The 57,671-nt window shown below is 37.6% G+C and carries 47 protein-coding genes, 1 other RNA gene and 1 pseudogene (1 of these 49 running past the window's edge); 32 read left to right on the top strand and 17 right to left on the bottom strand.

The genetic code is table 11. The features are described 5' to 3' along the window. Together pepP and H4J73_RS07640 are read right to left on the bottom strand one after the other, a co-directional pair. Positions 1–587: the 5' portion of a Xaa-Pro aminopeptidase gene (pepP, locus tag H4J73_RS07645; protein WP_182180896.1), read on the bottom strand. Its footprint begins 772 nt before the window's first position; only the first 587 of its 1,359 coding nucleotides appear in the window; the start codon lies at positions 585–587; its stop codon lies off the left edge, out of view. 14 nt (positions 588–601) lie between these two features. Then, positions 602–1,171, bottom strand: a complete 570-nt coding sequence (locus tag H4J73_RS07640) for a UPF0149 family protein (RefSeq protein WP_182180897.1) — start codon at positions 1,169–1,171, stop codon at positions 602–604. A gap of 183 nt (positions 1,172–1,354) precedes the next feature. On the opposite strand from H4J73_RS07640, the gene H4J73_RS07635 reads away from it, so the two are divergent. Then, positions 1,355–1,663 (top strand): cell division protein ZapA, encoded by a 309-nt coding sequence (locus tag H4J73_RS07635; RefSeq protein WP_182180898.1) that lies wholly within the window; start codon positions 1,355–1,357, stop codon positions 1,661–1,663. A gap of 92 nt (positions 1,664–1,755) precedes the next feature. Next, positions 1,756–1,937, top strand: a non-coding RNA gene (gene ssrS / locus H4J73_RS07630) — 6S RNA. Between the two features lie 745 nt (positions 1,938–2,682). On the opposite strand, the gene H4J73_RS07625 is transcribed toward ssrS, so the two are convergent. Continuing rightward, a complete protein-coding gene (locus H4J73_RS07625; RefSeq protein ID WP_182180899.1) occupies positions 2,683–4,668 on the bottom strand; it encodes a TonB-dependent siderophore receptor in 1,986 nt (661 codons plus the stop codon). A 102-nt stretch (positions 4,669–4,770) separates the two neighbouring features. Further along, complete coding sequence (locus tag H4J73_RS07620; RefSeq protein ID WP_182223209.1) at positions 4,771–5,145, bottom strand: hypothetical protein; 375 nt, start codon at positions 5,143–5,145, stop codon at positions 4,771–4,773. Between the two features lie 462 nt (positions 5,146–5,607). Here H4J73_RS07620 and H4J73_RS07615 point away from each other — a divergent pair, with 462 nt between their 5' ends. The 8 genes from H4J73_RS07615 to H4J73_RS07580 all read left to right on the top strand — a co-directional run bounded on the left by H4J73_RS07615 (position 5,608) and on the right by H4J73_RS07580 (position 17,297). Further along, positions 5,608–6,093 carry a VOC family protein gene (locus tag H4J73_RS07615; protein ID WP_182180901.1) on the top strand — a complete coding sequence of 162 codons (486 nt, stop codon included), beginning with the start codon at positions 5,608–5,610 and terminating at the stop codon, positions 6,091–6,093. 693 nt (positions 6,094–6,786) lie between these two features. Continuing rightward, the gene (locus H4J73_RS07610; RefSeq protein WP_182180902.1) at positions 6,787–8,526 is read left to right on the top strand and encodes a cadherin repeat domain-containing protein; all 1,740 of its coding nucleotides are present in this window, start codon (positions 6,787–6,789) and stop codon (positions 8,524–8,526) included. A gap of 161 nt (positions 8,527–8,687) precedes the next feature. After that, positions 8,688–9,962, top strand: a complete 1,275-nt coding sequence (locus tag H4J73_RS07605) for an imelysin family protein (RefSeq protein ID WP_182223208.1) — start codon at positions 8,688–8,690, stop codon at positions 9,960–9,962. Next, entirely contained in the window at positions 9,962–12,175 is a 2,214-nt protein-coding gene (locus H4J73_RS07600; protein ID WP_182180904.1) for a TonB-dependent receptor domain-containing protein, read from the top strand. The genes H4J73_RS07605 and H4J73_RS07600 overlap by 1 nt, the downstream gene beginning before the upstream one ends. Before the next feature lie 94 nt (positions 12,176–12,269). Beyond that, positions 12,270–13,250, top strand: coding sequence for a sterol desaturase family protein (locus tag H4J73_RS07595; RefSeq protein WP_182180905.1), 981 nt, complete (start codon positions 12,270–12,272; stop codon positions 13,248–13,250). A 232-nt stretch (positions 13,251–13,482) separates the two neighbouring features. Then, on the top strand, positions 13,483–14,505 hold the full coding sequence (locus H4J73_RS07590) for an extracellular solute-binding protein (protein ID WP_182180906.1): 1,023 nt from the start codon (positions 13,483–13,485) through the stop codon (positions 14,503–14,505). A gap of 17 nt (positions 14,506–14,522) precedes the next feature. After that, positions 14,523–16,151, top strand: coding sequence for an iron ABC transporter permease (locus H4J73_RS07585; RefSeq protein ID WP_259366560.1), 1,629 nt, complete (start codon positions 14,523–14,525; stop codon positions 16,149–16,151). Further along, a complete protein-coding gene (locus tag H4J73_RS07580; protein WP_182180907.1) occupies positions 16,152–17,297 on the top strand; it encodes an ABC transporter ATP-binding protein in 1,146 nt (381 codons plus the stop codon). It abuts the gene before it with no gap. Between the two features lie 302 nt (positions 17,298–17,599). Here H4J73_RS07580 and H4J73_RS07575 read toward each other — a convergent pair. Next, positions 17,600–18,202: pseudogene (locus H4J73_RS07575) on the bottom strand (MFS transporter); the annotation flags it as partial. 129 nt (positions 18,203–18,331) lie between these two features. Here H4J73_RS07575 and H4J73_RS07570 point away from each other — a divergent pair. The 3 genes from H4J73_RS07570 to metK all read left to right on the top strand — a co-directional run bounded on the left by H4J73_RS07570 (position 18,332) and on the right by metK (position 21,334). After that, a complete protein-coding gene (locus H4J73_RS07570) occupies positions 18,332–19,069 on the top strand; it encodes an ABC transporter substrate-binding protein (protein WP_182180909.1) in 738 nt (245 codons plus the stop codon). Between the two features lie 94 nt (positions 19,070–19,163). Beyond that, positions 19,164–20,015 carry a glutamate racemase gene (gene murI / locus H4J73_RS07565; RefSeq protein ID WP_182180910.1) on the top strand — a complete coding sequence of 284 codons (852 nt, stop codon included), beginning with the start codon at positions 19,164–19,166 and terminating at the stop codon, positions 20,013–20,015. 131 nt (positions 20,016–20,146) lie between these two features. Beyond that, entirely contained in the window at positions 20,147–21,334 is a 1,188-nt protein-coding gene (metK, locus tag H4J73_RS07560; protein ID WP_182180911.1) for a methionine adenosyltransferase, read from the top strand. 264 nt (positions 21,335–21,598) lie between these two features. Here the strand turns inward: metK and H4J73_RS07555 are convergent, their stop codons facing one another. From H4J73_RS07555 to H4J73_RS07545, 3 genes are all read right to left on the bottom strand, one after another. Beyond that, positions 21,599–22,576, bottom strand: a complete 978-nt coding sequence (locus H4J73_RS07555) for a rhodanese-related sulfurtransferase (RefSeq protein WP_182179593.1) — start codon at positions 22,574–22,576, stop codon at positions 21,599–21,601. A gap of 271 nt (positions 22,577–22,847) precedes the next feature. Next, complete coding sequence (locus tag H4J73_RS07550) at positions 22,848–25,955, bottom strand: efflux RND transporter permease subunit (RefSeq protein WP_182179595.1); 3,108 nt, start codon at positions 25,953–25,955, stop codon at positions 22,848–22,850. A 9-nt stretch (positions 25,956–25,964) separates the two neighbouring features. Then, on the bottom strand, positions 25,965–27,143 hold the full coding sequence (locus H4J73_RS07545) for an efflux RND transporter periplasmic adaptor subunit (protein WP_182179596.1): 1,179 nt from the start codon (positions 27,141–27,143) through the stop codon (positions 25,965–25,967). Between the two features lie 240 nt (positions 27,144–27,383). Between H4J73_RS07545 and rsmE the strand changes: the two genes are divergently transcribed. The 4 genes from rsmE (at position 27,384) to ruvX (ending at position 30,326) form a co-directional block, all read left to right on the top strand. Further along, positions 27,384–28,145 (top strand): 16S rRNA (uracil(1498)-N(3))-methyltransferase, encoded by a 762-nt coding sequence (gene rsmE, locus H4J73_RS07540; RefSeq protein WP_182179598.1) that lies wholly within the window; start codon positions 27,384–27,386, stop codon positions 28,143–28,145. A 69-nt stretch (positions 28,146–28,214) separates the two neighbouring features. Continuing rightward, positions 28,215–29,171: a glutathione synthase gene (gshB, locus tag H4J73_RS07535; protein ID WP_182179600.1), complete on the top strand. Its 957-nt coding sequence runs from the start codon at positions 28,215–28,217 to the stop codon at positions 29,169–29,171. Between the two features lie 146 nt (positions 29,172–29,317). After that, entirely contained in the window at positions 29,318–29,872 is a 555-nt protein-coding gene (locus tag H4J73_RS07530) for a YqgE/AlgH family protein (RefSeq protein ID WP_182179602.1), read from the top strand. Between the two features lie 19 nt (positions 29,873–29,891). After that, positions 29,892–30,326, top strand: coding sequence for a Holliday junction resolvase RuvX (gene ruvX / locus H4J73_RS07525; protein WP_182179604.1), 435 nt, complete (start codon positions 29,892–29,894; stop codon positions 30,324–30,326). A 67-nt stretch (positions 30,327–30,393) separates the two neighbouring features. Here ruvX and H4J73_RS07520 read toward each other — a convergent pair whose 3' ends face one another. Both H4J73_RS07520 and H4J73_RS07515 read right to left on the bottom strand, forming a co-directional pair. Beyond that, the gene (locus H4J73_RS07520) at positions 30,394–31,521 is read right to left on the bottom strand and encodes a PilT/PilU family type 4a pilus ATPase (RefSeq protein WP_182179606.1); all 1,128 of its coding nucleotides are present in this window, start codon (positions 31,519–31,521) and stop codon (positions 30,394–30,396) included. Between the two features lie 92 nt (positions 31,522–31,613). Beyond that, on the bottom strand, positions 31,614–32,657 hold the full coding sequence (locus tag H4J73_RS07515) for a type IV pilus twitching motility protein PilT (protein ID WP_182179608.1): 1,044 nt from the start codon (positions 32,655–32,657) through the stop codon (positions 31,614–31,616). 67 nt (positions 32,658–32,724) lie between these two features. On the opposite strand from H4J73_RS07515, the gene H4J73_RS07510 reads away from it, so the two are divergent. The 8 genes from H4J73_RS07510 (at position 32,725) to H4J73_RS07475 (ending at position 38,446) form a co-directional block, all read left to right on the top strand. Continuing rightward, positions 32,725–33,405 (top strand): YggS family pyridoxal phosphate-dependent enzyme, encoded by a 681-nt coding sequence (locus H4J73_RS07510; RefSeq protein WP_182179643.1) that lies wholly within the window; start codon positions 32,725–32,727, stop codon positions 33,403–33,405. Between the two features lie 104 nt (positions 33,406–33,509). Next, positions 33,510–34,325 (top strand): pyrroline-5-carboxylate reductase, encoded by an 816-nt coding sequence (gene proC, locus H4J73_RS07505; RefSeq protein WP_182179610.1) that lies wholly within the window; start codon positions 33,510–33,512, stop codon positions 34,323–34,325. 42 nt (positions 34,326–34,367) lie between these two features. Beyond that, positions 34,368–34,916, top strand: coding sequence for a YggT family protein (locus tag H4J73_RS07500; protein ID WP_182179612.1), 549 nt, complete (start codon positions 34,368–34,370; stop codon positions 34,914–34,916). A gap of 94 nt (positions 34,917–35,010) precedes the next feature. Next, complete coding sequence (locus tag H4J73_RS07495; protein WP_182179614.1) at positions 35,011–35,451, top strand: DUF4426 domain-containing protein; 441 nt, start codon at positions 35,011–35,013, stop codon at positions 35,449–35,451. Between the two features lie 87 nt (positions 35,452–35,538). Then, positions 35,539–36,132 (top strand): XTP/dITP diphosphatase, encoded by a 594-nt coding sequence (locus H4J73_RS07490; protein ID WP_182179616.1) that lies wholly within the window; start codon positions 35,539–35,541, stop codon positions 36,130–36,132. After that, complete coding sequence (gene hemW, locus H4J73_RS07485) at positions 36,132–37,280, top strand: radical SAM family heme chaperone HemW (protein ID WP_182179617.1); 1,149 nt, start codon at positions 36,132–36,134, stop codon at positions 37,278–37,280. Before H4J73_RS07490 ends, hemW begins: the two co-directional genes overlap by 1 nt. Continuing rightward, a complete protein-coding gene (tadA, locus tag H4J73_RS07480; RefSeq protein ID WP_310649614.1) occupies positions 37,280–37,795 on the top strand; it encodes a tRNA adenosine(34) deaminase TadA in 516 nt (171 codons plus the stop codon). Before hemW ends, tadA begins: the two co-directional genes overlap by 1 nt. Positions 37,796–37,837: 42 nt before the next feature. Beyond that, positions 37,838–38,446 carry a lytic transglycosylase domain-containing protein gene (locus H4J73_RS07475; protein ID WP_182179619.1) on the top strand — a complete coding sequence of 203 codons (609 nt, stop codon included), beginning with the start codon at positions 37,838–37,840 and terminating at the stop codon, positions 38,444–38,446. On the opposite strand, the gene H4J73_RS07470 is transcribed toward H4J73_RS07475, so the two are convergent. Then, positions 38,443–38,901 carry a MarR family transcriptional regulator gene (locus tag H4J73_RS07470; RefSeq protein ID WP_339379398.1) on the bottom strand — a complete coding sequence of 153 codons (459 nt, stop codon included), beginning with the start codon at positions 38,899–38,901 and terminating at the stop codon, positions 38,443–38,445. The two genes, H4J73_RS07475 and H4J73_RS07470, sit on opposite strands and share 4 nt — an antisense overlap. A gap of 375 nt (positions 38,902–39,276) precedes the next feature. On the opposite strand from H4J73_RS07470, the gene H4J73_RS07465 reads away from it, so the two are divergent. After that, positions 39,277–40,494, top strand: a complete 1,218-nt coding sequence (locus H4J73_RS07465; RefSeq protein WP_182179621.1) for a PDZ domain-containing protein — start codon at positions 39,277–39,279, stop codon at positions 40,492–40,494. 136 nt (positions 40,495–40,630) lie between these two features. On the opposite strand, the gene H4J73_RS07460 is transcribed toward H4J73_RS07465, so the two are convergent. Further along, positions 40,631–41,305, bottom strand: coding sequence for a nitroreductase family protein (locus tag H4J73_RS07460; protein WP_182179623.1), 675 nt, complete (start codon positions 41,303–41,305; stop codon positions 40,631–40,633). Between the two features lie 193 nt (positions 41,306–41,498). After that, a complete protein-coding gene (gene purL / locus H4J73_RS07455) occupies positions 41,499–45,425 on the bottom strand; it encodes a phosphoribosylformylglycinamidine synthase (RefSeq protein ID WP_182223210.1) in 3,927 nt (1,308 codons plus the stop codon). A gap of 202 nt (positions 45,426–45,627) precedes the next feature. Between purL and mltF the strand changes: the two genes are divergently transcribed. After that, the gene (gene mltF / locus H4J73_RS07450) at positions 45,628–47,058 is read left to right on the top strand and encodes a membrane-bound lytic murein transglycosylase MltF (RefSeq protein ID WP_182179627.1); all 1,431 of its coding nucleotides are present in this window, start codon (positions 45,628–45,630) and stop codon (positions 47,056–47,058) included. Between the two features lie 354 nt (positions 47,059–47,412). On the opposite strand, the gene H4J73_RS07445 is transcribed toward mltF, so the two are convergent. Continuing rightward, positions 47,413–48,003 carry a carboxymuconolactone decarboxylase family protein gene (locus tag H4J73_RS07445; protein ID WP_182179629.1) on the bottom strand — a complete coding sequence of 197 codons (591 nt, stop codon included), beginning with the start codon at positions 48,001–48,003 and terminating at the stop codon, positions 47,413–47,415. 323 nt (positions 48,004–48,326) lie between these two features. On the opposite strand from H4J73_RS07445, the gene H4J73_RS07440 reads away from it, so the two are divergent. After that, positions 48,327–49,097: an ABC transporter substrate-binding protein gene (locus H4J73_RS07440; RefSeq protein WP_182179631.1), complete on the top strand. Its 771-nt coding sequence runs from the start codon at positions 48,327–48,329 to the stop codon at positions 49,095–49,097. Between the two features lie 145 nt (positions 49,098–49,242). Here H4J73_RS07440 and cysS read toward each other — a convergent pair whose 3' ends face one another. Further along, on the bottom strand, positions 49,243–50,628 hold the full coding sequence (gene cysS, locus H4J73_RS07435; protein WP_182179633.1) for a cysteine--tRNA ligase: 1,386 nt from the start codon (positions 50,626–50,628) through the stop codon (positions 49,243–49,245). 190 nt (positions 50,629–50,818) lie between these two features. On the opposite strand from cysS, the gene H4J73_RS07430 reads away from it, so the two are divergent. The 3 genes from H4J73_RS07430 to H4J73_RS07420 all read left to right on the top strand — a co-directional run bounded on the left by H4J73_RS07430 (position 50,819) and on the right by H4J73_RS07420 (position 52,519). Then, positions 50,819–51,310 (top strand): peptidylprolyl isomerase, encoded by a 492-nt coding sequence (locus tag H4J73_RS07430; RefSeq protein ID WP_182179635.1) that lies wholly within the window; start codon positions 50,819–50,821, stop codon positions 51,308–51,310. 9 nt (positions 51,311–51,319) lie between these two features. Continuing rightward, positions 51,320–52,075: a UDP-2,3-diacylglucosamine diphosphatase gene (locus H4J73_RS07425; RefSeq protein WP_182179637.1), complete on the top strand. Its 756-nt coding sequence runs from the start codon at positions 51,320–51,322 to the stop codon at positions 52,073–52,075. A 315-nt stretch (positions 52,076–52,390) separates the two neighbouring features. Continuing rightward, a complete protein-coding gene (locus tag H4J73_RS07420) occupies positions 52,391–52,519 on the top strand; it encodes a diguanylate cyclase domain-containing protein (RefSeq protein ID WP_182179649.1) in 129 nt (42 codons plus the stop codon). A gap of 28 nt (positions 52,520–52,547) precedes the next feature. Here H4J73_RS07420 and H4J73_RS07415 read toward each other — a convergent pair whose 3' ends face one another. Beyond that, positions 52,548–53,321: a tRNA isopentenyl-2-thiomethyl-A-37 hydroxylase MiaE gene (locus H4J73_RS07415; RefSeq protein WP_182179639.1), complete on the bottom strand. Its 774-nt coding sequence runs from the start codon at positions 53,319–53,321 to the stop codon at positions 52,548–52,550. 1,172 nt (positions 53,322–54,493) lie between these two features. Here H4J73_RS07415 and H4J73_RS07410 point away from each other — a divergent pair. Further along, on the top strand, positions 54,494–54,889 hold the full coding sequence (locus H4J73_RS07410) for an OmpA family protein (protein WP_259366561.1): 396 nt from the start codon (positions 54,494–54,496) through the stop codon (positions 54,887–54,889). On the opposite strand, the gene H4J73_RS07405 is transcribed toward H4J73_RS07410, so the two are convergent. After that, on the bottom strand, positions 54,843–57,338 hold the full coding sequence (locus H4J73_RS07405) for a GGDEF and EAL domain-containing protein (protein WP_220460034.1): 2,496 nt from the start codon (positions 57,336–57,338) through the stop codon (positions 54,843–54,845). The genes H4J73_RS07410 and H4J73_RS07405 overlap by 47 nt on opposite strands. Between the last annotated feature and the right edge of the window lie 333 nt (positions 57,339–57,671).

Raw genomic sequence — 57,671 nt, 5'->3', positions numbered from 1 at the left:
ACACGACGCATAATTTCAAGTTCGCCGGCACTTTTGATTAAACGCATTTCTTCTATTGTTGCTCGACAATCAACGAGTTGTGTCGGCGCTTTAACGCCCTGGCGACTTTTCGCTTTAACCGTTGATAACCATGCATAGATTTGCTTATCAAATGCTTCACTTTTTCCTTGGCAAAACAATAAGTGACTTTTATTAGCAATGTAATCAGGAAGGTATTGGTCTACTTCACTTAATGAAAAACAATTATCTACACCATAATGTTCAACCGCTTGTGTTTGCCCTACTCGCCTGCCATGCCATATTTCTTGCAGCGGGTCTTTGTCGCGGTTAAATAAAACACTGTTCATGCCTTCTTTATCCGATTTAGTCAGTACTAAAATGGCATCAGGTTCGTTATAGCCAGTTAGATAATAAAAGTTTTTATCTTGGCAAAAAGCATATTCTGTATCGTTACTACGGGTGACTTCTTGTGCGGCAGAAAATATCGCAATAGAATTCGTTGGCATCGACCTAAAAAACTGATCGCGACGGGCAGTGAACTCTGTCAACGGTAATAAAGTATTTTGAACTAACGTGGATGTTGTCATGGCTAATATTTCTTTTAGTGAACAGTTTCTTCTGTGCTTTTACTTTCTGGCGGTGAGCCTAGCTCAGTAAAACATAATAAGGCAGAAATTCTGACATATTCAGCTATTTCAAAGTAGGCTTGCTCGGTGTCTTCATCTTCTTCCATTTCGTCAGACAAATTAGCAATTTCAGCAAAATCAATCAGTACTTCTTTAACGTCTTCTGATAGTACTGCTTTGTTTTTTTGTTGTAAGCCAAACCCTAAGTTGAAGCCTTGTACCCAAACACTTAACGCATGGCCGCGTTCAACAATACTGTCGTCGTCATCGGGTAACATCAGTTGAAAACTATAAGTGTCATCAATAATGTCACTCCAAACTTGTGCGAACATTGACTTCACCAAAGACTTAACTTCGCGAGGTAAGCCTTCGCCATTGTTAAACAAGTCATTAATCATCACGATATAGTCTTCACTTTCAAAGGTAAAACCCGCGCATACTAAGCCGGTTAATACACCATGTAATTCTGAGCCATGGGCCGTAATGCTTTCGGAGGTAAGAATTGCTTGCACTGAGGCAAAGTCTAAAGAGGTTTCGTTGGACATGTTTTAATCATCAATAAAATGCGTGAGTTAATGCTAGGTATCGTAACATTCACGCTTTTATGATGCTATAGATTAAAGGAGAAAACCCTACAGAACGCTTGCATAGTGAACGGGTCATCGATATAGTGCTGAGATACGCATATATTACTATTAATTAAGACGTTTTTGTGAGAATCACCTGTTATGAGTCAACACTCGGTTACCATTGAAGTTGCAAATAGAAGATTAAAGATTTCATGTCCTGCTGGGCAAGAATCATCTTTACTATTAGCTGCGGAAGAATTAAACCAACGCTTGCTAACAGACAGTAAAGCTTACTCAATAAAAACCCCTGAACAATCACTTGTAATGACAGCACTTAATTTATCGAACGATTTATTAGCCGCTCGTAAAGAACTTATCCAAGAGCGCGCTGCACTGCAAAGCAAAATTGATTTACTACAATCGACCATTAAAGAAGCTGTAACGGCTGAATACCGCAAGAAAGCCTAATTTTTCAGCAACCTCTGCACACTAAAAAAACAAACAAACCAAACTTACAAAAAAACACTTAATTCGCTTTAAAAAATTAGCTATACTAGCTTCGTCTTCTGGGGTGTTTGTATGTTAACTATGTCCCTGAGCCGATAAGTTTTACCTTAGGAAGTTGATTATTAGCTATTGTGCAAGCCCGGCTCGTATCGGGAAGCCTACGGTTGAAATGATACCTCCGCCCTGAACACCCGGTGTTCAGGACTAAAGTCGACTGCGGCACCTTGGAAGCATCTTTTTCTCTACAATAGTTCACGAAATTATTGTTTGGCTTATTCATAAGCTTATTTTTTTAGTCAAAACCGAATACCTCCGCGCAATACTAGAAAACACCCAGTGTTCAGAACTAAAGTCCACTGCGGCACCTTGGAAGCATCATTTTCTTTACAATAATTTATGACATTATTGTTTGGCTTATTCATAAGCTTATTTGTTTAGTCAAAACCGAATACCTCCGCGCAATACTAGAAAACACCCAGTGTTCAGAACTAAAGTCCACTGCGGCACCTTGGAAGCATCTTTTTCTCTACAATAATTTACGACATTATTGTTTGGCTTATCCATAAGCTTATTTGTTTAGTCAAACCGAATACCTCCGCGCAATACTAGAAAACACCCAGTGTTCAGAACTAAAGTCGACTGCGGCACCTTGGAAGCATCCTTTTCTCTACAATAATTCACGAAATTACTATTTGGCTTATCCATAAGCTTTTTACTCGTACCAATATAATCTAATAATTCTATATAATTTTTTTGGGGTTATTTCAAAAAACGTGCTGCTATATTTAGAATATTCGAGCTTTTACTTGTAAAGGTAACACTGATCACTGGGCGGTATTAAACAGCTCAGTGATCATATTCTGCCAGCATAAAGCATTAGTTATTCGAATAGGGTTATAACTAAAAATAACGGTGCTAACCCCAAAGGTTTAATTAAATAACGCTAAATCAATAAATTGTTGTCCTAATATATTGTAGTGTTAACCGCCAAATTTAAAACGTAAACCAGCATTAACGGTAAAACCATCATTTCTTGACCAAATATCTGTTGTCCATCGACCACTAGGTGCTTGTTCAGGCAACACCAAAGAGTCTTCCTTAGTTTGTTGCACGTTTAACAAGTTTTCAGCATTAACAAAGAAACTGACTTGTCCTATGGTAATTTGACCTAACAGTCCTAGATGCCAATAAGGCTGGCTACGATCTCGATACGGGTTGTTCTCAAGCTGCTGTGTACCAGTATAATAAGCTTCAAACCCGAGCAAATGACTTCCGTGCTCTTCCCACATAACAACAAGGCCGGCAGAGTGTTGTGGTGTTAACGCCAAAGCTACTCGGTTAACACTAGAGTCACCTTCTTTAGTGGCGTCTGTGTATAAATAGCTCCCCGTAAATTTAATATCTCGCCAGCGATAACGTAGCAATAATTCAGCACCACTAATTTCAGTTTCGCCAGCAGCATTGACGAGTCGAACTCGTTTATCCGAAACACCATTAATGACGTCTAATTCAGTAACGTTCTCAATATCTGACGCGAATAATGTTAGGCTGGTTTCTACACTGCCCAGCACATAGCTAATATCGATAGAAGCGGTTGATGCACGCTCCTCTTCAAGGTTTTCTAGCGGCGCAAGACGCGATAAACCAGCTTCATCAATGTCTTCAATAAATGGGCTTGGTGCGAAAAACCCTTGTCCGTATGCCCCCCTAATCGTCCAGTTCTGTGGGCTGTATAGCAAGGAAACCCGAGGGCTTACTTGTGTACCATATTCACTATGCCAGTCAGTGCGAGCACTAAGAGACATGGAAATATCATCGCTTGCTTCATAATCAAGTTGCGAAAATAATCCCGGCACTTGATAAGCATAATCAAATTGAGCAAAAGTATCAGATTTGAACTTCTCAGATTGAAGCGCTACCCCAACAAGCCATGCCGTTTTATCAGAATACCCTGATAAGCTCGACTCGATTAACGTACTTTCGTGGCTATCATCCTCTTGAACAGCACCAAATTGATGCTCGTGGTCTTGATTCATTGCTGAACCACGGATATTTAAATTCAACACTTCCCCTAATGGTTGATCATATATAAAACCAACATCTGTTCTACGCGTGTCCTGTGTTTGAGAGAACCCGTTACCATCAGGTACAGTAGACTCACCTAAGGTACCGCCATCCCTTTGCTCTGTCATTGCCCCTAATGTAACGTAAAGGTTGGCACCATTATCGTCTTGCCAATAGAAACGAGGACGAACGCTAGCCCTTTCATAGCCAGCCATATCGATCCAACCATCGTCATCTAAGTCTTGCTTTTCTTGGTGATGAATTCCGGCAGTAACCGATGCGCTTAAGGCGCTAGTTAAAGGTGATGCAAAGTAGGAAGTCATATCTTGACCATTTTTAGAGGTCGCATTGACCAACACTTCGCCTTCATAATTATCAGTGGGAGTGCGTGAAATTAAATTGATCACCCCACCAAGTGCAGAGCCACCATAAAGAGAAGAGGCAGACCCTTTAATTATTTCAACATTTGCAAGGTCTGTAGGAAGAATTTGCATCAAACCTATTGAAGCTGTTTGACCACCATATAAAGGTAAACCATCACTTAACAGTTGCGTATAACGTCCGTACATTCCTTGCAGTCGGATGTTGGAACTCCCTAACGCAGGCGATGTCGTTTGTACTCTAACACCACCTGTTTCAGCCACTAACATAGAGATATTACCCGGACGCATAAGTGCTTTTTCTTGTATTTCTTCGCCATTAATCATTTCGGTTCGTGTTGCCGATTCAATGACAATACGACCTAAACGAGAAGCACTTACTTGAATTTTTTCAATCTTGTTATCAACATGCTCATGATTGTCTTCATGTTCATTTTTATTATTATTATTATTTTCACTCGCGTATGCAAACGCAGGCATTAACAGTATTGCTAGTGTTGTTCTTAATGACTTTTTAAACATTTTTTACCTCAGATATTACTTGGTACTTGCTCTAGCATTAATTAGCACAATAGCGCTGATTAACTTGAAAAGTTGTAGACAATTTTTGGTGTTTTTAAATTTCTATAAGGTAAAAATAGGAGGGCGATAGAGCAAAGTACCGATATATATAGGTTGCTTAGGCTGTGGTATATAAGCAACGTCAGTTAAAGTGGCTGTTTTCGTTGCATCAACGTCAGTATTAAAATAGACAAATGATGAACACGCATTGGCAATGCAAGTACAATCCATATTACAACATTCAATACCACAGCAATCTTCTGAGCTGTTGTTATTAAGTAAGTTCGAATCGTTATAATTTACTGGTTCACTGATGTTGGGGGAAAGAGAGTCTACTAAAGTTTCACAAGGCATAGCAGTATTAAAGGCGACTGCTTGCCCAGTAAAGGCAACAAGCATCAAAGCTATAACTAACACTTTTGAAAAAACTTTATACATATAAACCCCTAAATACAATTTGCGCGGCATTATAAAAGTTTCTTCGTGATATGTGAACCAACATAAATCAGTTTATGTTGGTTGGCTGTTACATGTTGACAATAAGCTTACTAGCCGGCTCTCAATTATTGTGCTTAGTTTGTCAGAGACGTTGCGGTTAAATAATTAACTAAAAAAGATATAGTTGCCCTATAACGGTCTTTACACGTTAGCGCATTAACGTCAATTTAACTGATAAAGTCAGTACAAGTATTGTAGCGCTATGCCCCTTTTTTGCTTTAGAAAGTTACCGAGTAGTTTGACTATTGTTAAGCAGTATTTCACTTCAATAACGCCAAAAAAAATGATAACGAAACGTTATCATTATCATAATTATTGATTGTTTTTAATTATGTGACATTAGGCGTAGTATTACCTCATCGAACGAAGTACGAACTAATCAATATAATTTTGGAGTAAGTTATGAAAATGAATCACGTAGGTCTCATGGTTGGCGATATGGATAAAGCGGTTGAATTTTACACTAAAGCGCTTGGTCTAAAAATTGTAATGAATAACACGAAGGTAAAAGAAGAGCGTGAAACTGCCATAGGAAAAATGTGTGTGGCTGTTTTTGGTGAGGGCTTTAAAGGCTTTAATATTGCACATTTAGTAACAACTGACGGCATTGGTGTTGAAATGTTTGAAATGAAAGAGCGCCAAGAACGTCACGATGTTGATTTCTCACGCCTAGGTATCTTCCATTTCTGTCTTCAAACAGACGACTTCGAAGGTGCTATGGCACGTACTGAACAATATGGCGGCAAAGTGCGTATGGACATCCATCGCTACCACCCAGAAGACGACAGCAAACTAGCCCAAATGGTTTACTTAGAAGACCCTTTTGGTAATTTGTTCGAGCTTTACTCGCACTCTTATGAAGAAACTTACGCTTCTGATTACGAGTAATATATTTAACGTAAAACGCGTTATTTGAAGGCTACCTAAGGGTGGCCTTTTTTGTGCCTGGTTGTCGAAAAATAATATTTTTGTCTTTACTTGTGAAGGTATCTATAAAATATACCAAGTTACTTTGTACCCTTTTAGATAAAGATAAATAACCGACACTATCGATAAAATACGAACGATACGTATAAAATTCGAATATCAATAAAGAGATAATAAGACTAGATTCAAAATAGTATTTTGTATGAACGATTTGATTATCTCTTTAGCATATCATCTATGCGACGACTTATTTAAAGTCTCAACCATAAATAGCTAAATATATACATTAATAAATAGCGACAGTAAACCCTATTCAGATGTTAATACTTAGGCTTAAAAAATACTAAGTTAATATTAAGAGAATTTAAAGAGCTTCAAAACTAGGTGTTGCATCGAGGGTACTTACTTTAATTATTAACGATAACAGGACTTTTCGCTTTCATTAGACAGTTTGTCATTCAAAAAATCAGTTTCCTTAAATTTAACAGGTAAAACGACGCTTTCACGTAAGAGGCGAATTTTCACTGATTTAGAATTTTTAAGAACCAAATGTTACTGATAATGATATTGATTCGCATTAACATTAGTGTTAATGTTACCGCAATAAAAAAAGCATCATATAAATTTATATTATTTATAACTTAAAGGTCTCTCATGAAAACGAACATAAAAGCTCTTGTGCTAACAATAGCAGCATCCTTAACTTTGTCAGCATGTGGTGGTTCAAGCACTAACGAAGCAAGCCCTGAACCTGTTGCGCCAGCTAACACCGCCCCAACAGGTGTTGCAGTTAGCAATATTACTGTAGACGAAAATTCTGCAGGCGCAGTCATTGGAACATTGTCAGCAACTGATGCAAACTCAGGTGATACATTTACCTTCACAACTGATAACGAACTGTTTGCTATTACTGGCGATGAATTAAGTTTAAAAACTGACGCTATGGCTAACTTTGAAAATGCTGAATCTTTGGCTACCAATATCACAGTTACAGATAGTGGAGGCCTTTCATTTTCGAAAGAAGTCACTATTACTGTTAATGACTTATTGGATACTTATAAATTTGAAAGTAAATTAATTACAGATGAATCAAGTGTTGGTTATACGGGGCAAATTGCTCGTCATGCGTTAATTTCTGAATTAACCAGTTATATTGGTGGTGAACTACAAGCCGATATAGACGCAAATGTATTTGCAGATAAAGCAGCGGTACTTGCTAAGTTAAACTCATATTTTCGTACCACGAGTAATCAATATGAAAACAACTTTTCGTTGAACTTCTTGGTTGATACCAAACAACCATTTATTACCAATATCTCTTCAAGTGCTAAAAACTTAGTTGGTAAAATAGCAGGTAATGATGCAAGCCGTATGCGCAAAGACTGGACTGATGGTACTAGTTTTGTTGGCGCGGGCGCTAACATGACGCCAGAAGACTTAGTTGACACTTATTTTGATCAATTGGCTGATAACGCGGTTGATGCTAATATTCGCCTCGATGAAGCAACAAATAGTCCTATCACTAAAGTTTATGTCAATACTGATGGAACTGACTTAAAACAACTCCTTCAAAAATTCTTATTGATGAGCATCACCTACTCTCAAGCTACTGATGATTATTTAGATGAAGGCTTAGCCATAGACAATATTGATCCCCGTGGTACTGGTAAAGCAGATACTGCCCTTGAACATGGTTTTGATGAAGGTTTTGGTTACTTTGGCGCGGCTCGTAATTATTTAGAATATACCGATAAAGAGATTGCTGGGAAAGTTAAGGCTGACGATGCAACCACAGGTCGTATTGATTGGAATGGTAAACATGACACTGACGGTGATGGTCTATTTGATTTAACGTCAGAAGTAAATTTAGGTAGCTCTGCTAATGCAGCTAAACGTGATATTGGCTCTGCAAGTAATACTAATCCAACGAATTTTACTAAAGACGCCATGGAAGCCTTTTTAGCGGCTCGTAAAATCATTAATGATAATGTAGGTTCTGTATTTACAGCTGAGCAAACAACAGCACTTGAAGCACAACGTGATATCGTTGTTAATGCATGGGAAAAAGCCATTGCTGCTACGGTTATTCATTATATTAATGACCTACGTTCAGATTTAGATAAATCTGGCGATGATTATAACTATGAAGACGTAGCTAAGCATTGGTCTGAAATGAAAGGTTTTGCATTAGGCTTACAATTTAATCCTCATTCACCGATCACTGATGCTCAGTTTGCTGAGATTCATGTTCACTTTGGACAAAAACCAGTATTGCTCCCATTTGGCTCTGCTGATAAAACGGCTGTAACGACTTACATTGCTGACTTAGAAAAAGCGCGTGATATATTGCAAGAAGCATTGGCCTTAGATGCTGACAACGTTGCTAATTGGTAGTTAGTCATTAGTAATATTTTAAGTTAAAACCAAACCAAGCCTTAAGTTGTTTCGTATAAAGGCTTGGTTATTATTTATTTGTGAATAATTTGTATAGGCTATTCACAAATAAAGAATTATCAGTATCTATAACATTCATATTTGCATTATAGGGTTAAAAAATGTCAGTTAACATTAGTCACACCGCAATCTCTATAGCCGTCGTTGCGGCTTTATTAGTGAGTGCTTGTGGGGAAAGTACGAGTAGCAGCAGTGGTGAAAACTTTGGTACCACTTCAGTCCCTACGCCAACCCCCTCCCCCCCTACGCCAAATCCCGGCAGTAACTTTACTCAGCAAGCGTTACTTGAAAACATTACTGATAATATAATCACGCCTATTTTTGAACAATTTTCAACAGTATCAGCAGCACAAATTCCAGTGATAGCAGCCTATTGTAAAATGGAAACAGATGCAGCTTTGGGTAATGCAACAACCGTTCAAGTTAACGCTATGCGTGATAATGCAAAGACAGCATGGCGAAACACCATGAATGTATGGCAACAAGCAGAGGTAATGAAAGTTGGTCCTTTGGTTGATAATGAGGGATTATTACGGGATAAAATTTATTCTTGGCCTGTAGTCAATTCATGCTCTGTTGATTTTGAAGTGGTAAATTTTAAAGCTGGAATTGTCAATGGACAGCCATTTAATATTGCTAAACGTACCCCTTCACGACGTGGTTTAGCCGCTATAGAATATTTATTGTTTAACGAACAACTTAATCATAGTTGCACTACGAGTACTCAGCCTGAAAATTGGGACAATCAAACAGATGAATATCGTAAGGTCGCGCGATGTGAATTTGCGGTTGAAGCTGCTCGCGATGTTAATAATAGTGCTAAAGAATTAATAACAGCCTGGTCTGGCGACAATGGTTTTGCAAGTGCACTTAAAGCAGCGGGTAGTATAGGCAGCGAATTTAGCACTGAACTAAAAGCGATTAATCTTATCAGTGATGGTTTATTTTATTTAGAAACATTCACCAAAGATGGCAAGTTAGCCACCCCATTGGGGCTTCAGGCTAATAGCTGTGGATCACAAGCCTGTCCTGACGTTGTAGAATCAGTATATGCACATCACTCTATTACTAATATTGAAAACAACTTATTGGCATTTCAAAAACTTTTAACTGGTAAGACTGGTACTGGTTTTACTCATTATTTGATTGATGTTGGCGATCAAGATACAGCAGATTCAATGTCTACAGACGTTCAACTAGCCATTGATGGTGTGCAAAACTATCAAAATAGTTTGGCTGAAGCTCTTGTTAATAATGAAGCACAAGTAACACAAACGCATGCCAATGTTAAAGAAGTCACTGATAAACTCAAAATAGATTTTATTACCAGTTTATCGCTTGAATTACCCGCGACATCCGCAGGAGATAACGATTAATGAAGATTAACAAGCATAAATATATTGCTGTTGTTTTTGCCTTTGCCTTTCATCCTAATGTTAGTGCTGACGACGGTACTAGCGATACACCTTCTGAATACACTGAACGTGTTCAAATTATTGGTCATAATGATAAATTGCGTACTGAAGCTGGTGCCGCTACGTTAATTGGTGAAGTTGAATTAGAAAAATTTAAGTTTGATGATATTAACCGTGTTTTATATAGCGTACCTGGCGTTAATATTCGTGAAGAAGATGGTTATGGTTTAAGACCTAATATAGGTTTTCGTGGTGCGACACCGGAACGCAGTAAAAAAATCACCATCATGGAAGATGGTGTACTAATCGGTCCTGCCCCCTATTCTGCACCCGCAGCATATTACTTTCCAATGATCAGCAAAATGACTGCCCTAGAAGTATTTAAAGGCCCTTCTGCAATTAAGTATGGACCCAATACTGTAGCGGGTGCATTGAATATGACAACGCGCCAAGTACCTAAGAGCAAAGAAGGTGCTATAGACCTTGCCTTTGGATCTGATGGGTATGCTAAAACGAAAGCTTACTTTGGTACCACTAATGGCAATTTTGGCTATTTAATTGATGCGGTGCATATCGAAGCGGATGGTTTTAAAGCGTTAGACGGTGGTGGTGATACCGGATTTGATAAAAATGATATTATGACTAAATTTCAATATAATTTTTCTAATAGCCAATATAATCAAATTGTTGAAATGAAGCTAGCCCATGCTAATGAAAAATCAAATGAAACCTACTTAGGGTTAACTGACGCTGATTTCAAGCAAAATGCTAATCGACGTTATGTAGCCAGCCAAAAAGATTTAATGGACTGGGAGCATCAACAAGTTCAGTTCACACATTTTATTGGTAATGACAATTTTGATGTGACAACTCGCTTGTACCGTAACGATTTCGAGCGTTCTTGGAATAAAGTTAACGGTTTTAAAGCAGGGGCGGTAGTCACTGATTTACAAGATATTTTAACGAATCCTGAAACAGATGCTAATGCACCTTTTTATCAAGTGTTAACGGGGCAAAGAGACACCGAAAGAGAATATGAAAAGATTATATTAGGTGATAACCAACGAGAATATTATTCGCAAGGTATTCAATCTGAGTTATATGTTTACCATACACTTTTCGATGTAAAACATGTGCTTAATGTTGGCTTTAGGTTCCATCAAGATCAAATCAAGCGACATCACACTACTGATGCGTATACAATGACCTCGGCTGAACTACTGAGTGATGGTAGCGCCACACTTGCTGGAGATACAAATAGAGAAAAAACCGATGCTATTTCTGTTTTTTTCAAAGATACCATGACGTTAGGTGCATTGGATTTAACCTTTGGCCTACGTGGTGAATTTCTTGATGCCAGTTACCAAAATGAAGCACTAGGTAAAGAAGGTGAATGGCAAAAGAAAAGCACTGATATTTGGTTACCAAGTTTAAGTGGGTTTTACACATTGTCTGAACATTCAGGGCTGTTTTTTGGTGTTCATGAAGGTTTTGTGCCGACGAGTCCAAAAGAGCCAACCAGTGTTAAAATTGAAAATAGCATTAATTATGAGTTAGGTGCTCGTTATCATGACGAGAGTAGCCAACTTGAAGCGGTTATATTTTACAATGATATAGAAAATTTAAAAGAAAGCTGCTCTTTTTCAACTGCCTCGCTTTGTCAAGATAATACTGATGGCGAGTTCAACAGTGGTAAAGCAAATGTTATAGGCCTTGAATTAAGTGCAAAACACACCTATGAGCTATCGGCGGACTATGACTTACCTGTATTGTTGAGTTACACCTATACTAAAGGCGAGTTTGATAGTGCATTTAGCTCTGACTTTAGTATGTGGGGAGACGTTAAGGTTGGAGATACTTTACCGTATTTACCTGAAAATCAATTAACACTTGATATTGGTTTAACGGCTAATAATTGGCAAGTTAATTTAATTACCCGCTACATTGGTGAAATGAGAGAAGCATCAGGTGAAAATGTTCTGCTGTCTGGCGTAACAACACAAGCACTAACCATCGTTGATATGGCTGCAAGTTATGAACTAGGAGATATGGGCAGTATCTATCTTAAACTTGATAACTTACTCGATAATCAAGAAATAGTTAGTCGACGCCCTTATGGAGCTCGCCCTAGTAAACCTAGATCTGCTTCTATTGGCTATCAATATAGCTTCTAATTAGCGTTAATCGTGTTTAAATTTAAATAAGAACGTTAAGTGTCATACTTATCGTTTTTATTTCTAACCTTATTACGAAAAGTTATTTATATTTATGGACTTTCTTAGCGCAAACTTTAAAGAATTAGCCCTTTATATCCTAGATCCTAACCAACGCTTATTTTGGGGCTATCTTTTATCGGCACTACTATTTGCCAGTGCAGTGTATTTTATTAACCTAAAAAAGGTAATTAAGTCAGGTCCAACGCAAGAGAAGCAACCAGGGTTCATAGCCTTTTTATTTCCTAGGAAGGTTTTTTTAGCCCGATCAGCTTTAAACGATTATGCCTTGCTTATTGTAAACAAACTTTTTAAGGCCGCATTATTTCCTTTTGTTGTTTTAACTATGGTGCCTATTGCATTAGCTATCTCATCGGCAATAGAATGGGTCTTTGGGCCCATGACACCCCTTACCCTATCATCGGCCAGCATTATGGCTGTTTTTACCCTACTGTTGTTTATTTTTGATGATTTCACTCGTTTCTTATTGCATTACTGTTTACACAAAAGCCATTATCTGTGGGAGTTTCATAAAGTTCATCATTCCGCAACCGTGCTAACACCCTTTACTATCTATCGCTCACACCCTATTGAAAATTATTTCTATGCTTGTCGTATGGCATTAACTCAAGGCTTTGTGGTTGGCTTATGCTATTACTTATTTGGACCCACATTAAAAATGATTGATATAATTGGTGCCAATATTTTTGTTTTTGCGTTTAATATTATGGGCTCGAACCTCCGTCATAGCCATATCAGGATAAGTTGGGGAGATAAAATCGAAGGGTTATTTTTAAGCCCTGCACAGCATCAAATTCACCACAGTGATAACGTTAAGCATTTTGATAAAAACTTTGGTACGGTATTATCCCTTTGGGATCGCTTGTTCAACTGTTTTATGCATGCGTCTGAGGTTGGTTCGTTGTCTTTTGGCATAGGTAAAGAAGGTGAATTACATAGGTCGCTAATGGGTATTTATTTACAACCTTTTATTAACGTATATAGAAAATTACGTTTTCGTTTTCGTTTTTTTTAGTATATTAATGTTATTCAATTCAAATTATTTGCCCTATATTTTTTAGTTATAGTGGTTAGTGGAAATAACATATACCCAGTCTACTGATTTCCTAAGAGAACAAGACTCTTAGAGCAGTAATCTAAACAAGAATTATTCTCAAATAGATTGACAAATTATAATGTTTTCTTTAATCTTGCCAGCCTATAAATACTGTCGACAGAGACTGGCATAACGTTGTCAGGGTAATATAATGCAAAATATAGCGTCCATCCGAAAAAATTTATTCCTAATTTTTACTAGCTTTTTACTTATTTCATCATCTTTACAAGCTAGTGATGAGGTGAATGTGTATTCCTACCGCCAAGAGTTTTTAGTTAAGCCTTTATTTGACATTTTTACAAAAAGAACGGGGATTAAAGTCAATGTTATTTTTGCTAAAAAAGGCATGGCGGAACGTCTCGCCCGAGAAGGTAAATATAGCCCCGCGGATATATTGTTAACGACGGATATTAGTCGGCTCATTGAATTACATGACCGTGATCTACTTCAAGCTTATAGCTCTAAAACGTTACTTGATGTAATTCCTAGTCAATATCGTGCTACAGACAATACGTGGTATGCACTTACAACACGTGTTCGTAATATTTATTCAGCTAAACGTTTGGGTGCTATCAATATCAATTATGAAGATTTAGCTGACACTAAATATAAAGGAAGAATATGCACTCGAAGCGGTAAACATTCATATAATATTGCACTCGTTGCCTCTATGATTGCTGCTCATGGTAAAACAGAGACCCTCACTTGGTTAGAAAAGTTTAAAGTTAACTTGGCCCGCAAACCTCAGGGTAATGACCGTGGTCAAGTACAAGCAATTCATCAAAACTTATGTGATATAGCGTTAGGTAATAGTTACTATTTTGGCAAAATGTTGGTTGATGAAAAGCAGAAGTTATGGGCTGATTCGGTATACATTAATTTCCCCAATCAAAATAACCGGGGTGCTCATGTGAATATATCAGGAATGGGCATGGCAAAATATGCTCCTAATCATGACAATGCTAAAGCTTTAATGGAATTCTTGGTGTCAAAAGAAGCACAGAAGCTTTATGCTGAAACGAATATGGAATATCCAGTGAGAGCTGATGTAATGCCATCTGATTTAGTTGCCTCATGGGGTAAGTTTAAAGCAGATTCATTGTCGTTAGAATCGATCGCAAAGTATAGAAAAGAAGCGCTTAAACTTATAGATAAAGCTAAATTTGATTTATAAAGGATGATGATTATTTCTTGATAGCCCCATTAAAAAATAATATCTGGCGAAGTGCCTGCTGGCTCATAGTATTTTTACTCATAACACCGGTAGTAGTTATGGTATTAGCCAGCTTTAGTTCGTCAAGTGATTTATTTTCTCATCTTTGGCAAACAGTCTTACCTGACTATATTACTAACACACTAGTACTAGGCGTGTTGGTCGTTTTTTTGTCTTTAATTTTTGGTACTTTGAGTGCGGCTTTCATTGTTCATACCAACGTTTTGGGTAAAAATTTTCTGAGATGGTTACTTTTATTGCCCTTAGCAATGCCCGCCTATTTAGTTGCTTATCTTTATACTGATCTGTTTGATTACGCAGGACCCGTTCAGCGCGCGTTACGTAGTTGGTTTAATTGGCAGTCGCCGAGTGATTATTGGTTTTTTGATATACGTACTTTACCTGGAGCTTCCATTGTAATTTCGTTAGTGTTGTTTCCTTATGTTTATATGTTAACGCGTACTGCACTTGAGCAACAAGATCAAAACTTGTTAAGGGCCGGACGTTTATTAGGGTTGTCAGCAAAACAAAGCTTTTTAAAAGTTGCCTTACCGCTGGCACGGCCAGCAATAGCGATATCAGCGAGTTTAGTCCTTATGGAAACCTTAGCTGACTTTGCCACGGTAAATTATTTTGCGGTAAATACACTGACTACAGCTATATATGATACTTGGCTGGGCTATGGTGACTTAGCAACAGCAAATGCTTTAGCCAGTATATTAATGCTGATAATTCTGTTTGTGGTTGTTGGTGAACAACGTGCAAGAGCCGGTCAAAATCATCAATCAAATAGGCCTAATCAGCATATTGAAATTATTACATTATCATTCTTTCAACAACTACTCATTAGCGGTTTTTGTTGGACATTGGTTTTAGCGGGTTTTCTTTTACCTTTCGCTTTGCTTGTTATTATGGCAGTTGAATACAGCAGTATGGCTCAGCTAGCAAATTTAATTTCACCAAGCCTTAACAGTATTGAAGTGTCATTTTATGCCGCAACTATTGCCACTTTATTTGCACTGTTATGTAGTTTATATCGGCGATTAAGCTTTGATAAATGGCGAATACTTCCTTCAAGTTTATCAGGAATAGGTTATGCAGTACCTGGAACAGTTTTAGCAATGGCATTATTGGCTAGTTTTGGACCCCTTGATCATTTTATTAATGATATAGCAAGGTATCTTCAGCTTAAAGAACCCGGTTTAGTCTTGTCTGGCACTATTTTTGCTGTCGTATTTGCCTTTGTGGTTCGTTTTTCAGCGATTGCTAATGGAACAATATCTAGTGGTATCAAACAGATACCTAATTCTATTGATTTTGCTCCTGCAAGTTTGGGGGTAGGCTTAGGTCAAATGTTAAAAAAGGTACACCTGCCAATACTGAGGCCTTCTATTTTTGTAGCATGGTTACTCGTATTTGTTGAATCAATGAAAGAACTATCCGCCGTATTATTACTAAGGCCCTTTAATTTTGATACATTGAGTATACAAATTTATCAATTAATATCAGACGAAATGCTTGAGCAAGGAGCCTTGAGTGCTATTTTAATTGTTTTATTAGGCCTATTACCTATTATTTGGCTCAACAGAAGTAAGGAGTTATCGTAAATGGTCGAAAATGAATTATTAAGCGTTAAGCAACTTTCGGTTAAATTACAGAATAAAGTCATATTGTTAGACACCCACTTAACACTAAACTTTGGTGATATTCTTGGATTAGTAGGACCAAGTGGTTGTGGAAAAACCACATTGCTTAATACTATCGCGGGCTTTAATTCACCCAGTACGGGTGAGTTAAACATAAAGCGTAATAATTCAAGTAGTACTCATTTAATCGTTGAAGAAGATGTTCTCACTATCACGCCATTTAAGCATGTAGTTCCTGAACATCGTAATATCGGTATGATCTTTCAAGATTATGCATTGTTCCCTCATTTATCAGTTGAAAAAAACATCTGCTTTGGAATTAATAAACTGCCAAAAAGTGAACAGAAATTTCGAATGACTGATTTGCTCAACTTACTTAAGTTAACAGGTTTAGAAGCAAGATTTCCACATCAGTTGTCCGGTGGACAACAACAAAGAGTTGCTATTGCTAGAGCATTAGCACCTCAGCCTACCTTATTATTACTTGATGAGCCTTTTTCAAATATTGATGCACGTTTACGCAATGAATTAATGTTAGAAATGCGCCAAATTTTAAAGCAGTTAAAAATGAGTGCTATATTTGTGACTCATAACAAAGACGAAGTCTTTACTTTTGCTGATAAAATTGCAGTAATGCATCAGGGAAGTATCCTTCAAATAGGTAGACCTGCCGATGTTTGTCACTCACCAAACAGCTGGCAAGTTGCTGATTTTTTGCAATTAGGTAGCTGGATACCTGTAAAGGCGATAAATGGCCAATTTCAATCAGCTGTTGGAGAATTACCATCAACTGAAGATCTTTTTTTAAAAGAAAATATGATTACCTACAAAGGGGGTCCTCAAAAACTACAATTGTTATTGAAGTCACAAGCTATTGTGTATTGTGAAGACGGGTTTGAGAAAAATAATGTCAAAGTTGATAATATCTCTATCACTGAACATGGATTTCACTATTTACTGAGTAGTATTGATAAAGACCTATCTTTATCATTTGAACAGTTGAGCTTTTATAGCAATTGTTTATTCGCGTTGGGCCAAAAAATAGCGATAAAAATCAAGAGCCACAACTATCAAGTTTTTAATAGTTATGATGATATTTTAGGGTAACTATAAACGGGATTTCTATCAAAATAACGTTAAATCTTAAGGTTATGTTGCAACCATGAAGTGTAAAAATTCTTTTAACTCACACTTAAGTTTATTTTAAAGCGATGATAAGAAATAGTGGAAATCGTTAGGATCGCTATTTCAATAAAAATCAGAAGTAAAAATCATCTACTTTTGGTGATTATAAGTCATAAGCTAACCGCCAATTTTTCGGTAACTCTCTCGCATGAGCAAAGGTTCACGGTATTTTTTGCTCGCACCAATAGCCTTATATCTGTTAATTTATAAAAAGGTTCTCACATTTATTTTTCTAAGGCTACATCATCAAAATTTGGCCGCTTGAAAGTAGGTAGTATTCGATATAAATATATAACAACAAAACACAGCAGTGATGCGGTCATGAATAACCAAAAGCCTCCAAAATGATCTAATACAAAACCACCTAACAATGGAGCTATAGCGAAGCCTAAAGAATAAAATGATGCTGCACCAAAGTATGCGCCGCGTAAATGTGCTGGAGCTAAACGGTCAATATGAACATTCATGGTAGGGAATAATATCGCTTCGGCTAAACTCATCACTAATACTGCGCCAATCCATCCCCAGGTAAAGTCGAGTGGGTTTACTGCAAACCAAAGTTGCGAAGCGGCAAGTAACAGTAAACCAATTTGAATACGACTTTCTAAGGCCATCGAAGCCATCATTTTCAACAAAAAAAACTCAGAGCAAATAATTAACAGTGAATTGGCAACAATCATCGATGAAATAAGCAAAATAAGATCAGGCACTTCAGCGCGAGTTAAATATTGAATCAACGAAGAGTCCATTTGTGCATTAATAAACATACACAAAATATTAGCCACAATGAGGCATTGTAATAACTTGTCTTGCTCTAAGATGCTAACAGTAGTTTATTGATTACTCTACTGTCATTATTATTTGTTTCTTTGGATTTTTAAAGGCAAAGGAAGAACAAAAACTTAATTTGCTCTATACTTGGCTTATTAACTCTTGTTAAATAAGTTAGATATTTGATGAATGTAAAGTATCTCTGGATCATTATATTTTTGCTCGGTAATACCTCATCAAGTATTGCCGAACAGCTTGTTGTCACCGAAATATTGCCACCTTACCAGTTCTACCAAGAAAGTAGTGTGCTAAGCGGCTTTTCAGTTGAAGTTATGGAAGAAATATTCAAAGTTACCGGTGATAATATTGATTTGCAAATACTGCCTTGGGCACGTGCTTACAGAACAGCCTTAAACCAACCTAATACACTTATTTTTTCACTCTCTCGTACCTTATCTCGGGAAAATTTATTCATTTGGGGTGGGAAATTAACGAAAGAAGATGTTTACGCTTGGGGCTTAAAAGAAAACTTCCAAACATCAATGACTGATATTCAACAACTCAAAAAATACAAAATAGCCGTAGCAAATTCATCAAGTACCGCACAATACTTTCAGCGACATGAATACCCCTATCTTCATGTACTTGGTTCACCAGAGCAAAGCTTACAAATGCTATATCTTAATAGGGTTGACATTATTACGGGTACAAAGAACACCTTAAAAGTACGAGCAAGTAAATTAAATTTAGATATCAGTAACCTAAAAGTAATTATGCCTATATCAGTCATTAATCATGATTTATATTTTGCTTTTAGTCTTAACAGTGATGAAAAAATTGTCAGTAAATATATAGATGCTTATCATCAAATTAAAAGCAGTGGCATTTTAGATAAGCTCAAAAGTAAATGGCATGTGCTTTAAATTCAATAAATAACAATCAGAGCACTTTACTTTCTTGACTAAAATCAATATAACAAATACAAATTTAATCCCTTACTCATTAACGACAGATATAATGACTCAAAATCAGTTAGTCGCCCAAAAAACAGTAGTCCCCTTAAAGTCAGTTCCAGCAAATTCTCAAACGATCGGTGTTTTCGACTCTGGTATTGGTGGTTTGTCGATTGCGAAATGTATTCATCAAAACTTACCACATGAAAATATTATTTATGTTGCGGATAGCCAATTTGCTCCTTATGGTGATAAATCGACAGCAAATATTACTGAACGGGTAAATAAAATTGCAGATTGGTTAATTGACCAGCAAGTAAAAGCAATTGTTGTTGCCTGTAATACTGCAACGGTTAGCGCTATTGATCAGCTACGTTTACGCGTTTCAATTCCAATCATAGGGGTTGAGCCCGCAATTAAACCCGCCGCAATTCACAGTAAAACCAAAAGAATAGCTTTATTAGTAACAGAAGCAACCGCTGTAAATACGCGTTTTTTATCATTAGTAAATAAGCATAAGAATGGCGCTGAAATTTATATCCAACCTTGTGCCGGATTAGTAGAACTTATTGAGCAAGGTCTTTATGAGAGTGAACAGTGCCGTAAAAGACTAAATGCCTTTTTAGGACCACTTCTGCAAAGTAATATAGATACCCTCGTATTAGGATGTACTCATTACCCTTTTGTTCGTCAACTTATACAAGATATTGTCGGTGATAAAATTACCATTATGGAAACTGCTCAACCGGTAACTGAGCAGCTTGCCAGCCAACTTGAAATTAAGGGGTTACTGGCAAGTCATGAACAGATTTCCCAGCAACATTTTTTTAGCTCAAAGATATCACCGGAACAAGCACAGTTAATGTCAGTGCTCTTTGGTAAAAATATCCCGCTACAACAACTCCCTGCTCTTTAAATAAGCAATTTACAGTTATTTTTGGCCGTTTAGCCTTCTAGGCGTAAAATAACTAGAAAATAGTTAATCTTGCAGTTAGAATAACTTTAATAAAAAAATATCTTAAACTATTAAATTTTTCCTGAGGTTTTATGTCTACTCAATTTTTCACTTCTGAATCAGTTTCTGAAGGTCATCCAGATAAAATCGCCGATCAAATTTCTGATGCTGTACTTGATGCAATTATCGCTAAAGATAAAAATGCTCGTGTTGCTTGTGAAACGATGGTGAAAACTGGCGTAGCAATTATCTCAGGTGAAGTATCCACCACCGCATGGGTTGATTTAGAAACGATTACTCGTAATGTTATTAGTAATATTGGTTACACTTCATCTGACGTAGGTTTTGATGGTGAAACCTGTGGCATTATGAATTTAATTGGCCAACAGTCCCCTGAAATTGCACAAGGTGTTGACCGAGTAAAACCAGAAGATCAAGGTGCTGGTGACCAAGGACTGATGTTTGGTTATGCAACCAATGAAACTGAAACATTAATGCCTGCACCTATATTTTATTCTCATCGTTTGGTAGAGCGTCAAGCAGAGGTGCGTAAGTCAGGTGTCTTACCTTGGTTACGTCCTGATGCAAAGTCTCAAGTTACTTTTATTTATGAAGATAATAAACCCGTAGCAATTGACGCTGTTGTTTTATCAACTCAACATAACCCAGAGATTTCTCAAGAAGATTTACACGAAGCTGTGATGGAAAACATTATCAAAGCGGTTTTACCCGCTGAGTTATTAACTAAAGACACTAAATATTTTATTAATCCTACAGGTCGTTTTGTTATTGGTGGCCCCGTTGGTGACTGTGGTTTAACCGGTCGTAAAATTATTGTTGATACCTATGGCGGCATGGCTCGTCATGGTGGTGGTGCCTTCTCAGGTAAAGATCCATCAAAAGTTGACCGCAGTGCCGCTTATGCAGGGCGCTATGTTGCAAAAAACATTGTTGCTGCCGGTTTAGCTGACCGTTGTGAAATTCAAATCTCTTATGCCATTGGTATTGCTGAGCCAACATCTATTTCAATTGAAACCTTTGGTACCGGTAAAGTATCAGAAGCAACGTTGATTGAGTTAGTTAGAGAGCATTTTGATTTACGACCTTACGGCATTACTAAGATGCTTGATTTATTACACCCTATGTACCAAATGACAGCCGCTTACGGACATTTTGGTCGTGAACCTGTTGAAGTAACAGTCGGCAATGATACTTTTACCGCCTTTACTTGGGAAAGAACCGATAAAGCCGACACGCTTCGTAAAGCCGCTGGGTTTTAATTTTTAACGTTTTAACATCACCGTTCCTACTAAACATAAAAAGCGACTCAATAAGTCGCTTTTTTATTGCAATAAAACCATTAACATTGCGAATAATACTCTTTCACCTAGCTGACTTGGGAAAGAACTGATAAAGCCAACACGCTTCGTAAAGCCACAGGGTTTTAATTTTTAACGTTTCAACAACATCGTTCCACCTGAACATAAAAAAAGCGACTCAATAAGTCGCTTTTTTTATTGGAAAAATATGAGGTTAATTTATGACTATTTAGCCGACTGCGCTTTTTTACTGGCTACTTTTTCTTTACGTCGTTGCTCAATAACATCTTGAACATGTCCACCAATGTGTTTTTCACCACGTTGGCTGGCTAAATTAATTTGGCGTTCGCGCTCAGCAAAGCCACTACGTTGTTCGTCAGTATATTTATCATAACAACGATGACAACTGACGCCTTTTACATAATGCTCACTTTGCTTTTCTTGTTCGGTTATCGGGTAACGACAAGCAAAGCATTGATCGTACTGCCCTTGCTCTAAGCCATGCCCTACTGCAACACGGCCATCAAAAACAAAACATTCACCTTGCCACATTGAATTCTCTTGCTCAACTTCCTCTAAATATTTAAGCACGCCACCTTCAAGATGATAAACATCTTCAAAGCCTTGCTCTTTTAAGTAAGCGGTTGATTTTTCGCAGCGAATACCACCAGTACAATACATCGCTACTTTTTTATGTTTGTTCTTGTCTAAGTGCTGTGCAACATATTCTGGAAATTCACGAAAGGTTTCAGTCTTAGGGTTTATTGCGTTCTTGAAGGTGCCTATTTCAATTTCATAATCGTTACGTGTATCAATCAATAAAACTTCAGGATCGGCAATAAGTGCATTCCACTCTTTAGGTTTTACATAAGTACCAACGGTCAGTAATGGGTCAATTCCTTCAACGCCCATAGTCACAATTTCTTTTTTTAATTTTACTTTACTGCGTTGAAAAGGATTCTCGTCAGCGTATGAATATTTATGAGAAAAATTCATTAAACGCTCATCTGTTTCTAAATGCGCTAAGAGCTTATCAATACTGCTTTGTGTACCAGCGACGGTACCGTTAATACCTTCATTAGCAAGCAATAATGTACCTTTAACATCGTTATTTAACATAACAGACAATAATGGTTTTTTAAGTTGTTCAAAGTTTTCTAAGCGTACAAATTTGTAAAGTGCACAGACGGTGATGTTTTGCATAATAATACCCATTGAGCCAGCCAGAACGTAAATCCGGAGCTGTAGATTAATATAAAGCCAACACATCTTAACATCAGTGTAGGCCAAAAGACGCGCATTCTATCAAAAGCCTCAATTTAGATAAAGCCTCTCCTTCAATAGATTAAATGATAGAATCGCTACTTGCACAGCTCTTTAGTAACACAGCGGATAAAAAAATGACTTTTCACGGCAGTAAAAAGTCATTTGAAAATTGAGGTAACCGTTTAACTCATCATAATGGTTATTAAAGTTAACTCGTTGTTCCTTTCAATTCTTCACGCAGTCGTTGAATGACCATATAGAAATATGGCACTAACAACGTACCTAATATAGTGGCCGCTAACATACCTGAAAGTACAGTAACACCAAGGAATATTCGGCTACTGGCTCCTGCACCAGACGACATAACTAAAGGAATAACACCTAAAATAAAAGAGAGTGCAGTCATCAGTACCGCTCTAAATCTTAACTTTGCAGCGTCAAGTGCCGCTTCCATGATCGTCTTTCCTTGGGCTCTTAGCTCCATCGCAAATTCAACAATGAGAATAGCGGTTTTAGTCGATAAGCCAATCAGTAGTATTAACCCTACCTGCGCATAAATATTGTTTTCCATCCCTAAGATATAAAGTGTCAGCATTGAGCCAAATAAAGCTAAAGGCACAGCGGCGATGACAGAAAAGGGGATAGTCCAGCTTTCATATTGAGCGACTAAAAATAAGTAAACAAACAACAACGCTAAGCCAAATAAAACAGGCGCTAAATTACCCGCTTCAATTTCTTGTTTAGACTGCCCTGCCCACTCAAAAATATAGCCTTGGGGTAAGTTTCCTGCTAATTCTTCCATAATCGCTATCGCCTCACCTGATGAATGACCACTCGATGCTTGGCCAGTGATATTTGCGCTACGGTACAAATTAAAGTGTCCGATACTGGTAGGACCTAAAATAGGCTCAAGCTTAGCAAGTGTCGTTAATGGCACCATTTCACCGTCTTGGTTACGCACAAAATAGTAGCGCAAGTCAGAGGGATCTTTACGGAACTCTTTTTCAGCTTGAACGGTTACTCTGTAGGTTCGCCCAAACTGGCTGAAATCGTTAATGTACATTGACCCTAACTGCGCTTGTAACGTTATAAAAATATCCGATAAAGCAACACCTTGAGCTTTTGCTTTATCTCTATCAACCTCTAAAAAGTATTGTGGAACATTTGCGCGGTAAGTACTAAAAACGCGAGTTAATTCAGGTCGTTGATTTGCCTCATAAATAAGACCATTCATCACTTGCGCTAAATCACTAGGGCTTCGACCTTCACTGTCTTGTAGTTTAAATTCAAAACCCGAACTTGTCCCTAAGCCTGGAATAGGCGGAGGATTAAATATCATTATTTGTGCGTCTGGCATTGTCCACAGTTGCCCCATTAAACGCTGGATAACAGCACGCAGTGCTAATGCTGGCTCCGTTCTTTCTTCCCAATCTTTTAGCATGATAATACCTAAACCATTGTTCGAGCCTGCCCCACCTAATAACGAAACACCTGAGACAGTAATAACGTCAGTAACGGCTGGGTCTGCTTTTATCATTGGCGTTATTTTATCAATAAGTGCCTGTGTTCTGTTACTTGAAGCCGCATCAGGTAATTGGATATCGAGAAAAACATAACCTTGGTCTTCGCTTGGAACAAAACCCGTGGGTACCGATGTGGTTAACCACCCTGTAGCTACAAATAAAACACCGACAATAATACCGACGCGAGCAGCACGTTTTAATAAGAAGTTAACGCCTGTGGTATAGCTTCCTGTCATTTTTTCAATACCCCGTTCAAAAGGCATCAGCCACTTGATCGGTTTCATATTCTCTTTACTTAATAAAACAGTACAAAGAGCTGGGCTTAACGTTAAGGCATTAATAGACGAAATGATAACGGCAAATGAGATGGTTACCGAAAATTGTTTGTACAATTCGCCAGTAATACCCGGCATAAAGGCGACAGGAACAAATACCGCTAGCAGTACTAAAGTGGTTGCAATAATTGGCCCTGAAACCTGTTCCATGGCCTTAGTCACCGCTTCTTTTATGTCGAGTTTTTCTTCTTTAAGAATGCGTTCAACGTTTTCAATAACAATAATGGCATCATCGACTACAATCCCTATTGCAAGCACTAAACCAAAGAGTGTAATGGTGTTAATGGAATATCCCATTACTAACATAAAAGCAAAGGTACCAATTAATGAAACCGGTATAGCAATAGTTGGGATCAGTGTCGCTCGCCAGTTTTGCAAAAATAAGAAAACCACGAGAATAACTAAAACTATTGCTTGAAATAAGGTCGTTTTTACTTCATCAATAGAACGTGAAATAAATTCAGTCGTATCGTATGGAATAGCATATTCAAGTCCATCAGGGAAACGTGCTGATAATTTTTCTATCTCTAACTTTACTAACCGAGCGACTTCAGTTGCGTTTGCACCAGGCAATTGATAGATAACTAAAAATGCGGTTTCATTACCATTTAAACGTGCTTGAACACCATAGTTTTGCGAACCAAGTTCTAAACGTGCAATGTCAGATAAACGGACAAAATTACCGTTAGAACGAGCTCTTACGATGGTTTGTCCAAATTCTTCAACCGTTTTTAATCGCCCTTTTGCTTGAATTGAATACTCAAACTGTTGATTTGGCAATGAAGGGCTCGCACCTAACTTCCCTGCCGCTACAATTAAATTTTGCTCTTGAAGTGCTTGTTTTACCTCGGTAACCGTAACCCCTAATGATGCCATACGGTCAGGTCGCAGCCATGCTCGCATGCTGTAAGTCATTTCCCCCATGACACTAGCTTCTGCTACGCCAGGTATACGTCCTAGTGGCTCAGTTAATGAATTGGTCGCATAGTTACTTAAGAAAAGTTGGTCGATACCTGCTTGCTTTGAAAATAAATTAATGGCCATTAACATTGAGCTAGATTTTTTCTTAACCGTTACCCCTTGTCGGGTCACTTCTGATGGCAGTGAGCTTTGGGCTAATGCCACACGATTTTGCACATTAACCTGCGCCATATCGTCATCAATACCCACCTTGAAAAATACAGTAATAGTTGCTGAACCATTATTTGAAGCTGTTGACTCGATATACATCATATCTTCAACACCATTGATTTTTTCTTCAATGGGGCGAATAACTGACTCTTCGACAACCTGAGCGCTAGCACCGGGATAAACTGCTGTTATTTGAACTTGCGGTGGTGTTATTTGTGGGTACATATTAACGGGCAATATCCCCATCGCAATGAGGCCCGCTAAAGTAATAACAATTGAGATAACAAAAGCAAACTTGGGTCGATGAATAAACGTTTTACTGATCATGGGAGTGTCCTACTTAATTAAAAGGTCAGAAATAGTACCGGTAAGCGGGTCAATGCTTTTGATAACTGGCTTGACTTCAACGCCACTTCTTACTTTTTGTAAACCTTCTATGATCACTTGTTCGTTCGCTTTAAGACCTGATTCAACGACCCACATCGCATTCATTCTTCGCCCTAAAGTAACCAAACGTTGCACAACTTTATTATCGTCGCTAACAACAAGGACAAACTTGCCTTGTTGGCTTTCTTGAACGGCAACTTGAGGGACTAGCGCCATTTGCTCTTTTTGCTTGCCTTCGATAATTAAGGTGACAAACAAGCCCGGCACAACAATACCGTCAGGGTTATTAAACTTCGCACGTAATTCAACCGTCCCCATACCCTGGTCTATCTTGGTATCGGCAAAAATAAGCAAACCTTTTTCGCCATAGGTGGTGTTGTTCGGTAAACGTAATGAAATATCAATGGATAAATCTTCAGGCTGATGCGTATTTTTTTGTAAATAAGAAATATAATCGCTTTCTTCTACTTGAAAGCTCACATAAATAGGGTCTGTTGCAGTTAATGTCGCGATGGTATTACTGCTTGGGCTCACAACGGCACCAATACTATAATTAACTTTACCAATACGCCCTGAAAATGGCGCTTTAATCACGGTATAACTTAAACTCAATTGAGCTGTTTCTAGTGTGGACTCAGCCACCTGCACCGCCGCTTTTGCTTGGGAGTTATTAGTGATTAACTTATCAAGATCAGATTGTGAAATATAGCCATCTCCTGCAACTTCACGCCCTCGTTTTAAATCTCGTGCCGCACCTTCTGCACCTGCAACTCTGCTAGCTAAATCTGCTTTTGCAGATTCTAAAGAGGCTTGATAAGCCGCAGGTTCAATATTAAGTAGTACTTGATCTTTTTCAACGATAGAACCTTCATCAAAGTGACGTGCTATTAATTCACCTTCAATGCGAGCACGTAAATCAACTTCTTTTGAGGCAACGGAACGCCCTAAAAATTCACGATAGCTACCAATTTCATTTACTTTAATTTCATAAATAGAAACGGCAGGAGCCGGCGTTTTTTGTTTAACTTGCTCAGCTTGTCCACAACTAACAACAGTCAAAGCAATAACTGACAAAAGACTCACGCGAGATAAAATAGGTTGAAAAGATGGTAGGTGTTTTGTGAACATCTATGTTCTCCGTTTAGGATGTATAAGCAGGAAACGAAAACAGCTAATAAAAATCAAGCTGCTTAAAAAGTTATTATTACATTTGATCATAGTAAATTCAGTCAAAAAAGGTAATCAAAGACTTAAAACAGGCGATGTTTATTTTAAAAAGCCGTTTTTCAGCTATTTTATAAAATGATAATTGAAATAAGTGCAAGTCGCCCTTATATTTCTTGTTAAGATAATAAAAAATAAAATAAAATGAGCAATCCTAGAATTTATCAACAACAATCCTTTTCTATTGGCGACACAGTCACCTTAAGTGAAGATGCCTTTGGCCATACCATAAGAGTTTTACGTTTAAAGAGTGGTGATTCCTTAACCCTTTTCAACGGTGAATTTAATAACGGTTTACTAGGCGATTATCAAGCTGAACTCACTGATGTGAATAAAAAAAATGCACAAGTGGTTATAACGTCGTTCACAGAGAAGCATGTAGAGTCACCGCTAAACATTCATTTAGGCCAAGGTATTTCCCGTGGCGATAGAATGGATTTTACTTTACAAAAATCGGTTGAACTTGGTGTTAATACCATAACCCCACTATTTACTGAACGTTGTGGCGTAAAGCTGACGGGTGAGCGTTTACAGAAAAAAATAGACCAATGGCAAAAAATAGTGATTGGTGCTTGTGAACAAAGTGGTCGTTGTTCGGTCCCTATTGTTATGCCAGCTGTTTATTTAGATGCATGGCTCGCTCAACAAAGTGCGTCATTAAAACTAAACTTACATCCCAAAGCGCAATATTCCATCATGAATTTGCCAGAAAAAAATATAACCGACTCAAAGCAGCGTGTACGGTTACTTATTGGCCCTGAAGGCGGCTTAAGTGATGATGAAATTAAACGCGCTAATGAGGCATCTTTTGTTGATGTTTTATTAGGGCCCAGAATATTAAGAACAGAAACAGCAGCATTAACGGCAATTACCGCATTGCAATGTCGCTTTGGCGATATTAACTAGTAATAATACTTTAATGATTGTGTGCAATTGAAATTAATTTGAGTTGTTTGCAAGATATAGGAAAAATAAATGACAATTAAACTTGGCGTAGTAATGGACCCTATTTCACAGGTCAATGTAAAAAAAGATTCGTCTATGGCGATGATGTTTGAAGCGCAAAAGCGTGGATATGAAATTTATTACATGGAAATGAAAGACTTATACCTTGACCAAGGACAATGCCGTGCGACCGCACAAAAATTGAAAGTTTTTGACGATCCTCAACATTGGTATGAACTCGACGACGTAAACGATATAGCAGTTTCAGAACTTGACGCGGTGCTCATGCGTAAAGATCCTCCTTTTGATACTGAGTTTATCTACGCGACTTATATGCTTGAGCGTGCAGAGGTTGAAGGCACATTAATTGTGAATAAACCTCAAAGCCTTCGTGACTGTAATGAAAAACTTTTTACCGCTTGGTTTGCCGACTTAACACCACGTACCTTAGTGACACGTAATAATGATAAAATTCGTGAATTTCATCAAAAAGAAAAAGACATTATTATCAAACCTCTCGATGGAATGGGTGGCGCCTCAATTTTCCGAATTAAAGAAAATGATGCGAATGTTGGCGTTATTTTAGAAACATTAACCAACCATGGTAATCAATATGCGATGGTGCAAGAGTTCATGCCTGAAATTAAAGATGGCGATAAACGCATCCTTATTGTTAATGGTGAACCTATGCCTTATTGTCTAGCGCGTATCCCTGCACAAGGTGAAACGCGTGGTAACTTAGCTGCCGGTGGTCGTGGTGAAGCAAGACCCCTTAGCGCAACCGATAGGTTAATTGCTGAAACTATTGCCCCTGAATTAAAGAAACGTGGTCTATACTTTGTAGGGTTAGATGTTATTGGTGACAAAGTTACCGAAATTAATGTCACCAGCCCAACCTGTATCCGAGAAATTGAAGCTGCATATCCTATTAATATCAGTGGTAAATTAATGGATGCAATAGAAGAAAATATTCGCCCTAGAGTATAAGCCTTTTAGTTATACTCTTTATCACCAAAATAAAGTTATGAGTCTCTTACTAGCGGTAACCCTTTAAAGTAAAGGGTTACCATACCTCTATAAAAACAATGATGCATAGAGTTTTTTTTAAACTTAAGATGTAAAAAGGTGAAGGTATGGAAAGCTTAGAAAATCAACTTTTAATCGCAATGCCTGCATTAGACGATGCATATTTTAATAAAACCGTGACCTATATTTGTGAACATAATGAAGAAGGTGCCATGGGGCTTATTATTAACTTACCCGTTAACGTTACTTTAAACGAGTTGCTCGTCCAAATAGATGCTAAAAAAGAAGAAGCACCTGAATTAGGCCAACAAGTGTTAACTGGAGGTCCAGTATCTCAAGACCGAGGCTTTGTTTTACATAGTCCACAAAGTTGCTGGAAACAATCGTTATCACTCAGTAAAGAGGTGATGATAACGACCTCTAAAGATATTTTAATGGCGCTAGGTACCGAAGAAGCGCCTGAAAAATATATGGTCACATTAGGTTATGCTGGTTGGGGCCCCGGACAACTAGAAGAAGAACTAAAAAATAACGCTTGGCTTTTAACTCCCGCAGATGGTGATATTGTTTTTAATACTCCCATTGAACAACGCTGGAAAAAAGCCACTGAAAAGCTAGGTATTGATATGGCCCATTTATCATCCGATATTGGTCATGCATAAAACTATTAAGGAAGAATAAGTGTCAAAAAATGTTGGCCAACGTACCGTTTTAGGTTTTGATTTTGGTAAAAAATATATTGGCGTTGCTGTTGGTCAAGAGCTTACGGGAAGCGCTTCACCTTTGGGCTCTGTCAAAGCCAAAGACGGTATCCCTAACGAAATGGAATTAACGAAATTCATTAAGGAATGGCAACCTGACTATTTAGTCGTTGGTTTACCATTAAATATGGATGGTAGTGAACAACAGTTAACCCTTGATGCGAAAAAATTCGGCAATCGCTTGTCGAGTAAGTTTGCATTAAACGTAGAGTTTCAAGACGAACGTTTAACCACAGCCGATGCAAAAGAAAGATTATTTGCAGCTGGCGGTTATCGTAATTTAAAAAAAGATAATATCGATGCTGAGTCAGCAAGATTAATTATTGAAAGTTATTTTGAAACGCTTTATCAGTAGATAATTAATGGTAGGTTATTACATTTGTTGTGACTTTTTTGTAACAACCTACCATGTTTATCATTAACTAAATATCTTTAGGGTCTAAACCATCTAGCGTCACACCACTTAATGCACCTGTTCCACCTTGCTCATTACTGCGTAATTTTATCATCAAGCGTAAATCATTTGGTGAATCAGCATGGTGTAAAGCGTCAGCATAATTGATCAAACCTTTATTATATAATTCAAACAAAGCACCATCAAACGTTTGCATACCGAGTTCTTTCGATTTTTCCATCACTTCTTTAATACTACCAATATCACCTTTTTTAATGAGCTCAGCGATATAAGGTGAATTAAGTAGAATTTCAATGGCGGCAACACGTCCCTGACCATCACGCGTAGGAATTAATTGCTGGGCAATAATACCACGTAAATTTAAGGCTAAATCAAATAACAATTTGCCATGTTGGTCTGCCGGCACTAAATGCATAATACGGTCTATCGCTTGGTTAGCATTATTTGCGTGCAATGTTGCAATACATAGATGTCCTGTCTCAGCAAAGCTTAAGGCATGTTCCATGGTTTCTTGGTTACGAATTTCACCAATTAAAATTACATCGGGGGCTTGGCGTAGTGAGCTTTTTAATGCGGCATCGAAGCTTTCAGTGTCTAAACCAACCTCGCGTTGAGTAACCATACAACGAGCATGTTCATGAACAAATTCTACTGGGTCTTCAATAGTAAGAATATGCCCACGTGAATTTTTATTACGATAGCCGATCAATGAAGCCATTGATGTTGATTTACCCGTACCTGTACCACCAACAAAAAGGACTAAACCGCGCTTCGACATCACGACATCTTTTAAAATCGATGGTAAACCTAATTCATCAGCATCGGGGATTTCTGTCACAATACGGCGAACAACCATACCTGCCATGTCGCGCTGCCAAAAGGCTGAAATACGAAAACGGCCAATATCATCGATAGAAATAGCAAAATTACATTCTTTTTCTTCGTTAAATTGTTTTTTCTGTTTATCGTTCATTGCATTATGAACAAGCGCTAACGATTCATCGCTTGTTAAAAGATGGTCATCGATTGCTTGCAACTCGCCATTTATTTTTGCGCTTACGGCAAGTTTGGCGGTAACAAACATATCAGAAGCATCTTCTTTTACCATTTTTTGTAATAAATCATGAAAATTCATTTTTGTATCTCTTATCATTTTTACCGTAACTTGGGGAATACAATTGAAGCTTCTACTCTTTAAATAACATTCGACAAAAGCTTCATTAACAATTAAAAACCTCTAAATTGATTTTTATCAACCGCTTTTTCCATCGCATCTTGTTTAGTTATCAGGCCTCTATTCACTAGACCTTGTAGACACTGATCCATAGTTTGCATACCATGAGACATACCTGTTTGAATCGCACTGTACATTTGCGCTATTTTGTCTTCGCGAATTAAGTTTCTTATTGCAGGAACGCCCAGCATGATCTCATGAGCGGCAACACGACCACCCCCCACTTTTTTAATTAAGGTTTGTGAAATAACTGCGCGAAGTGATTCAGACAACATTGAACGCACCATAGATTTCTCTTCACCGGGGAAAACATCAATGATACGATCGATGGTTTTTGGTGCTGAGGTTGTATGTAAGGTACCGAAGACTAAATGACCAGTTTCTGCTGCCGTCATTGCTAAGCGAATCGTCTCTAAATCACGCATTTCACCCACAAGTATAACATCGGGATCTTCACGCAATGCACTACGAAGCGCGGCTTCAAAACTAAGCGTATCGCGATGTACTTCACGTTGGTTAATTAAACATTTTTTGTTTTCATGAACAAATTCGATAGGGTCTTCAATGGTAAGAATGTGATCATGTTTGTTATTATTAATATAATCAACCATAGCCGCTAAGGTGGTTGATTTACCCGAACCTGTTGGGCCCGTCACTAAAACTAAGCCACGCGGTATATCTGAAATTTCACGGAATATATCTGGGCATCCTAGATCATCAAGCGATAATATTTTACTCGGAATAGTACGAAATACGGCGGCAGGCCCCCTATTTTGATTAAAAGCATTAACACGAAAACGTGCTAAATTAGGCACTTCAAAAGAAAAATCGACTTCTAACTTTTCTTCATACTCTTTGCGTTGGCGATCATTCATAATATCATAGACAAGTGCATTAACATCTTTCTCGTCGAATGCTGGGATATTGAGTTTACGTACGTCACCATCAACACGAATTGAAGGCGGAGTGCCTGCAGATAAATGTAGATCAGATGCATTATTTTCCACACTAAAGGCAAGTAATTCGGTAATATCCATAAAAGACCTCTTAATAATTATTTTTTATAATATAAAGTAAGTTGAAACTAAATTGACACAAAACAATATGACACCCATTAAAGATAATCTTGCTAAGATAAATCTGCAAATTTTTAATGCTTGCCAGCAGGCAGAGCGTGCAACTTCACAGGTTACCTTACTCGCAGTAAGTAAAACTAAAACCAGTGCCATGATTGAACAAGCTTATTTGGCTGGACAAAGAGAATTTGGCGAAAGCTATATTCAAGAAGCGGTTGAAAAAATAGCAGAGCTACAAAGTTTGTCCGGTATTACTTGGCATTTTATCGGCCCTATACAATCAAACAAAACGCGATTAATTGCCGAAAATTTTGATTGGGTACACAGTATTGACCGCATTAAAATAGCAAAACGCCTTAATGATCATAGGTCTAGCCAAGATACTCCCCTCAACGTTTGTTTACAAGTCAATATTAGCGGCGAAGAAAGCAAGTCAGGTGTCGCTATTGAAGATCTTAAAGCACTTGTTGAATTTATTGATCACTGTGAACATTTAACGTTACGCGGCTTAATGGCCATCCCTGAAAAAAATGCCTCAGAACAAAGTTTTGAAAAGATGCAGCAACTTTTTATTCAATTTAAAGAAGCGCATTCCAGTATTGATACTTTGTCGATGGGCATGTCAGGCGACTTAACCGCGGCAATTGCTAAAGGTGCTACGATGGTAAGAGTGGGGTCTGCTATTTTTGGCGCAAGAAAAGATAAATAATTATCTTGGGATACAATCTATTTCACTTTAGTTCAGTATAATTAGTTACAATAGTAAAAACGTTTTAACACTTTTCTTCATCACATATTGACCACAGGTATTCCATGACAAAAATTGCTTTTATTGGCGCTGGTAACATGAATGGCGCAATTATTTCTGGCTTAGTAAAAACAGGCTTTGCCGCACAAGATATCATCGTATCAAATCCTTCACCTGAAAAACGACTGGCTTTACAAGAGCAACTTGGTATTAAAGAAACAGCAGACAATATCGTTGCGGCTAATTTTGCAGATTTTATTGTACTTGGTGTTAAACCTCACTTTATTGCTGATGTTTGTCAAAAAATCAGCCAAGAAATTGATATTAGCAACAAGTGCTTTATTTCCGTTGCTGCTGGTTGCACCGTTGATCAAATGCAAAAAGCCTTAGCTAAACCTTGTGGCATTATTCGTACTATGCCCAATACCCCCTCGCAGATTGGTTTAGGTGTTACTGGTTTATATGCCGACGAAAATGTTACTGCCCCACAAAAGAAAATTGCCGAAGAGCTAATGAGTTCGGTGGGTATTATAAAGTGGTTAGCCACTGAGGATGAAATTGATCACATTATTGCTGTTTCTGGTTCAGCCCCTGCCTATTTCTTTTTGTTTATGGAAGCAATGGAAAAACAAGCATTAGCTTTAGGATTTACGGCAAAAGAAAGCCGCGAGTTAGTACAGCAAACCGCTTTAGGTGCTGCACAAATGGTTGTTAACACCGACTTACCCATTAGCGAATTACGCGCTAAGGTTACCTCAAAAGGTGGTACAACCAACGCCGCTATCAATTCTTTTATTGATGATGGCTTGGAAAAAATAGTAACAAATGCGATGAATAGTGCATTGCACCGCGCTAAAGAAATGGCGCAAAATAACGTTTAACCCATTTTGAGTTTTATCAATTATTAAGTTTTGGAGAAGTAGATGGAAGCCATTAATTATTTGCTGAGTTTTGCCTTTGACGCATTATTAATGTTGTTAGTATTACGTGTGTGGTTACAATTGGTGCGCGCCGATTTTTACAACCCGTTCAGCCAGTTTATTGTAAAAGTGACTAATCCAGTCGTTATTCCTCTTCGTCGTGTTATTCCCGGTTTTGGTGGCATTGATGTTCCAACAGTGCTACTAGCGTTTATCGTAGCATCTTTGAAGTTTATTCTTATTCCATTAATTAATGGCGCTGATATTAATATTATCTCAGCACTTTACTTAGGCCTTATCTACTTAATTAAACAAACAGGTATATTATTGTTTATGCTGATGCTAGTAATGGCTTTAATGAGTTGGGTCGTTCAAGGTTACAACCCTACTCAAGCAATATTTCAGCAATTAACAGAACCGTTTCTAAAACCAATAAAGCGTATCGTACCGAGTATTGGTGGTTTAGATTTGTCTGTACTTATTGCTTTTTTATTACTCAACGTGATTAATATTTTCTTATCAGGCTCAGTACCTGGTTGGGCAGTGCTATAATAGATAATAAGTAAGTAGACAGGTTTTATCATCACTTTCTATAAAGCCTGTCTTATTAGCTGTATCTATCATTAAAATAAAAAAGGCACTCATTATGAAAAATATCTTACAAACCTGTTTATTTATTATTTTAGTTTCATTAACCCTGATCAGTAACGTTTTTGCTGAGAACGTAAAGAAAATGGGGTCGATGCAAGTTCACTATATGGCGATAAATGCCACGTTTTTAACACCTAAGATAGCAAAAGCTTATAACATTGAACGTAGTCGTTTTAACGGTTTAATTAATATCTCCGTGTTAGACGACTCTGAAGAGTCTAGACCTGCAAAAGCAGTTTCAATTCAAGGCAAAGCAAGAAATGATATTGGCCAAATTAAAACCCTTGAGTTTGACGAAGTAAAAGAAGGTGATGCTATTTATTATTTAGCACAAGTTAATTACACTAACGAAGAAACCTTCTATTTTGATATTACGATTAGTGACGGCAAAGAAACTCATCAGCTTAAGTTTAAACAGAAATTTTATGTTGATTAACCCCAATCACCATACAAGTTATTAATTGATAAAATCAGGCTTTTGACCTGATTTTATTTTTTCATCTCTAAACCTTCAAGGTAAAAAATGTCGACCATAGTATTAGCCACAGGCAACCCAGGTAAAGTAAAAGAACTTAGCCACTTATTAGCCGTGCATAACATTGAAATAAAACCGCAAAGTGAATTTAATGTCAGTGAAGTTGCAGAAACAGGAACAACTTTTGTTGAAAATGCCATTATTAAAGCTCGTCATGCCGCAAAAATTACCGGTCTACCGGCAATTGCTGATGACTCAGGATTAGAAGTTGATGCATTAAATGGCGCGCCCGGTGTTTATTCAGCGCGTTATGCTGGAGAAAATGCTAATGATAGCGATAATACCAACAAACTATTAAAAGCATTAGAAAGCACACCTGATGAAGCACGTACTGCGCGTTTTCATTGTGTGTTGGTTTATATGAGCCATGAAAATGATCCTACTCCCATTATCTGTCATGGTGTGTGGGAAGGCAGTATTACCCGTGAAAAATTAGGTGAGCAAGGTTTTGGTTACGATCCTATTTTTTGGCAGGAAGCCCAGCAAAAAACATCAGCACAATTGCCCCGAGATCTAAAAAACAGCTTAAGCCATCGCGGCCAAGCCTTAGCTAAACTTGTTCAACATTTTGGTGTTAAATAATGTTACAAGCGCCACCCCTATCTTTATATATTCATATACCTTGGTGTGTGGAAAAATGTCCCTATTGTGACTTTAACTCGCATGCATTGAAATCAGCGGTTCCAGAAGAAGAATATGTAAAGCACTTAATTGAAGATTTAGATGCAGACATTACCAAGTTTTCGTTGAGTGATCGCCCACTGCACACCATTTTTATCGGTGGTGGTACACCCAGTTTATTTTCAGCACAAGCAATTGAGCGTTTATTGACCCAAGTACTTGAACGTTTCGAATATAAAGACGATATTGAAATAACATTAGAAGCTAACCCTGGCACGGTTGAAGCTGAAAAATTTATAGGCTTTTTTAATGGTGGTGTCTCAAGGCTTTCAATAGGTGTGCAAAGTTTTGAATCTGACAAACTCATCAAACTCGGCCGCATTCATGATAGTAATCAAGCTAAAAAAGCAGCAGAGCTTGCCTATTCATCTGGTATAAAAACCTTTAATCTTGATTTGATGCATGGCTTACCCCAACAAAATATCGCTAATGCCCTTGATGATTTAACCACGGCTATTTCACTTAACCCAACACATTTGTCTTGGTACCAGTTAACCATAGAACCTAATACCGCTTTTCATTCTAGGCCGCCAAAATTACCAGAAGATGAAGTGCTATGGGATATTCAAGACCAAGGCATCGCATTATTAGCAGCGGCAGGTTATCAGCAATACGAAATATCGGCCTACAGTAAACCTGGTTTTGAATGTCAGCATAATATCAATTATTGGCAATTTGGTGACTACCTTGGCATTGGTTGTGGCTCTCATGGCAAGATAACCGACCCAGTTACGAATAAAATTTTTCGTACTATAAAAGTAAAACACCCTAAAGGCTACTTAGACGAAAGCCGCCCACATCTCGACCATTTAGTTGAAGTCAGTGCACAAGAGTTACCGTTTGAATATATGATGAATAGACTGCGCTTACATGAAAGTTTTTGCTTAACTCAATACCAACAAAGAACAGGCTTATCAATTGATACTGTCTTGCCAACATTGCAAATCGCTAAACAAAAGCAATTAATGCTAGAGAATACCAATGGCACATGGCAAGTCAGTAAATTAGGTCACCGTTATTTAAATGACTTACTTGAGATGTTTTTATAGTGACCGTTAGTGAAGAGCAACAAGCACTCGACCAAACGTTTATGCAACGCGCTTTTGAGCTTGCTGAACAAGCTGAGGCTATTGACGAAATTCCCGTAGGCGCAGTTGTTGTCGCTCATAATAAAATAATCAGTGAGGGTTATAATCAGTCTATTACGCTAAACGACCCTTCGGCGCATGCTGAAATGGTGGCTATTCGCCATGCAGGTTCAGTTTTACAAAACTACCGCCTGCTTGACTGTACCCTTTATGTAACGTTAGAGCCTTGCCCTATGTGTGCTGGTTTATTGGTACATAGCCGCATTAAACGCGTTGTTTACGCCACGACAGATCTAAAAACGGGTGCAGCAGGCAGCGCATTTAATTTACTTTGTGATGAGAAGCATAACCACCAAATTGAATTGTCTTCTGGTGTTATGGCTGAAGAATGTAGTCAGCTACTTTCTACTTTTTTTAAACGCCGCAGGGCTGAGAAAAAAGTACTCAAACAAAAGATGAAATTAGCGCAAAAATAAACGCTATACTCATATTGTTGTTCACCCTTGTAGAGCGTTTAATTGAAATTATATTATTGCACTTTTTTGCTATTACTTTGCTTTACTCATTATGTATTCGCCGACGGCCATGTAAAAATATACCAGTACAAATCATTAAAAGGGATCAGTTCTTTTTCTGACATTCCCCCCAGCACGTCTACTTACCAGGAAATTCGCATAAGTTGCTTTGCCTGCAAACTAAATTCAATGGTTAATTGGCATAACACACAATTATTCACCGCTCACTTTACATCAACGATTAATCAACAAGCACAACGTTATAACATAGATCCCGCTCTTATTCGCGCTGTTATTCATGCCGAGTCACACTTTGACCCTCGAGCATTATCTAAAACAGGTGCACAAGGGTTAATGCAATTAATGCCCGCAACAGCAAAAGAATTAGGGATAAAAAATTCATTCAATGCCCAACAAAATATTCGCGCAGGAAGTAAACATTTAGCACGATTGATCAGAAAGTATGGTGGAAATATCACGTTAGTTTCAGCTGCCTACAACGCTGGCGAAGGTGCGGTTAAGAAGTATAAAGGTGTACCGCCTTATCCCGAAACTCAAAAGTATGTTGAACGCGTAAAAATTTTACATCAGCGTTATTTATCTAACATTTAACGCGCGTCGCTACATTGGCCTTTTTTGTACCAACGAATAAGTTCTTTTTGGTCGCTAGGAGCATCTTCGCCTTGTGCTATTTTGTTTAACGCTTGTTTTGCTAATAATTGTTCAGCTTTATCTTCAATTTTACTCAGTGCATTATAAAAAGCAGTGGTTTCATCATCAGTTAATACACTTTCAAGCTCTTTTGAACGTAGCTCCATAGCTGAAGTTAATGCTTGATATAATGCTTTTCCTTGCTCATTTAGGGCTAATATCTTAATGTTTTTGCTTTTTTTATCGCGGCGGATATCGATTAAATTTTTATTATCTAATGCTTTTACCGCTCGGCTAACATTATAAGAATCGATACGCGATTGGTAGGCAATATCTGCAGACTTAATCGGCATATACGAGCCAATATTTAATAAGACTCGCATTTCTCGTGGTTCTAAATCGCAGAGTTCACGAATTTTCCAATCTCGATTTAAGGCAAGTAAATTACTGACTACGGCGACTCTAAACGGTAAATGTGACGTTAAATCTAATGGTTCAGCTATTTCTTGCGTTAACGTAAACGCTTTATTTCTGGCCGATTTAGTGATGATAATACCTAGTGAATAGAGCCTATTTTTGCTATTTTATCATTAATTTTAAATAAATAACACGTCACAAAATTGAGTATAAAAAGTTATTCTAAAAAAAAAGTCTTAATTAATTTTACTAAATCAGGTGTCTGTTAGCATCATCTTTACAATTTTGTGATATAGGTTAAAATCTAAAAAGGCTTAATTATAAGTGTTTTACTTATTTTTAATTTTTAAATATTAACAAAGAGAATAATAAAAATGCGTAATAAAGGTCTCTTAAAGCTAGTCACTGCAATGGCTACATTACCCATCATACTCTTGGCACAAACGGTAAACGCTTCGGAATGTGCATCGGTTACTTTCGATACAGGTAAAGTTAATGGTAATAAAGTTATTTTAGAATTGTTGGGGAGTAACGGTGTAGCAATCCCACAACCTAAAAAATATCAAAAAATATTAAAAGGTGAGCACAAATACCTTCTCGCACCTGGCATGCATACTTTAATATTAAACCAATGGGATAAAAGTGAGTTTAGCACTTACCAGAAAAACCTTCGCAGAGGACGAAGTGTAACAAACCCGCCAACCCCCATACAAAAAACAGTAAATATTGAGGTTAAAAAAAATCAGCATTATCAGTTAGTGCCTATGGAAACTATTGCAGGTTCTATTGTTGAAGTAAAAAATCAAGAAAGTAAGTCTTGCTCTGGCAAGTACATTGCGGATGCTAAAATTGATGTGCCAAAGCTTTCAGCAGATGAACTTCCCCCGGCAATCGAAAAATTACTTGGCTTAGTGATGAAAAATATTTCTTCACACCACAAAAAAACAGCTGACAAACGTGATGATACGAATGTTGTCTCACGTAAATTAAATGGCTATTTTGGTACGGCATTAGCCCAAGAGTTTGTCGAAGGTAAGCTTCAAGTAAACAGAATAATTCCAAATACTTTAGCTGCTGAATTAGGCTTGGTAAAAGGTGACTTAATTACAAAGATTGGCGGAAGCGAACCTAGTACGTCGAATAATACGCCTTCTCAAGCGATAAACGCTTATTTAATAAGTAGAGCGTTCGGTGAAAAAATAGTTATTGAAGTCATTAGAAATGGAAAGTCTGTAACGTTATCCGGTGATTATATTCCTGTTGTTGTGCCAGAAGCCTATTACACAGTTGAGAAAACAACTAAAAGTGGTATTACCAATCAAAGTAACTTATCTGCTTCCTTAACGTTTCAATTTGACCAGCTCTTACTGGCGATAAACAGCCACTATAAAAAAATGGGAGAAGATAATAAAATTATCGTTATAGAACGCCCATCATTTCATTTAGAAGTTAACTTAGCTTCAGTTGGACAAGCACAAAAAACAATGTTCGCTGAAAGTTTAAAAAAAGATGATGATTATGATGAAACGAGAAATAAAAGAAAAAGAAGTAGTGGTTACATTAATCCTAACATGAAATCACCTCGTGGCTAATATTTAAGGGGAGTAACATAAATAATTCAGTCAGAAGTTAGAGTAATAAATCCTCCTGCTTTCTGACTTCTTATTATCTCATGATTTAACACGTTATCATTTTTTGTGTTAAAGATAGCATTGTTATTGGAGGGTTCTACAAAAAAGTAGCAATTTCATCGAGTGGTTTTTTAATTTGAGCATGATGAGGTACTGTTGCATCTTCGTTTGGATAGCCGGTAATAAGTAACATGTAAGCCCGATCATTCTCTGGCCTTCCACAGACTTTACTTAAAAAAGACATCGGCTTTGGAGTATGCGTTAGTGTTACAAGCCCAGAGGTATGTAGCGCATTAATTAAAAAACCTGTCGCTATACCCACTGATTCATGCACATAATAATTAGTATTTTTATCTTCTGTACTAATTCCCCCTTTCTTTTGGCTAAAAATAGCAATCAGCCATGGGGCATGCTCTAAATATGGCTTATTAGCGTCAGTGCCTAATGCTTTTAAAGCGCCTAACCACTCTTCACCTGCTCGACCTTCATAAAAGCCTCGCTCATGAAATTCAGCTTGCTCTCTAATTTGCTTTTTTATATCGCGGCTATGTACGGCGACAAAGTGCCAAGGTTGGTGATTAGCGCCGCTTGGCGCAGTTGCAGCAGCTTTAATACAATTTTCTATAATCTCTTTAGGCACAGGGCGATCGCTAAAGCTACGAATACTGTGTCGGCGCTTTATATCTAAATAGAAGTTTTTCGAGCGTAATAGCATTTCGTCTTGTGGGTACTCAATGTAATCGCTCAAAGGGCTTGAGTCATGATCTTGCATCGCATTTTATCCTGTATATTTACTACTCATAAAGAGCAGGATATAACACTGTAAAGATATTGCAAGTGCAATATCTTTACAGTGTTATATAAAATATAAACATTAACTTCATACACTTTACTGATATTACTTTTACTTGCGATCAAAAAAGACGCCGAAGCGTCTTTTTTAAACAAGGTAGGCCTATGGCTAATTAGCCGATAAACGCACGCGCATTACGGAACATGCGTACCCAAGGAGAATCTTCTTGCCATTCGTCTGGATGCCATGAGTTAGCGACGGTTCTAAATACACGTTCAGGATGCGGCATCATAATAGTAACACGACCATCCGTTGTTGTTAGCGCCGTAATACCGTCAGGCGAGCCATTAGGGTTAGCTGGATACGTTTCAGTGATTTGACCATAATTATCAACATAACGCATTGAAACAGTACCTGAATCATTAACAGCACCGATAGCATCTTCTGAACTAAATTCTGCATGACCTTCACCATGAGAAACAGCAATAGGCATACGAGAACCTGCCATACCTTTAAATAATACTGACGGACTTTCTTGTATTTCAACTAATGAGAAACGTGCTTCAAAACGTTCAGATTTATTTTGTACAAAATGTGGCCACGCTTGAGCGCCAGGAATAATTTCTTTCAGATTAGATAACATCTGACAACCATTACAAACACCTAAAGTGAAGGTGTCTTGGCGTTCAAAGAAAGCTTTGAACATGGCTTTAGCATCTTTGTTAAATAATATGGATTTTGCCCAACCTTCGCCAGCACCTAAGACGTCTCCGTAAGAGAAACCACCACAAGCGACTAAACCGTTAAAATCAGCTAAATTAGCTCGGCCAGATAAAATATCAGACATATGTACGTCAACAGCAATAAAGCCAGCTCGGTCAAAAGCGGCCGCCATTTCAACATGAGAGTTTACGCCCTGCTCACGCAATATTGCAATTTTTGGATTCGAACCTTTAAGTGCATCTTGTGCGATTAACTGAGCGACAATATCTTCATTGATATCAAAAGTAAGCTCAGCATGTAATCCTGGGTCTTCAGTATCATATTTAACGTCATGTTCTTGTTGAGCACATTCTGGGTTATCACGCAGTGACTGCATTCTATAGGTCGTTTGTGCCCATACAGTACGATAATAAGTACGTGAATTTTCAAGTACTACCTTACCATCACGGCTAAATCGGAGTGTATCTTCGTTATTAATACGACCAATATCAGTACAACAATCTGCAATACCATGTTCAGCTAAAATTGCGTCTATTGCAGCAACATCACTTTCACGAATTTGAATAACAGCGCCAAGCTCTTCGTTAAATAATACGTCAATGTCATTACCTGAGACTGAGTTTAATGCTGTTAAATCAATATCTACACCGGTATGACCAGCAAAAGCCATTTCAACGACAGTGGTGAATAATCCGCCATCAGAGATATCATGATAAGCAATAAGCTTTTCATCACGAACTAATGTTTGCATGGCGTTGAAGAAACCTTTTAATGTTTCCGGGCTATCTACATCGGGTGTTTCTTTACCTAAGTGCTTATAAACCTGTGCTAAACATGAGCCACCTAAGCGCTTTTTACCTTTTGATAAATCAATAGCAACAAGTCGAGTGTCGCCTTGGTCTATTCTTAATTCAGGCGTAACCGTTTTACGAATATCTTCAACAACACCAAAAGCGGTGATAATTAATGACATAGGAGATGTGACTGATTTTTCTTCGCCCTTATCTTCCCACTTAGTTTTCATCGACATTGAATCTTTACCCACTGGGATAGTTAACCCTAATGCTGGACAAAGCTCTTCGCCAATAGCTTTAACGGCTTCATATAAACCTGCATCTTCGCCCGGGTGTCCTGCTGGCGACATCCAATTCGCAGACAATTTGATCCGGTTTAAATCGCCAATATCTGTTCCGGCAATATTAGTTAGTGACTCAGCGACCGCTAAACGAGCAGAAGCGCCAAAGTTTAATAAAGCCACGGGAGTGCGCTCACCCAAAGACATGGCTTCGCCGTGATAAGAGTCAAGCGCAGAGGCGGTAACACCACAATCGGCAACAGGCACTTGCCAAGGACCAACCATTTGGTCGCGATTAACCATACCCGTTACCGAGCGATCGCCAATGGTAATAAGAAAGGTTTTTTCTGCAACTGTCGGCAACGACAAAATACGGTCAGCAGCATCAGCTAAGGTGATATCCGTTAAAGAAAATTCATCTCCACCGGCTTTTGCCGTTAATACATCTTTAAATATTTTAGGTGTTTTACCTAATAAAACATCAAGTGGTAAATCAATAGGTGTAGCTAATTTATCATTACCGGTAAAATGAGCATCAGTCACAGTTAAATGTGCTTCTTCTGTCGCACGACCAACAACAGAAAATGGTGCGCGTTCACGGTGACATATTTTTTCAAAGGTCGCTAAATTTTTGTCTGATACGGCAATAACATAACGTTCTTGAGATTCGTTACACCAAATTTCATGAGGTGCCATACTGCGTTCATCATTTGGAACATTGCGAAGTTCAAAAACACCACCACGGCCGCCATCAGCAACTAACTCAGGGAAAGCATTTGATAAACCGCCAGCACCGACATCATGAATGAAAGCGATTGGATTCTCTTCTCCCAACTGCCAACACTTATCGATAACTTCTTGACAACGACGTTCCATTTCAGGGTTTTCACGTTGCACAGAAGCAAAATCTAAATTCTCGGCTGATTGACCAGAGGCCATTGATGATGCTGCACCACCACCTAGACCAATATTCATGGCGGGACCGCCAAGTGCGATTAAATGAGCGCCAACGATAATTTCACGCTTTTGTACATGTTCATCACGAATATTACCTAAGCCACCAGCAAGCATAATTGGCTTGTGGTAACCACGTACTTCAACACCGTTAAACGAGTTAACTTCTTCTTCGTAAGTACGGAAATAACCTAGAATTGCTGGACGACCAAATTCATTGTTAAAAGCCGCGCCACCTAAAGGACCTTCCATCATAATATCAAGCGCTGAAACAATACGACCTGGCTTGCCAAAATTAGTTTCCCATGGCTGTTCGAAATTAGGAATGCGTAAGTTGGATACTGAAAAACCGACTAAACCTGCTTTGGGTTTAGAGCCAATACCTGTTGCACCCTCGTCACGAATTTCACCACCTGAGCCTGTTGCTGCGCCAGGGTATGGAGAAATAGCGGTGGGATGATTGTGTGTTTCAACCTTCATTAAGATTTGTATGTCTTCATGGTGGTAACCGTAAACATTCGTTTGAGGATTAGGGAAAAAACGTCCGCCCTTATTACCGACCATAACTGCTGCATTATCTTTGTAAGCACTTAAAACAAAGTCAGGATTAATTTCATGGGTATTACGGATCATTTTAAATAATGATTTTGGCTGTTTTACACCATCTATGGTCCAGTCAGCATTAAATATTTTATGGCGACAATGCTCTGAGTTTGCTTGCGCGAACATGTAAAGTTCGATGTCGTGTGGGTTACGACCTAATTTGGTAAAATTTTCAAATAAGTAATTTACTTCATCTTCCGCTAAAGCTAAACCTAATTCTATATTCGCCTTAACTAAGGCATTTTTTCCACCCTTTTCAATATCAATGGCGGTTAACTCACCTGGCTCTGCGGTCGCAAAAAGTGACGTTGCTTGTGCCATTTTGGTAAATATAACTTCCATCATGCGATCTGAAATCAAATGATCAAACTGAGCTTGCTGTTGCTCATTCAAAGATTCACCAGAAATGTAATAAGCGATACCACGTTCTAAACGGTTAACTTTAGTTAACCCACAGTTATGAGCGATGTCAGTTGATTTTGAAGACCAAGGCGAAATAGTGCCAGGGCGCGGAGTCACTAATAAGAATTGACCTACCGGTTCGTGTTCTTCAATGTTTGGTCCATACTTAAGAAGTTGCTGTAAAACTTGAAACTCTTCGTCGTTAAGATCAGCTGAAATATGCACAAAGTGCGTAAATTCAGCATAAATATCTGTTATAGGAAGTTTTAATTCAGCACATTGAGCTAATAATTTTTTAACTCTAAAGTCTGAAAGTGCCGGAGCGCCGCGAAGGGTTTTCATCAACATCGTCATAAACGTAATCACCAGTTTAGTTTTATTTTAGTTGCGTTTTCGCAGTTAAAATAATGGAAGAAAAATCGCGCATATTATAATAGATATAAAGGGTTTTGATAAGCCTTAAAAGATTAACTTAAAAAGTTAATCTTCATTATTGATAAAAAGTGCTTTGAATAAAGAAGGAATCACGCCACAATAACCCTATATGATTAACTTAAATTTTAAAATAGTTAAAAAAATCAGCACGTTTGTAAGTATATTATTCTTGACTGCTTTTTTACTATTAGGCTGCCAGCCCACAGAAAAAAATGCCAGTTTGCAGCGCATCATTGAGCGTGGCTATATTAACGTCGGTACTATTTACGGCTTAACCAGTTATTACTTGGAAGCTGAAGACGCTGCTGGTTTTGAGTATGAATTAGTTAAAAATTATGCTGACTCATTAGGTGTTGACTTAAAAGTAGTCCCTAGTTACAGCCTTGAAGAGCTTTTTGACAAATTAGACAGTGGCCAAGTGGATATTCTAGCCGCGGGTTTAGCCGTTACCGAAAAAAGGCGTCAACAATATGATTTTTCACCAAGCTACGACAATATCAGCCAGAAACTGGTGTTTAAGCAAGGGAAAATTAGACCTCGTGATATTGAAGACTTAACAGGCAACTTACTCATCATGGCTCATTCGAGTCATGATGAAAACCTCACCCAATTAAAAAACAGCCACCAAGAGTTAACTTGGCGAGTAAGTGATGAATTTGATAGCGAAGAACTCTTACTTAAAGTATTGTCAGAAGAAATTGACTACACCGTTATCGACAGTAATACCCTTGCAGTTAATCGCCGCTATTATCCTGAAATCAGTATTGGCTTTACCATTAAAAAACCTCAGCCTTTAGCTTGGGCTGTTAAAAAAAATAATGACCAGTCAATTTATGCCAGCCTTGTTGAGTTTTTTGGCAGAGTTCATCACGACGGAACATTATTAGCCCTCGATGACAAATACTACGGTCATGTTGAAGAATTCAACTATGTTGACACTCGTATGTTTATTAAAGCCGTTGAAGGTAAACTGCCTCAGTACCGGCCATTATTTGAGAAATATAGTCAGGAACTTGATTGGCGTTTACTCGCTGCTATTAGTTATCAAGAATCCCACTGGGAACCGCATGCGCGTTCTTATACAGGCGTACGCGGCATGATGATGCTAACCTTGCCAACCGCAAAACAAATGGGGATTAAAAGTCGTTTAGATGCTGAACAGAGCATTCGTGGTGGCGCTAAATACTTTAAACAAATGATCGATAGAATGCCTGACAGAGTCCCTTCACCTGACAGATTATGGTTTGCGCTCGCTTCATATAACATTGGCTTAGGCCATTTAAATGACGCACGAAAGATAACACAAAAACAAGGCGGAGACCCAGATCGCTGGGTAGAGGTTAAAGATCGTTTACCTTTACTTAAGCAGAAAAAATACTACAAACCAACCAAGTATGGTTATGCTCGCGGTGACGAAGCCGTAAACTATGTTGAAAACATAAGACGTTATTACGACACGTTGACTTGGATGGACAATAAGTCAAAAGAAAATGCTATCCCTCAACCTATTAAAGATAAAACAGTTATTATCACACAATAGCGCTTGCCTTTATTTGGACGGCGTTATTTTGAAAACTCATCAATGTACTCATAATTGTTGATTGTCATCAAAATGACATATTGTGCAAGGATACTTAAACCTAGTAGGGTAATTCTGAACTTATTTACGTGTATGTACGTACTTAGAATTACTCTGGAACAATAAACCTGTTTGACAGAATTTCAATAATTAATGAGAAATAATAATGAACAATCGCATTAGACGACAAGTGCAAAGCACACATAGAAAAAGACAGATACAACGCCAAAAGCACAAAATCAACACCCGTCGATTAGGGCAATTTTTAATTGAAAACCAATAACATATCGTTTATTGGTTCTTTAATTGATGCCTTTATTTATGCTTACCTTGAGTCCAATTTGACCCTAACAATAATCGTTCGCCAGCGTTAACAGCACCTGTTTCCATCGTAGTTCCCATAGAATCATTCCAACGATTCAAATAGCCAAATAAGGAAATAACGCCCAGTATTTCTACAATTTCTCCATCATCCCAATGTTTATATAATTCAGTGGAAATATTATCGTCAACAGCATTTGGTACACTTGAAGCGGCGAGTGCAAATTCAAAAGCTGCCTTTTCACCCGCACTATAGCGATCACTTTCTCTAAAAGACCAAATATTAGCGAGTCGTTCATCAGTGCCTCCATAACGTTCAGCAGCTAAGATAGTATGAGCTTCGCAATAGCGACAGCCTGTGTTAGCACTTGTTATATAACCTATTAAGCGTTTTTGCTCAGCCGTTACTGTGCCTTCATTTGCCATAACAGCCATATTCAAATTTATAAAAGCCTTAGCAATAGCTGGGCGTCGTTGCATCGTCAACACACTATTTGGGCAAAACCCTAATGTTTCATTAAAGAAACGGGTAAGTTCAGAAACTTCTTCATTTTCATCTTTATCAAGTGGGGCAACTAACGCCATAACGCTCTCCGAGTATTGATCTATAAACATGAATATAAAGCAACGATATTGTAAATGCAACATTGTTGCTTTTCAGTTTTTAATCATTAACATCTGTTACTTTCAATAAAAATAGCCAAATACAAATAACACGATTACACTTAATCAAAGTTAGAGTGATTGACTGTTTTTTACTTTTAAATAAGACTGATGCCAAGGTAAGAAGATAATAGGTTCAAAGCAACGAAAGCCACTCTAGATTGTCCTATAAAAGCTTTAATCGACAAATTCAGCGGTAGCATTTAAAGTAAGTCCTCTCACTAATTTAACCAAGGAGATGAGATATGAAAAAATATTTAATTTTTGCTCTTGTATTAACTTTTCATGGTTCAGCTAATGAAGCCCCATCAAGAGATTATGCGGTAGGGTGGGAATTGTGGTATCCATACCAGTATCATAATAAGCAACAAGAACTTGTGGGTTTAGATTTCGATATTTTCAATGCAATTATTAAAGAGTCTACCCTTAAAGTAACATTCACAGAAATCCCTTGGAAAAGACATTTACAATATATAAAAACTGGTAAAATAGATATGGCAATGGGTGCCTCTCATTCAGCTGAGCGCGAACAAACTGCATATTTTTCTATACCTTACAGACTTGAGAAAGTTAACCTTTTTGTTAAAAAAGGAACGGCTCAGAAAATAAAGCTAAAAAAATTAAGCGATCTTTCTAGTGCTGATTATATGATTGGTGTTGAGGGTGGCTATTATTACGGTAAAGAATATCAAAAACTAATTACAACAAAAGCCTTTCATGCCCATATTAATAACGTTATCGACCTAGAACAAAATGTGGCGCTATTATTAAAAGGTCATATTGACGGGGTTTTGGTCGATCCGGTGACGATGAAAGCGTTCTCTGAAAAGTACTCATTGCAAGGTGAATTTGAAATACATCCCTTGGAAATATATCAAGATACTATTCATATTATGTTAAGTCGCCAGTCGTGTACCATTGAAACACTTAATCGTATTAATGATGCCATCACCACATTAGTACAAAATGGTGAAATAGCTAAAATCATTGCACATTGGACAGCCATCCACAAATAACCCTATTGTATTCTACTGTCACCTTTTTATGACTCCAATATCCCCTCGCCTAGATAAAAAGACTCCCACTAAAACTAAAAAACCTCAGTTACAAATTTGTAAATGAGGTTTTGGGTTACTCGCATTAAGTATTAACAACTTTTGATTAGCCTTTACGCCAAGTTGTTTTGCCTGCACTGTCTTCAACAATAATATTCATCACCGCTAACTTATCGCGAGCTTCATCAGCTGATGCCCAGTTTTTACTTACTCTGGCATCATTACGTTGCTTAATTAACGCCTCAACTTCAGCAACTTCATCATTGTCACCTTCACCTTGTAAAAAGCTTGCTGGAGGTAATTGTAACAAACCAATTAAATCACCTAACCCTTTGAGTGTTGCTGCTAAATAGGGGGCTCTGTCACTATCAGTATTTTTAGCAACATTTAACTCTTTGGCTAAATCAAATAATACCGCTAAAGCTTGTGGCGTATTAAAGTCGTCATTCATGACTTTAATAAATGCGCTAACATAAACATCGTTCTTATCTAAAGAAAAATCAGCAAGTACATCAACCTCACGCAAAGCAGTATATATACGCTCTAAGCCAGAACGAGCTTGGTCGAGATTATCAGTAGAGTAATTCAACTGACTACGGTAATGTCCTGATGTTAAAAAGAACCTTACGGTTTCTGAATCATATTGTGTTAACACATCACGAATAGTGAAAAAGTTATTAAGTGATTTTGACATTTTTTCTTGGTCAACTTGCACCATACCGGTATGGATCCAATAGTTAACATAAGGCGTGTCAAGTGCACAGCAACTTTGTGCTACTTCATTTTCATGATGTGGAAACTGTAAATCTGAACCACCACCATGAATATCGAAGTGACGACCTAGCTCTTTCGCACTCATAGCAGAACATTCGATATGCCAACCAGGGCGCCCTGCTCCCCATGGTGATCCCCAACTCGGCTCACCCAGTTTAGCTGACTTCCATAAAACAAAATCTAGTGGTGACTTTTTACTTTCGTCAACTTCAACACGAGAGCCTGCTTGTAATTGCTCTAAATTTTGTCCACTAAGTTTGCCATAGTCTTCATAACTAGAAACGGCAAATAACACATCGCCACTATCTGCAACATAAGCATGATCTTTTTCTACAAGGGTAACTATCATGGCAATTATTTCGTCCATGTGAGTAGTCACTCTTGGTTCAAGATCCGGTCGCTGTATATTCAATGCGTCAAAATCTTCATGCATCAATGCAATAGTTCGCTCGGTAAGCTGATCGGGTGTTTCGTTATTTTCTTGTGCACGTTTAATTATTTTATCTTCAACATCAGTGATGTTACGAACATAATTTACGTCATAACCGCTAAATCGTAAATATCTAGCGATATTGTCAAAGCTAATATAGGTTCGACCATGACCGATATGGCATAAATCGTAAACAGTACAACCACATACATACAAACCGACTTTACCTGCTTCAATTGGGGTAAAAACTTCCTTCTGACGGGTTAATGTATTGTATATCTGTAACATAAGATTTTCTGGCTCCGTTTACGATTAAAATATAAGGTATTATTCATTAATAAAAAATCAACGATTTTTCGATAATTGTACCCGAACAAAGTGCTAGGGTCATTATTTAACATGAGAATATCCATAAGTTTTCTTTACAGTTCTGTGCTTTCGTTTACAATTCGCCCATCGAAATTGAAGAGTAAATAAAATGATCACTTTAAAAACAAATTTAGGCGATATCAAAATTTTATTAAACGTTGATAAAGCACCCCTTACGGCAAAAAACTTTCAACAATATGTTGAAGATGGCTTTTATAATGGCACTATTTTTCACCGTGTTATTAATGGGTTTATGGCACAGGGTGGTGGTTTTGCTTCAGGTTTAGAAGAAAAAGATTCTCGTGAAACCATTCAAAACGAAGCGAACAATGGCTTAAGCAATAAGCGTGGCACTTTAGCGATGGCAAGAACACAAGAGCCACATTCCGCTTCTGCACAATTCTTTATTAACTTAAGTGACAACGACTTTTTAGATTTTAAAAGCGAAACGGTACAAGGTTGGGGTTACTGTGTTTTTGCTGAAGTTGTTGAAGGCATGGACATTGTTGATAAAATGACATTAGTTGATACAGGCCGTTTACACGGTCATGACGATGTACCAAAAGAAGAAATCATCATTGAATCTACGATTATTGATTAATTTCATTCAGTGACTAGTAGAGAATTAAAAGAGTCGGTAACCTATTTTATTGCCGACTTACATTTAGCTCAAAATAGGCCTGATATCACGGCCTGTTTTTTGTCATTCCTTAAAAATGATGCACCTAAAGCCGAAACGCTTTACATATTAGGTGATTTATTTGAATACTGGATTGGCGATGATGATACAAATCCTTTTGTTATAGACGTTTCCAACGCCTTAAAAACATTAAGTAAGCTAAGTACTCGTATTTACTATATTCATGGTAATCGCGATTTTTTACTTGGTAAAAAATATGCTAAAGCCTGTGGTATGCAGTTATTACCTGAAATTGATCTTATTAATTTATACGGTAAACCTGTTGTTATTATGCACGGCGATACCTTATGTACCCGTGATATTGCCTATCAAGCCTTTAGAAAAAAGTCACGTTCATGGTGGTGGCAAGCCATCATCAAAAACTTACCTTTATTTGTACGCCGAAAAATTGCAGAGAACTATCGCATAAAAAGTGCGAGTGCAACAGCAATGAAATCACAAGAAATAATGGACGTTACCGAAACTGAAGTTATAAACGCACTTGAGTTATATAAGAGTCAGTTAATGATCCACGGACATACCCATCGTCCAAACATCCATAACATTCAAGCAAATAATGCTTCTGCTCAACGTATTGTACTAGGCGACTGGTATGAACAAGGCGCTTGGTTAAAAGTAACCGAAAACAGTATAGAATTACTTTCACAAGCCTTTAAAACTGACTAAAAATTACGTTTATTTTAAATTGAATGATACTTATATAAAGCACTTATAGCTTGGTCAATAAAAATTTATCCCCCCTGTTCCTATATACTTTTACATTGAGTTTACTGTTAATTAACGTTATGAGGTAAGAAATAATAAAAGGACGTATTATGCAAGAGAATTTTCATCATGCTATGATTATTTCTGAAGAAGAAAAAAATTAATTATTTTTCATACTGTTGCATCTAAATCTAGTCATTACGCTGTGGCATATTATTATTTCACGAAAGAAATATTTATCCCTCAATAGTAAAATAGATGTTCAATTAGCCGCCAATAACAGTATCTATTGGTGTTGCCGAACTGCAAAGTAATATGACGTGGTCGACATTATTTAATAATGCAGACCAAGCGTTATATAAAGCTAAAAATTCAGGGCAGAATTGTTGTGGTTTGGCGGTATGATTGCCACACAACAGCCAGAAAATTCTTACTAAAATTCAACAGCTTTTGTTAGTAAACCACTGTGAAACTTGAAGTCTTCGTCAGGGCTAATAATTAATGCCGCTTCAATATCGGCAAAGTACTTTACTCGTTCAGAAATGTCTTTTCCGGCTATCTCTGCCGCTAATGATAAATAGTCTTGGTAGTGCCTAGCTTCAGAGCGCAATAAAGAAATATAGAAATCACCAAGACGTTTATCAACATGTGGTGCTATTTTAGCAAAACGTTCACATGATCTTGCCTCAATAAAAGCCCCTATAATTAACTTATCTACCATCGCATCAGGTTCAAAAGATTTTACATGGCGAAGTAAACCTTTCGCATACCGACATGGCGTAATACTTTGATATTCAACAGCGTATTCATCCATTATCTCTAGTACTTGATAAAAATGGTGTAACTCTTCTTTAATCAATAAGACCATTTTGTCAATAAGGCTTTGTCCGTGAGCTGAACCTGACTTAGGTAATATTGCTTTAGTTAACTTGTTTTTTGAAGGTAACGAGCGCCAATCGCCTTGTCTTTTATAAATTAATTGCTCAAAAGGCTGTAGCCAAGCTAATAGTGCATCACCACTTTCTTTATCTACGGCATATTTTCGGATCAAAAACATTGCCGACTGCGCAGCTTTTAGCTCACAAACGAGGTGATCGATCAGGAGGATAGATAGATTTTCTGGCTTAACTGCCTCATCAAGCCATGCTTGTGGTGTTTCGCACTTTAAGAATGACATGATTGGTGCTAATAATTCTTGAGTCGACATTTGCGCTAATTCTTCGCTATATACACTAGAGTAATTTTTATTTTATCATATTCAGATTAAGAATTACGGGGCTATTTGCGGATAATATTCAATTCCAATTAATATTAAATATCTTAGATCTTACTTGAAACGCTATTATTACAAAGAAGTCTGTTTTTATGAATCAAAATCATCCCTCCAAGCGGACACTTTTATGCGGGATAAAGCTTATAGTATAGACGGCACCTATTAATTAGCTCTAAGAGAAGTCTATCAATTTAAATATCGGGAGGAACTTTATCTATAGATGAATCAGGTGTTTTATATGGTAGAAAGTTTTATGGACGCTAATAATTTATCAGTATTCAACGGACAATAATTAAGCTGTTATAGGCCTATTCTAAAATATATAGGTTATAGCTTTATCGTGCCTTCGATCTTCGACACCAGACTGATTCAATTAAAGTAAGAAGCTTCTGCTAAGCTGTCATAAGCATTAGCGTAGTTGAGAAATTCTCTTATTGATCACTCTAAAATTTTGATTGCGCTTTGATATTGCTTTGTTCAGAGCAATTTATACCCTATACGGATTAATGCATTTTCATTACTAAAATCATAACCGATTACTGAGCGTGGTTTAACTCTTAATTATGCCACTTTGTTAACATTAGTATTTATACTGAAAAACTTTGTATGGCCAAAACTTCTTAAATTTAACAGATAACCAACGACAAAAATAAATCTTACAACTAAGTTGCTTCCAACATTAGAGTAGATTGAAGCGAAACGTTGGCCTAAGATATACTCAGCAATTCTAATTCCTTCATAGATCACAGATGAATACGCTTAGAGATATACAAGCCGAGGCATTTATAATCACCGCATTGTTACCAAAAATAACCTTTCTAGTTTAATACACTCAATGCATAAACTAATAAATCACTCTCCTAAGGAACAAAATCAAAAAATTTACTATTCCTCTAATAACTTCTCTAGCCCTAAGCGCTTGTGCTACTTTTGACCGATATACGGTGAGTAAAAGTTTCCATTACCGCCAAAGGTGCGGGTATCAGTGCAGGTGTTGCTGCTGTAGCGGCCTATTTAGTCAATAAAAATGAGGATAATATAGGTAAAAGTAATCGTATAATGTTGAAAGCTGCGACGCTGAGATTATTGGTGGTATTGGTTATTATATGGATACACAAGAAGCTAAATTGAGAAAAAAACTACGTGGTTCAGGTGTTAGTGTTGAACGTGAAGGTTATAACATCAACTTAACTATGCCTGGCAATATTACATCTCCTTCAGGTAATGCCAATATTGATCAACGTTTCTTATCTGTTTTAGATTCGGTTGTTTTAATATTACAAGAATTCAACAAAACCTTGATGGTCGTTGCGGGTCATACTGATAGCTCTGGCTCTGATGCACTAAACCAGAGTTTATCAGAACGCCGCACTCAGTCTTTTTTTACCTACCTTAATAATGCAGGTGTTATTATAGAGAGAATTGAAGTGATTGGTTTTGGTGAAACTCAGCCTGTTACTTGTAATAGTTCAACCAACTCACATCGGGCTTCCATTTTTTAATCCACGATGGAATATCACTGGCAGGCATAGGTCTGGCTATGCCATAACCTTGGGCTAATTCACAGCCAAGCTGTAATAGTGCGATACCATGTTCAATAGTCTCCACCCCTTCAGCAATCACATTACGTTTAAATGATTTAGCTAAGGCTATCACGCCTTCAACAATGGCTAAATCATCCACGTCAATCAACATATCTCGAACAAAGCTCTGGTCTATCTTAATTAAATTTGCAGGCAATCGCCTAAGATGAGTAAGAGACGAATAGCCTGTGCCAAAATCATCTAAGGCAAATTTAACTCCCAACGCCATGCACTCATTCATTGTTGTTGAGACATGATGTACATCTTCTAAGGCGCTAGTTTCCAGCATTTCTAGTTCTAAATGGTGTGGTTTAACATCAGGATACGCTGCTAGCATTGTCTTTAGTTTCTGTGTGAAATCGGATTCCTGTAATTGAACTGCTGCAATGTTTACGCTAATGCTTAAAGGGAGATTAATCCCCATTGCTTGCCATTGGCTGATTTGTGACAGTGCAGAGTTAATAACCCACTCACCTAGCTCAATCATCATAGGGGTATCTTGAATGTCAGGTAAAAAATCGATTGGATTTAACAGTCCACGTTCTGGATGTTGCCAACGAATTAATGCCTCAACACCTATTACCGACCCTGTCCGCATATGAACCTTAGGCTGGTAATAGAATAAAAATTGATGATTATCTAATGCGCTACGAATAGCTTCTAAGCTTTCCAATTGTACTTTATGTGCGTCATCTTGGGCCATATCAAATAGGTGATAACGATTTTTGCCTGATTCTTTAGCCGCATACATGGCCTGGTCGGCATGCCGGATGAGTAAATCGGCATCAACATTATCTTGCGGATAAAGGGTGACACCAATACTGGCTGATACATTTAAGACCACATTATTGACTTTTACAGGCTCTGACGCTGCAAGCAATAATCGCTCTAATATTGGCCAACAATCTTCAACTACAGCTAAACCAGCTAATACTATTACAAATTCATCACCGCCAATGCGGGCTAAGCTATCACCTTTACGCAACGTTTCCTTCATACGCTTTGATAGTGCAATCAGTAATTCATCACCCCTACTATGCCCATAAGTATCATTGATTACTTTGAACCCATCTAAATCAAGGAATACGACAGCGATAGACTGTTTCTGACGACTGCACTGCAACATGGCTTGGGATAATCGGTCTGCCAATAATGCACGGTTCGGTAAATCAGTAAGTATATCGTAGTGAGCCATATGCTCTAGTTGCTCTTGATGTTTTTTTGTTAGGGTAATGTCATTACCCAAGGATACATAATGAGTAGTGATACCGTTTTCATCACGTACAGCAGTGATAGTTTTCATTTCCGCATACACTTCGCCATTTTTACGACGGCTCCATATTTCACCAGACCAGAAACCTTCTATTACTAGCGCTTTCCACATATCAGCGTCGAGCTCAAGTGATTGGCGTCCAAAATGAAAATTCTGTATGAATTTACCAATACATTCTTCTCGGCTATAGCCTGTTATATGAGTAAAAGTCTCATTCATATCAAGTACTTTACCCGCAGCATCACTGATAGCGATGCTTTCACGAGCATGTGTAAATACGCTCGCAGCTAGTGTTAATTTCTCTTTAGCATTTTTCTGCTCTGTAATGTCTTGAATTATACCGACTACCCACAAAGGTTTACCTTGCTCATTATGTTCAAGCACTACACCTCTGTCCCAAATCCAGATTTGTTTATCGTCGTTTGGGCGTACCATTCTATATTCAAGACTATAGGGTATGTTTTCTTCGAGTAACCGGTCCAGTGCTCTATTTACTTGAGCTTTATCCTCTTCAAAAATACAATGTTGAAATTCATCAAACGAATTTTCGATATCAACCACACCAGTGATCATTTCCCAATTTTTATTGTGGAATACATCATTAGTTTGAGTATTCCATTCCCACAGGCCTTCACTCGAAATATCTAAAACAGCAGTTAGCCTTCTTTCATTTTTTTCTGCTTGATTTTTTAAGGCAATAATATCAGTGACATCAGTTGCAATAATCACGACATTTTCTTCTCCTTTACAGTTAATGAAAGGCGCATTTACAGAATGAAAATTATGATTTTCTCCTGTTTTAATGTCGGTAGCATCTTCATAAAAAACTTGATTTTTTTTACTGTTGATAACGATTTTTACACTTTCTAACAATTGATTGGTCTGCTCTGTATTACCAGTAAAATAAGAGTCGTCTTTGCCAATTATTTTTTGTGATGTTGTATTATAAAAGTCAGCAAGCGTTTTATTAGCAAAAATAAAATTACCATAAGAATCTTTTGCAAAAACAGGCTCAGGAATAGCATTGATGATATCTAGTAGCAGTCTATTTTGTTTTTTTTCGTTTTCAAATTTTCGTTGTAAATCATATGTCATGTAAAAAAACCTTAATGTACTTCCCATAAAAAACTATGAAGAAAATGTCTTATTTAGGTGATAAAAGAACGAGATTATGAAATTAAAAAAAGGTTTCAAGCTCATTTGATGTCCAATAACTCCACTAGTGATGTCTATTCATACTTGTAGAGCTTCTCAAATCATGAATTTCTTTTAAGCTTGCCGTATATTTAACCATATTACTATTTAACCTATTGAGGGAGAGTAATCGTCGTTGTTATTACTTGCGGAGGTGTAGCTCTGCAAACAGTAACTACTATCGCTAATACTTTTTATTTTTATTTTTATTTTTATTTTTATTTTTATTTTTAT

The sequence above is a fragment of the Colwellia sp. MB3u-41 genome, assembly GCF_014076845.1.
GTDB lineage: Bacteria > Pseudomonadota > Gammaproteobacteria > Enterobacterales > Alteromonadaceae > Colwellia_A.
This window is presented reverse-complemented; position numbering and strand designations above follow the sequence as displayed.

Coding starts and splice junctions, on each gene's coding strand:
- H4J73_RS07590 (WP_182180906.1), top strand. CDS start 13,483: ATGCAAAATATAGCGTCCATCCGAAAAAATTTATTCCTAATTTTTACT.
- H4J73_RS07510 (WP_182179643.1), top strand. CDS start 32,725: ATGACACCCATTAAAGATAATCTTGCTAAGATAAATCTGCAAATTTTT.
- H4J73_RS07445 (WP_182179629.1), bottom strand. CDS start 48,003: ATGGCGTTAGTTGCCCCACTTGATAAAGATGAAAATGAAGAAGTTTCT.
- cysS (WP_182179633.1), bottom strand. CDS start 50,628: ATGTTACAGATATACAATACATTAACCCGTCAGAAGGAAGTTTTTACC.
- H4J73_RS07500 (WP_182179612.1), top strand. CDS start 34,368: ATGGAAGCCATTAATTATTTGCTGAGTTTTGCCTTTGACGCATTATTA.
- H4J73_RS07515 (WP_182179608.1), bottom strand. CDS start 32,657: ATGGATATTACCGAATTACTTGCCTTTAGTGTGGAAAATAATGCATCT.
- H4J73_RS07610 (WP_182180902.1), top strand. CDS start 6,787: ATGAAAACGAACATAAAAGCTCTTGTGCTAACAATAGCAGCATCCTTA.
- metK (WP_182180911.1), top strand. CDS start 20,147: ATGTCTACTCAATTTTTCACTTCTGAATCAGTTTCTGAAGGTCATCCA.
- mltF (WP_182179627.1), top strand. CDS start 45,628: ATGATTAACTTAAATTTTAAAATAGTTAAAAAAATCAGCACGTTTGTA.
- H4J73_RS07580 (WP_182180907.1), top strand. CDS start 16,152: ATGGTCGAAAATGAATTATTAAGCGTTAAGCAACTTTCGGTTAAATTA.
- H4J73_RS07550 (WP_182179595.1), bottom strand. CDS start 25,955: ATGATCAGTAAAACGTTTATTCATCGACCCAAGTTTGCTTTTGTTATC.
- H4J73_RS07430 (WP_182179635.1), top strand. CDS start 50,819: ATGATCACTTTAAAAACAAATTTAGGCGATATCAAAATTTTATTAAAC.
- H4J73_RS07605 (WP_182223208.1), top strand. CDS start 8,688: ATGTCAGTTAACATTAGTCACACCGCAATCTCTATAGCCGTCGTTGCG.
- H4J73_RS07410 (WP_259366561.1), top strand. CDS start 54,494: ATGGATACACAAGAAGCTAAATTGAGAAAAAAACTACGTGGTTCAGGT.
- H4J73_RS07555 (WP_182179593.1), bottom strand. CDS start 22,576: ATGCAAAACATCACCGTCTGTGCACTTTACAAATTTGTACGCTTAGAA.
- H4J73_RS07600 (WP_182180904.1), top strand. CDS start 9,962: ATGAAGATTAACAAGCATAAATATATTGCTGTTGTTTTTGCCTTTGCC.
- H4J73_RS07405 (WP_220460034.1), bottom strand. CDS start 57,338: ATGACATATGATTTACAACGAAAATTTGAAAACGAAAAAAAACAAAAT.
- H4J73_RS07615 (WP_182180901.1), top strand. CDS start 5,608: ATGAAAATGAATCACGTAGGTCTCATGGTTGGCGATATGGATAAAGCG.
- H4J73_RS07495 (WP_182179614.1), top strand. CDS start 35,011: ATGAAAAATATCTTACAAACCTGTTTATTTATTATTTTAGTTTCATTA.
- H4J73_RS07640 (WP_182180897.1), bottom strand. CDS start 1,171: ATGTCCAACGAAACCTCTTTAGACTTTGCCTCAGTGCAAGCAATTCTT.
- H4J73_RS07545 (WP_182179596.1), bottom strand. CDS start 27,143: ATGTTCACAAAACACCTACCATCTTTTCAACCTATTTTATCTCGCGTG.
- H4J73_RS07570 (WP_182180909.1), top strand. CDS start 18,332: ATGAATGTAAAGTATCTCTGGATCATTATATTTTTGCTCGGTAATACC.
- rsmE (WP_182179598.1), top strand. CDS start 27,384: ATGAGCAATCCTAGAATTTATCAACAACAATCCTTTTCTATTGGCGAC.
- gshB (WP_182179600.1), top strand. CDS start 28,215: ATGACAATTAAACTTGGCGTAGTAATGGACCCTATTTCACAGGTCAAT.
- H4J73_RS07530 (WP_182179602.1), top strand. CDS start 29,318: ATGGAAAGCTTAGAAAATCAACTTTTAATCGCAATGCCTGCATTAGAC.
- H4J73_RS07440 (WP_182179631.1), top strand. CDS start 48,327: ATGAAAAAATATTTAATTTTTGCTCTTGTATTAACTTTTCATGGTTCA.
- H4J73_RS07635 (WP_182180898.1), top strand. CDS start 1,355: ATGAGTCAACACTCGGTTACCATTGAAGTTGCAAATAGAAGATTAAAG.
- purL (WP_182223210.1), bottom strand. CDS start 45,425: ATGAAAACCCTTCGCGGCGCTCCGGCACTTTCAGACTTTAGAGTTAAA.
- proC (WP_182179610.1), top strand. CDS start 33,510: ATGACAAAAATTGCTTTTATTGGCGCTGGTAACATGAATGGCGCAATT.
- H4J73_RS07520 (WP_182179606.1), bottom strand. CDS start 31,521: ATGAATTTTCATGATTTATTACAAAAAATGGTAAAAGAAGATGCTTCT.
- H4J73_RS07415 (WP_182179639.1), bottom strand. CDS start 53,321: ATGTCGACTCAAGAATTATTAGCACCAATCATGTCATTCTTAAAGTGC.
- murI (WP_182180910.1), top strand. CDS start 19,164: ATGACTCAAAATCAGTTAGTCGCCCAAAAAACAGTAGTCCCCTTAAAG.
- hemW (WP_182179617.1), top strand. CDS start 36,132: ATGTTACAAGCGCCACCCCTATCTTTATATATTCATATACCTTGGTGT.
- H4J73_RS07620 (WP_182223209.1), bottom strand. CDS start 5,145: ATGTATAAAGTTTTTTCAAAAGTGTTAGTTATAGCTTTGATGCTTGTT.
- H4J73_RS07460 (WP_182179623.1), bottom strand. CDS start 41,305: ATGCAAGATCATGACTCAAGCCCTTTGAGCGATTACATTGAGTACCCA.
- H4J73_RS07595 (WP_182180905.1), top strand. CDS start 12,270: ATGGACTTTCTTAGCGCAAACTTTAAAGAATTAGCCCTTTATATCCTA.
- H4J73_RS07490 (WP_182179616.1), top strand. CDS start 35,539: ATGTCGACCATAGTATTAGCCACAGGCAACCCAGGTAAAGTAAAAGAA.
- H4J73_RS07465 (WP_182179621.1), top strand. CDS start 39,277: ATGCGTAATAAAGGTCTCTTAAAGCTAGTCACTGCAATGGCTACATTA.
- H4J73_RS07625 (WP_182180899.1), bottom strand. CDS start 4,668: ATGTTTAAAAAGTCATTAAGAACAACACTAGCAATACTGTTAATGCCT.